Raw genomic sequence first — 55181 nt, forward strand, 5'->3', positions numbered from 1 at the left:
CCGGCGGCGGCGCCACCGGGTTGCGCCGCAGGTGGGCCAGCCGCTCCCGGGCCGCCCGCACCTGTCCGCCGAGCTTCGCCTCGTGCGAGCGGCGGTGCTTGCCGAAGCCCTGCCGCGGGTCCTTGCCGGTGGTGGCCAGCCGCTTCCCGGCGGCCTCGAGCAGCTCCTCGGTACGGGCCACCTCCTCGAGCCAGTCCGCGTACTCCTGCTCCGCGCGGCGCCGGGCGGCGGCCTTCGCGGCGCGGTAGCCGGTCCAGCCGTCGCCATACCGGTGCACCGTGCGCGCATCCCGGTCCACCTCCAGGATCGTGGTGGCGATGCGCTCCAGGAAGCCGCGGTCGTGGGTGACCGCGACGACGGTGCCGCGGTGCGCGCGCAGATGCTCCTCGAGCCAGCGCACGGCCGCCGCGTCCAGGTGGTTCGTCGGCTCGTCGAGGAGCAGCAGCTCGGGGGCGGCGGCCAGCACACAGGCGAGCGCGAGCCGCGACTGTTCGCCGCCGGAGAGCGAGCCGAGCACGCGGTCGCGGGTGATCCCGGCGAGCCCGAGCCCGTGCATGGCGGCATCCACGCGGGCGTCCGCCTCGTATCCGCCGCGATCCTCGTACGCGATCAACAGCTCGCCGTATGCGGCGAGTTCGTCCTCCGAGGCCTCGCCGAGGTGTTCTTCCGCCGCGCGCAGTCGGCGCTCCATGTCGCGCAGTTCGGTGAGGGCGAGGTCGACGGTGTCCTGCACGGTGCAGACCGGGTCGAGGTCGAGGGTCTGGGTGAGATGGCCGATGCCGCCGGGGAAGCCGACGGTGATCTCCCCGGCGTCCGGCATCTCGGCCGCGGCAAGGAGCCGCAGCAGGGTCGACTTGCCGGAGCCGTTCTCGCCGATGACGGCGGCCTTCTCACCCGGGCGGATGGTGAAGGTGACCTGGTCGAGGACGGTCCGAGTGCCGTAGGACTTGGTGACGTTCTTGACGGACAGCTGTGCCACGGCGGCGGGCACAGCTGTATGGGCGCGTTCGCGCATGTGACTTTCCCTGGGGATGCGAAATGTCTACGGGCAGCAGAAACGGCGGCGTCGGCCGTGCCCGGACTCAGAGAAAGTAGAAGAAAACCATGCGAGCACTGTAGCAAGACGATGCGTATCGTCTCCACTCATGTGCCTCGCGAAGCTTGTGATCCGCACCACCCGCCCGCGCCCACCGTCCGGCATCCGCACCCACACGCCGGCGGCACCCAAGGCTTCGAACGCGCCCGTACGGAGCTGCTGTTCGGCGGCCTACTTCGCCGCCTGCGCCACTGCGAACTCCTCCGCATCCCACGTCCCGCCCAGCGGCCGGGCCAGCCAACTCGGCGCGGCGGCACGGAAGTCGGCGGGCCGCAGCAGCCCCACCCCCTCGGGAACCGCCCCCAGCAGCGGAGCCTTCGCCACCACCGGCAGATCCGCGAGGTTGCAACGCGACGCGAGATCCGGCTCGTTCGGCCAGCTGCCCACCACGACGCCCAGCAAGTCCAGCTGCCGGGCGCGCAGTTCGCGGGCGGTCAGTTCCGTCGTGTTGAGGGTGCCGAGACCGGCGGAGGCCACCACCAGCACAGATGCGTCCAGCAGTCGGGCCACGTCCGCCAGCGTGCCGCCCGCGTCGTCGAAACGTACGAGCAGCCCGCCCGCCCCCTCGACCAGCACGACCTCGTGTTCGGCGGCCAGCTTGCCCGCCGCCTCCGCCACTTCGGACGGCCGCACCGGCGGGAGCCCCGCTCTGCGGGCAGCCGTCGCGGGCGCCAACGGCTCGGGATAACGGGCGAGTTCAAGCGTGGTCACCGGGCCCGCGAGCCGGGCCGCCTCGTCGGCGTCGCCGCGCTCGTCCGGCCGTACGCCCGTCTGCGCGGGCTTGAGCACGGCCACGGACCGCCCGGCGGCGACGGCAGCCGCCGCGACGGCCGCGGTCGTGATCGTCTTGCCGACCTCCGTGCCCGTCCCCGTGATCACCAGTACCGGCATGGCATCTCCCCGCTCACGCTCCCTGCTCACCCTTCCCGCGCCGCCGCGCACACCGCGCGCGCGATCCGCTCCACGTCCTCGTCGCCCGTCACGTACGGCGGCATCGTGTAGACGAGGTCGCGGAACGGCCGCAGCCACACGCCCTCGCGCACCGCCGCCCGCGTCGCCGCCGTCATGTCGATGGCATGATCCAACTGCACGACACCGATGGCACCGAGCACGCGTACGTCCCGCACTCCCGGAAGCTCCGAAGCCGGTGCCAGCCCTTCCCGCAGCCCCGTCTCGATGCGCTTGATCTCCGTCTGCCAGTCCTGGCCGAGGAGCAGGTCGATGGAGGCACAGGCCACCGCGGCGGCGAGCGGATTGCCCATGAAGGTCGGGCCATGGGCGAGCACCGGCACCTCGCCCCGCGAGATCCCCTCGGCGACCCGCGACGTACACAAGGTCGCCGCCATCGTCATATAGCCGCCGGTCAGAGCCTTGCCCACGCACATCACATCCGGCGTCACCCCCGCATGGTCCGCCGCGAACAGCGCACCCGTACGCCCGAACCCGGTCGCGATCTCGTCGAACACGAGCAGCACGCCGTACGCGTCGCACGTCTCGCGCAGCACCCGCAGATACCCGGGGGAGTGGAACCGCATCCCGCCCGCGCCCTGCACCACCGGCTCCACGATCACCGCGGCCAGTTCGTCGGCGTGGCGCTCGATCAGCGAGCGCAGATGGTCGGCGTACGACTCCTCGTACGCGACCGGAGGCGGATCCGTGAACACCTGCCGGGGCAGCACCCCCTGCCACAGCTCGTGCATCCCGCCCTCGGGATCGCACACCGACATCGGCTGCCAGGTGTCGCCGTGATAGCCGCCGCGCCAGGTCAGCAGGCGCTGCTTGGCCGGGCGGCCGAGCGAACGCCAGTACTGCAGGCACATCTTGACCGCGACCTCGACCGAGACCGAGCCGGAGTCGGCGAGGAAGACATGCTCCAGGCCCTCGGGTGACATGTCGACAAGACGCTTCGCCAGTCGGACGGCGGGCTCGTGCGTGAGCCCGCCGAACATGACGTGGCTCATCCGCCCGAGCTGCTCGCGCACCGCTTCGTTGAGCACGGGGTGGTTGTAGCCGTGGATGGCGGACCACCAGGAGGACATGCCGTCGACGACTTCGTCCTCGGCTCCACCGGTCGATCGCAGCGTCAACCGCACCCCGCTCGCCGACTCCACGACGAGCGGTTCCTGCCGGCCGGGCATCGGCCCGTACGGATGCCATACGTGTCGCCGGTCGAGGTCTAGCAGCTCGCTCACGGGCAGGTCAGGCATTGGGTGCGAGATCCGTTCCGGCACCCCGGCGGCGTACGGCGACCAGATCCGTACGCGCCTCGGGGACCGCGTCCGACTCGGCGGAACCGCAGGCGCCCCGCGAGCCGCACCCGCCGGACGCCCGGTGCTCCGGCAGCGTGACCTCGTCCGTGCCCTCCACCTCGAAGCCGGCGTCCGCGATCATGTCCAGGTCCGCCCGGCCCGCCTGGCCCTCGCTGGTGAGATAGTCGCCGAGGAAGATCGAGTTGGCGAGGTGCAGCGCGAGCGGCTGCATCGTACGGAGATGGACCTCGCGGCCGCCCGCGATGCGCACCTCCACGTCCGGGCAGACGAAGCGGACCATCGCGAGGATGCGCAGACAGCGCTGCGGGGTGAGATGCCACTCCTTGGCCAGCGGGGTGCCCTCGAAGGGGATCAGGAAGTTCACCGGCACGGAGTCCGCGTCCAGCTCACGCAGCGCGTAGACGACGTCGACCAGATCCTCGTCGCTCTCGCCCATGCCCGCGATCAGACCGGAGCAGGCGGACAGGCCCGCCGCGTGCGCCTTCTGGACCGTGTCCACGCGGTCGGCGTACGTGTGGGTGGTCGTGATGTCCCCGTACGTACTCTCGGACGTGTTGAGGTTGTGGTTGTAGGCGTCCGCGCCCGCCGCGCGCAGCCGCTCGGCCTGGCCGTCGGAGAGCAGACCGAGGCAGGCGCACACCTCGACGCCCTCGTTCTGGTCCTTGATCGCCTTGATGGTGTCCGAGACCCGGTCGACGTCACGGTCCGTCGGCCCGCGCCCGCTCGCCACCAGACAGACCCGCTTGGCGCCGCCCGCGAGCCCGGCAGCCGCCGCCTCGGAGGCCTGGTCGGGCTTGAGCCAGGTGTACTTGAGGATCTCCGCCTTGGAGCCGAGGCGTTGGGAGCAGTAGGAGCAGTCCTCGGGGCACAGGCCCGACTTGAGGTTGACCAGATAGTTGAGTTTCACCCGTCGGCCGAACCACTGCCGCCGTACCTTGCCGGCCGCGGCCACCACATCGAGGAGTTCGTCGTCGGAGGTGGCCAGCACGGCCAGTGCCTCGTCGCGGGTCGGCAGTTCGCGCCGAAGCCCCTTGTCCACCAGCGTGTTCAGCAGGTCCATGGGGTCAGATCCTGGCCTATCCGAGGGGGCCGGGCCAAGGAGAGTTCGTACAACACAGTCAGTTCGAGGTGTGGTTTTTTCCACATCATGGGTGGCGGGCCGGGCGGCTAGGGTCTGTGGACTGCCTACAAAGCAACGCCTGCCAAGCGCTGCCTGTACGAGGCACCCGCACGCAAGAGCTTCAAGGCCCGGAGGACACATGGCCGGATCGCCGTTCGCATGGATCGACGAACAGGCGCGTACGCGGCGCCGGGCCGGACTCGTCCGCACCCTGCGCCCCCGCCCCGCGGACTCCCCGCTGCTCGATCTCGCGAGCAACGACTACCTGGGCCTGGCCCGGCACCCCGAGATCACCGAGGCCGCCGCGCACGCCGCGAAGAGGTGGGGCGGCGGCGCCACCGGCTCCCGGCTCGTCACCGGCTCCACGGAGCTGCACGCCGAACTCGAGCGTGAGCTGGCCGAGTTCTGCGGCTTCGAGTCCGCGCTCGTCTTCTCCTCGGGTTACGCCGCCAACCTCGCGGCCGTCACCGCGCTGGCGCCGCACGGCTCCCTCGTCGTGTCGGACGCGGGCAACCACGCCTCGCTGATCGACGGTTGCCGTCTCGCGCGCGGCACCACGCAGGTCGTCGCACACGCCGACCCCGAAGCCGTACGCAAGGCGCTCGGCACCCACTCCGGACCCGCCGTCGTCGTGTCCGACACTGTCTTCTCGGTGGACGGCGACGCGGCCCCGCTCGCCGAACTCGCCGGTGCCTGCCGGGAGTTCGGTGCCGGTCTGGTCGTCGACGACGCGCACGGGCTCGGCGTGCTCGGCGACGGCGGCCGGGGCGCACCGCACGCGGCCGGGCTCGCGGGCGCGGGCGACGTCGTCACCACCGTCACGCTGTCGAAGTCGTTCGGTAGCCAGGGCGGCGCCGTCCTCGGCCCGGCCCGCGTGATCGACCATCTGGTCAACGCGGCCCGCACCTTCATCTTCGACACCGGTCTGGCCCCGGCCGCCGCGGGCGCCGCCCTCGCGGCCCTGCGCCTGCTGCGCCGGGAACCGGAACGAGCGGCACGCGCGCGTGCCGTGGCGACGCAGCTCCACACCCGGCTGACGGCCGAAGGCCTCGAAGCGGTACGGCCGGACGCCGCCGTCGTCTCCGTGCGCGCACCCTCGCCGGAGCAGGCCGTGCGCTGGGCGGCGGGCTGCCGCGAGGCGGGACTGGCCGTCGGCTGCTTCCGTCCCCCGTCGGTGCCGGACGGCATCTCACGGCTGCGGCTCACCGCCCGTGCGGACCTCACCGACGGGCAACTCGACCATGCCGTACGGGTGATCAGCGCAGCGCGTCGATAAAGCCCTCCCAGGCCGAGGGGGCGAAGAGCAGGGCGGGACCCGAGGTGTTCTTCGAGTCGCGCACCGCGAGAAGTCCGGCCCAGGGACCGGAGGCCGGACGGGCCGTCTCGACGCAGTTGTTCATTCCCGTGCTGCGACTGCTGCGCTGCCACCGCACTCCGTGCAGACGGGTGCTGGAAGGTACGTACCGAGGCAGGGGGGTGGGCATGGTGCCTCCTTACTCGCCGTCAGCCAACCCGGCGATGAAATCCAACGATTCCTTGGGCGAAAGGGCGTGGACCTGAAGGGAGTTGAAGGCCTCGGTGTAGGCCTGAAGGTCCTCTTCCCTTTCGAGATAGAGGCTATTCGTCAAGTGGTCGAGAACAACCACATCCAGATCAGAAGTGGTCGAAAATGAAAACATAACGAAGGGCCCGGTCACCCCGACATGGGCCCCCACTCCGAACGGCAGCACCTGGATTCGCACATGAGGCAGTCGGGCGGCGTCCCGCAGACACCTCAACTGCCGTGCCATCACCCCCGGTCCGCCGACCGACCGCCGCAGCACCCCCTCGTCCAGGACCGCGCTCAGCCGCAGCGGCGTTTTCGAGCGCAGCACGTCCTGGCGGGCGAGGCGCACCTCCACGAGCGCGTCGACCTTGTCGTCCGGCAGCCCGTCCAGGGCGGCCCGCGTCACCTCGCGGGCGTACTCCGGTGTCTGCAACAGCCCGGGGACCACTGAGTTCTCCAGGGTGCGCATCGCGCTCGCCTGCGACTCCAGGCTGATGAAGTCGCGGTACGTGGGCGGCAGCAGACCCCGGTAGGCATTCCACCAGCGGTGCCGGCCGTCGCCGTCGGAGCCCGCGAGCACGACGAGCAACTCCAGCAACTCCGGGTCCCGGACGTCGTACGCGTCGAGGAGTCGCCGTACGTCCGCAGGCCTGACCCCGCTGCGGCCGGTCTCGATCCGGCTCACCTTCGACTGGTGCCAGCCGACACGCCGGGCGGCCTCACCGCTCGTGAGGCCCGCGCGGGTGCGCAGGGCGCGCAGCTCGGCGCCGAGCTTGCGGCGGTGTACCGCGGGTCCATGTTGCATGGTCGTCTCCTTCCGACCGTCGCGCCGACGCTATAGCGTCGGGCGTCACGGCGACGGCAGAAGACGACCCGGTCACCCGTCCGAATGACCACCCTGAGCCTCACCCAAATACGGTCGGTCGTCGGAGAGTTCACCGCTTCGAGGGACAGATATATGCATATCTCGGTGGATCGGCACCGAGACCGGCGCGGTAGTGGCAGTCTGGCGCGCAGCACCAGTCCGGGACCGTACTCGAACCTCCGCTCCGTGTCGGACTCCGGTCCCGTGGGAAAGGGACGACCGCGCCATGGCAGACCACCTGGAAGCATCCGTCACTCTGCCGAGCGATCCCGCCTCGGTCTCCACCGCTCGTACCTACGTCGTCGACGTTCTTGCCGAATGGGGCCTTCCGCCGGACACGGAAGTCGCCGACACCGTCCGGCTCATCGTCTCCGAGCTCGCCACCAACGTCGTGCAGCACACCCTCGGGCAGTCGCCCACCTTCACGGTGGACCTCGCTCTCGACCGTGACGAACAGCTGTGCATCGGCGTGACCGACAGCCACCCACGCTTCCCGAAACGGCTTCCCGCGGCCGTCCAGCAGGACAACGGCCGGGGGATGGTGATCATCCGCTTCCTCACCGCCGAGTGCGGCGGGAAGCTGACGGTCCGGCCCACCCGCGAGGGCGGCAAGACGGTCTCGGTCATGCTGCCTTGGACGGCTCCGGTCCAGCCGGTGCCTGCCGACTGAGGGCCGCCGACCGTCAGCCCGGTGGGGACGCGCGGCCGAAGGCGCCGCGCAGCAGAGCACGGAAGGCGTCGGCCGCGGGCGCCTGCTGCCGCAGTTCGTACCGGCCGGGTCATCGAGGCCGTCACCGGAACCGCACTGACGGCGCTGGGACTGGGGCTCGTGCTCGAACCGCTGTCGGCCTGAGTCGGAGAGCCGGCCGGCAGGGCTCAGGAATCGTCCGGGCTCCTGCCGCCGGCCCGTTTCATCAAGAACGGCACGAGCCCCCACAGGCCGAGGCAGATCACCATGGTGGCCGCGCCGGACAGGATCCCTTCCAGCCGGCCCGCCGTCACATCCACGACCAGCAGGACCGAGCCTGTGAGCGCGAACGCCAGCACGCCCATCCCGATCTGGGCGAGATGCGAGGAGACCGCCACGATCTGCGGCTTGGCGCCCTGCTGGAACAGCCGACGGTGCAGGGCGGCCGGTGCCGTGAGGAGTACGGAGGACAGCACGGCGAGCAGCAGCGTCGTGATGTACATGGCGCGCTGCACCGAGTCGAGGTCCGGGAAGCGCGGGGTGAACGCGAGGCTGAGCAGGAACGCGAAGAGGATCTGCACGCCCGTCTGGGTGACCCTCAGTTCCTGGAGCAGTTCGATGAAGTTGCGGTCGGCGCGCTCGAGCGGCGTCTCGCGTCGCTCGAGCGGCCTTTCGGCGCCCGGACGCTCGGCGCCTGGACGTCGCTCGTCGGGCTCGCGGTCTCTGGACGGTTGGTCGGCCATGGATGAATGAGTAACCCGTCAGCCGCCCGAATCACGCCCGTGGGGTGGCGGCGATGACCGCCGCCACCCCAGGCGTGTCACCTGACCCGGCCGTACCAGACGCTCTTCGTCCAGATCTTCTGCAGCTTCACCACGTCCCCGGTCTTCGGGGCGTGCCAGATCCGTCCCTTCCCGGCGTAGACGCCGACGTGGTAGACGTTCCGGCCCGAGTGGAAGAACACCAGGTCTCCCTGCTTGCGGCTCGAAGCCGAGATATGGCGCGTCTTGTTGTACTGCTGCGCGGCCGTACGGGGCAGCTTCTTCCCCGCCTTCTTGAACGCGTAGAGCGTCAGCCCGGAGCAGTCGAAGCGCCTGGGCCCCTCGGCTCCCCACTTGTACGGGGAGCCCTTCTTGGAGGCCACCACCTGAAGCGCCTTCTTCGCTGGGGTGACTGCTTCGGCGTCAGCTGCGACGCCGGGGGCCACAACACTGCCGCCGACAACGGCGACGGTGAGAGCCGATGCGGTACCGGCCCTGGTCAACAGCGACGGGACACGATTGAGCGCAGACATGCGCAACCCTTCGTCAGCCGCCTGTGAAGGATGACCTGTCGGATTCGGGCTGGCGAAGTTGCCCGGCCGCGGTGTGCGGCTTCACCCCAAGGACCACTCGGAAGTTCTCCGGCGGCCCGTCGTGCCTGGGTCCTCCACTCCTGCCGATCCACTTCTGTCGACCCGTCATCCGGGCGGCGGCAGGACTCGGCGTCCGCCCGGACCGCCCCGCCGCTGTGGCGGGGGCTTGTCGTCGGAAGGGATCTTTACGCACGAACGTCGAAAAGTCCGAACGGAATCGGCGGTTTGTGGGCTTACTCACCCCTCAGCCGTTCGGGTGGACGGGCCTGCTTTCGAACGAGAGTTGAGGGGTCGAGGAGCCTCGCACCAGCGCCGGAATGTCCGATTCCGGTGTTGGAGTACGCGCGTTGCGCAAGTCGTTCGGGTCTTTGAAAGTAGCTCTGTCTACGCCGTTCAGGGGTACGTCATTCGGCCCGTTTCAACCTTGTCCGGACGCCCCGTCAGTTGCCCGCGAGGCGCCGGGACCGGTTGGTGCGTCAGATGCCGGAGGGTCCCGGCGGCAGGGTGACGCGGGCCGCCCGGCGTTCACCGTCGAGCACCCGCAGCGCCCGCGTCAGGGTCGGTGCGTGCAGCTCGTGCTCGCCCCGCTGGTGCATCAGGGTCAGCGCGTCGCGCAGCGCGGCGGCCTTGGCGACCAGTGCCTGTGCCGCGCGCAGTCCGCCGTAGGTGTCGCCACGGTTCGCCGGATTGATCCGGCCGAGGAGATCGAGCACCTCCAGGTAACGGTCGATCAGTTCGCCCTCCGCCCGGGTCAGCGCCGGCAGCGGGGGCAATTCGGGTGGGAGCATCCGCCGTTCACCTCGCGCCGGGTGTGGCGAGCGAGGTCTTGCGGCTCGGGATGATGCGGTCGATCAGCCCGTACTCCAGTGCCTGCGGTGCTTCCAGGATCTTGTCCCGCTCGATGTCCTCGCTGATCCGCTCCTGGCTCTGGCCGGAGTGCCGGGCGAGCATCTCCTCAAGGAGCCGACGCGTACGCATCAACTCCTCGGCCTGGATGGCCAGATCGGACGCCTGGCCCTGCACCGGCTCGGGCAGCGCCGGCTGGTGGATCAGCACGCGCGCGCCAGGCAGCGCGGACCGCTTGCCCGGCGCGCCGGCCGCCAGCAGCACCGCCGCGGACGCCCCCGCCTGCCCCATGCAGACCGTCTCCACCTCACAGGTGATGAACCGCATCGTGTCGTAGATCGCGGTCATCGCGCTGAACGAGCCGCCGGGGGAGTTGATGTACAGCGAGATGTCCCGGTCCGGCGACTGGTACTCGAGGTGCATGAACTGCGCCATCACGTCGTTCGCCGACGTGTCGTCGATCGGCGTTCCCAGGAAGACGATCCGCTCCTCCAGCAGCTTCGAGTACGGATCCATGGTCCGCTGCCCCGCGCTGGTGCGTTCGGTGAACTGGGGCAGGACGTAGCGGGCGGACGGTCGGTTCATGACACACGCCTCCTCTGGATGATGTCCTGTAAAAAATGTACAGGACGTACAGACGTTACGATGGGGAGCATGGCCTATGAGATTCCGGTGACGCAAGCCAGGGCTGAGCTCGCCGACCTGATCAACAAAGTGGTGTACGGCGGTGAGCGCGTCGTCGTGACGCGGCACGGAAAGCCCCTCGTCGCCCTTGTCTCCGCCGCTGACCTGGAACGACTCGAGGACCTCCAGGACCCGGCCGAGGAGCAGGTGATCAGCGCCGTCTCCAGCGTCCGCGAGGTCACGTCCGCTCCCCGCGAACAGCAGCGCTTCGGCATCGCGGCGGAGCACCGGGGGCCCAACGCTTCGTAGGCGTACGGCACTTCGAGTACCGGACTTCGGGCACGCAAAAGCTTCAGGCACGCGAAAGACCGTGCGCCCCCGTCCGCTACAGCGGGGGCGCACGGTCCGTTCTGTTGCGCTGGTCAGCCGACCCGGGCAGGTTCCCGCTCGGCGACCGGCTCGGCGGGTGCCTTACGTCGCCGGAGCGCGCTGCCCAGCATGACCGCGCCCAGGCCGAGCGCGGCCCACCAGGTCAGGGTGAGCGCGGGGCCGGCCGCGGCGGCACCGTCGAAGAACGACACCGAGCGCAGCAGCGAGGCGCCCGCCCCCGGCGGCAGCCACTGGCCGATCACGCCGACCGGCTCCGGCAGCATCTCCGGGGCCGAGCTCGCGCCGGAGAACGGGTTGCCGAGCAGCATCATGACGAACGCTCCGAGTCCGATGCCCGGTGTGCCGAACAGGGCCGCGAGACCCGCGACGGCGGCGCTCACGGCCAGCGTCGACAGCCCGAGAGTGCCCGCCTCGGCCCACCAGTTCCCGGTGAGCGCCCCCAACCAGCTGTCGGCGATCGCGGCGGCCACCGCGCCGACCAGGGCAGCCGCGCCGACCAGCGCGCCGACCGCACGCCAGCCACGCAGTCCCAGCAGGGTCACGACGGCTCCCGCACCGATGCCGGCCAGCGCCATCGGCAGCACGCTCGACGTCAGGGCCGCGCCGCGCGGGTCGTCCGCGGAGGTCGGCACCACATCGACGGTCTGCACCTGGGTGCCGCCCGCCTGCTGGGTCACCGCCTGCTGGAGCAGCTGGGCGACGACCGGACTCGCGGCCGAGGCGGTGAGCAGCTTCGGCCCCCGCTCGGTGGCGACGACCGCTCCGTATACGGTCCGGTCCTCGATGGCGTCCCGGGCGGCGCTCTCGTCGGCGTAACGGTGGATCTCGAAGGCGCCCTCACGCGCCTCGAGCCGCTGCTCCACCTGGGCCGTCGCGGTGGCGGAACCCGCCACGCCGAGCGGCAGGTCGTGCGGCGCGGTACGGGCCGCGGGCCAGGCGAACGCCCACAGTGCGAGGGCGACCAGGACGGGGACCAGCAGGACGACGGCGACCATACGGCGGCCGTGCGACGGCGAGGGTGCTGCCGGCGGCGGTGAAGTGGTCCTGGGGGCGGTAGCGGAGGTGGCGGACATGGGTTTCCCCTCGGCTCGAAGTTCGACGCTCAAAAAGAAGGATCGTTCGTTTTAGGTTCGATGCCACCATCCTGCGGGCCCCGCGAGCTTGTCAAGAAGGAATATTCGTTTTACGTTCCTGCCCATGGCCCGCGTAACTCAGGAACACCTCGACGCCCGTCGCCGTCAGATCCTCGACGGCGCGGCCCTCTGCTTCGCCCGCAACGGCTTCCACGCCACTTCCATGCAGGACGTGCTGAAGGAAGTGGATCTCTCGGCGGGCGCCGTCTACCGCTACTTCAGCGGCAAGGACGAGCTGATCAGCGCGATCGTCACCGAGGTGCTGGGGGAGATTCGCGAACACTTCGAGGCCGCCGCCCGGCAGAGCCCGCCCCCGCCGCCCGACGAGCTGGTGGGGCGCGTCATGGGCTCAGTCCTCGGAGGGAGGTCCGGGATGGTCCACAACGGGGAGTCCGTGTTCCCCCGGCTGATCATCCAGGTCTGGACGGAGGTTCTGCGCAACGAAGAGCTCTCGGCCGTGATCCACGAGGGCTACAGCAGCGTGCGGGGGGCCTGGGTGAAGGTCGTCCAGGGCTATCAGGACGCGGGGATGATGCGGGACGACGTACCGGCCGAAAGCGTCGCCCGGACCATGATCGCGACGGCCCAGGGCTTCGTGGCGCAGATGGCGATCTTCGGCGCCGCGCCGGTGGAGGTGTTGCAGGAGGGGCTGCGGGGCCTGATGAGCATGGGGAACCCCGACACGCGTACCTGAGCCGGCCGAGGGCTGGTTAACGTCGCTGAAACGCCGCCCAATTAGCCTGCGCCTCCACGCCACCTGGGATTTTGCCCGGCGGCTGCGGAAACCGGACCCCGCACGGTCCGGAGCGAGGACTGTGAGGTGGGACGCCGTGCAACTGACCCCGCACGAGCAGGAGAGGCTGCTCATTCATGTGGCCGCCGACGTGGCCGAGAAGCGCCGGGCCCGCGGACTGAAACTGAACCACCCCGAAGCCGTCGCGCTCATCACGTCGCACATCCTCGAAGGCGCGCGTGACGGCCGTACCGTGGCCGAACTCATGAACTCCGGGCGCAAGATCCTCACCCGCGAGGACGTCATGGAGGGCATCCCCGAGATGATCCACGACGTCCAGGTGGAGGCCACCTTCCCGGACGGCACCAAGCTCGTCACCGTCCACGACCCGATCGTCTGACGGGGGAGCGACCACCATGATTCCCGGAGAGTTCCTGTTCGCCGACGGACCCGTCGCCTTCAACGAAGGCCGCGAGGTCACCCGGCTCACCGTCCTCAACGCCGCCGACCGACCCGTCCAGGTCGGTTCCCACTACCACTTCGCCGAGGCCAACCCCGGCCTGGACTTCGACCGCGCCGCCGCGCGCGGCAAGCGGCTGAACGTCGCCGCCGGCACCGCCGTGCGCTTCGAGCCCGGAATCCCCGTAGACGTCGAACTCGTTCCGCTCACCGGCGCCCGCGTGGTGCCCGGACTGCGCGGTGAGACCGGAGGTGCCCTCGATGGCTGAGCTCTCGCGTGCCGCGTACGCCGATCTGTTCGGCCCCACGACCGGCGACCGGATCAGGCTCGCCGACACCGATCTGCTGATCGAGATCGAAGAGGATCGTTCCGGCGGGCCGGGACTCGCCGGTGACGAGGCGGTGTTCGGCGGCGGCAAGGTCATCCGCGAGTCCATGGGCCAGTCGCGTGCTACGCGCGCAGACGGCACCCCGGACACCGTCATCACCGGTGCCGTGATCATCGACCACTGGGGCATCGTCAAGGCCGACGTCGGCATCCGCGACGGCCGGATCACCGGCATCGGCAAGGCGGGCAACCCGGACACGATGGACGGGGTGCACCCGGATCTGGTGATCGGTCCCGAGACCGAGATCGTCGCGGGCAACGGCCGCATCCTGACGGCCGGTGCCATCGACGCCCATGTGCACCTGATCTGCCCGCAGATCGCCGACGAGGCGCTCGCCTCCGGCATCACGACCCTCGTCGGCGGCGGCACCGGTCCGGCAGAGGGCTCGAAGGCCACCACCGTCACGCCCGGTCCCTGGCATCTGGCGCGGATGCTGGAGGCGATGGAGGAGTACCCGCTCAACTTCGGGCTGCTCGGCAAGGGCAACACCGTCTCGCACGAGGCGATGCTCTCGCAGATCCGAGGGGGCGCGCTGGGCCTGAAGATCCACGAGGACTGGGGCTCCACGCCCGCCGCCATCGATGCCGCGCTGACGGTCGCCGACCGGACGGGCATCCAGGTGGCGATCCACACGGACACCCTGAACGAAGCGGGCTTCGTGGCCGACACGCTCGCCGCGATCGCCGGGCGCGGCATCCACGCGTATCACACGGAGGGCGCGGGTGGCGGCCACGCGCCGGACATCATGACCGTGGTCTCCGAGCCGCACGTCCTGCCCAGCTCCACCAACCCGACCCGGCCGTACACCGTCAACACCGCCGAGGAACACCTCGACATGCTGATGGTGTGTCACCACCTCAACCCGTCCGTGCCCGAGGACCTGGCGTTCGCCGAGTCCCGGATCCGGCCCTCCACCATCGGGGCCGAGGACATCCTGCACGACCTCGGTGCCATCTCGATCATCTCGTCCGACGCCCAGGCCATGGGGCGGGTGGGCGAGGTCATCATGCGGACCTGGCAGACCGCGCATGTGATGAAGCGTCGGCGGGGCGCGCTGCCCGGTGACGGGCGCGCCGACAATCACCGCGTACGTCGCTATGTCGCCAAGTACACGATCAACCCGGCCCTCGCGCAGGGGCTCGCCCGCGAGATCGGCTCCGTCGAGACCGGCAAGCTCGCCGACCTCGTGCTGTGGGAGCCTGCCTTCTTCGGGGTCAAGCCGCAGCTTGTCGTCAAGGGCGGGCAGATCGCGTACGCGCAGATGGGCGACGCCAACGCGTCCATTCCGACGCCTCAGCCGATCCTGCCGCGGCCGATGTTCGGGGCGATCGGGCGGGCGCCCGCTTCCAACTCCTTCAACTTCGTGGCACCGCTCGCGATCGAGGACGGGCTGCCGGAGCGGCTCGGGCTCGGGAAGCGGTTCGTGGCGATCGAGTCGACGCGGGGGGTGACCAAGGCGGACATGCGGGAGAACGATGCGCGGCCCCAGGTGCGGGTCGATCCGGACAGCTTCGCCGTGCACATCGACGGGGAACTCGTCGAGGCCACGCCCGCCGCTGAACTGCCCATGGCTCAGCGGTACTTCCTCTTCTAAGGACGCGTCACCATGTCGCGAGCCGCGCTTCTCGTTCTGGCCGATGGCCGCTTTCCCGCCGGTGGGCACGCGCACTCCGGCGGGGCCGAGGCTGCCGTCAAGGCCGGGCGGATCACTGGGGCGGAGAGTCTTGAGGAGTTCTGCCGCGGACGGTTGAACACGGCGGGACTGGTGTCGGCCTCGTTGGCCGCGGCGGCGGCGCTCGGGGTTGATCCGGTGGTGCTCGACGCGGGCGCGGACGCCCGTACGCCGTCGGTCGCGCTGCGGGTCGCCGCGCGGAAGCTCGGGCGGCAGTTGATGCGGGCGGCTCGGGCCACGTGGCCGTCGGCCGAGCTCGACGCGCTGGCGCGGGAGTTTCCCAAGGGGGCTCATCAGCCGGTTGTGCTGGGGGTGGCTGCTCGGAGTGCGGGGCTTGGGGCGGTGGATGCCGCGTACTGCTCCGCGTACGAGAGTGTGAGTGGGGCTGCTTCCGCGACGGTGCGGTTGCTGAGTCTTGACCCCTTCGACGCCACGGGGGTGTTGGCTCGCCTGGCCCCGGACCTCGACCGGGTCGCCGACCGGGCGGCCGAAGCGGCTCGGTGTGCCGTGGAGGAGGGCGTCGACGCGCTGCCTGCGGCTTCCGCGCCGCTGCTGGAGATCAGTGCGGAGGTGCATGCCGCGTGGGCGGTTCGGTTGTTCGCGTCGTAGGAGGGCCCGCGGCGGAGCCGCTGATGGATGCAGTCGCCCCCGCCGCCCTTACCCGTCCCATCCCCAGGGGCTTCGCCCCGGACCCCGTTTCGGGGGCCAGCCCCCGAACCCCCGCTCCTCAAACGCCGGAGGGGCTGATTTTCCGCGGCCTGGGCTGAATTCCGCAGCCGCGATTCCGCTACCCAAGCGGAACTTTGCAGCCGGCCCCAGGCACAACCAGCCCGTCCGGCGTTTGAGGACGAGGCCGTTCAGGCCGATGCGGGGTCTGGGGCGCAGCCCCAGCGGGGTCCAGGGGCAGCGCCCCTGGCGGGGATCCGGGGCGGAGCCCCGAGGATGGTGGGGGTCCCCCCGCTCGAGCGAAGCCGAGAGTGGGGGAGGGTAAGGGCGGCGGGGGCGAAACAACCCCGCCGCGGACCCGGCGGCAGCACAACAACCACCGACCGACACGAAAGCCACAGGAGCAACCCGCATGCACCTCGACCACTCCCACGACGGCGGAGCCGTAAGCGCCGACGCGCACCGCCCCGACGGCGCCCGCCGTGCCCTCCGTATCGGACTCGGCGGCCCCGTAGGCTCCGGCAAGACCGCCACCGTCGCCGCCCTCTGCCAAGCCCTGCGCGACGAACTCTCCCTTGCCGTCGTCACCAACGACATCTACACCCGCGAAGACGCCGAATTCCTCCTCCGCGAGGCCGTGTTGCCGCCCGAGCGGATCACCGCCGTCGAGACGGGCGCGTGCCCGCACACCGCGATCCGGGATGACATCTCGGCGAACCTCGAAGCCGTCGAGGATCTGGAGGACGAGGTCGGGCCACTGGATCTCATTCTCGTCGAGTCCGGGGGCGACAACCTCACCGCGACCTTCTCCAAGGGGCTTGTCGATGCGCAGGTCTTTGTGATCGACGTGGCCGGTGGTGATGACATTCCGCGCAAGGGCGGGCCCGGTGTCACCACTGCCGATCTGCTGGTCGTCAACAAGACGGATCTCGCGCCGTTCGTCGGCTCCGACCTCGGCCGGATGGCCGCCGACGCGAAAGCCCAGCGGGGCGAACTGCCGGTCGTCTTCCAGTCCTTGAGGGCCGAGAGCGGGGTCGCGGACGTCGCCGACTGGGTGCGGGGGCAGCTCGCCGCGTGGTCGGCATGACGGGCGGCGCAGCGGGGGTACGGGCCACCGCGCGCATCGCCGCCCGCCCCGACGGCCGGGGCGGCACCGCGTTGCCCACCCTGGCCGGCGAGGGTCCGCTCGCGCTGCGTCGCGTACGGGCGAGCGGCTCCGAGGCGCGCGTGATGCTCGTCGGGGCGATGAGCGGTCCGCTGGGCGGCGACCACTTCACCGTCGAGGCGGCGGTCACCGAGGGCGCCGAGCTGCACATCGGGTCGGCCGCCGCCACCATCGCCCTGCCGGGGCAGGCCAAGGGCGAGGCGCGCTACGACGTACGCCTCACCGTCGACCAGGACGCCGAACTGCGCTGGCTGCCCGAGCAGTTGATCTCCGCGAACGGCAGCGATCTGTACGTCACCACACGCGTCGACCTCGCGACGGGTGCCCGGCTGGTGCTGCGTGAGGAACAGGTGCTCGGGCGTGCCAACGAGGAGCCCGGCCGTCTCACCAGCCGTCTCACCGTCCGTCTCGGCGGGCGTCCGCTGCTCGACCAGGAACTGTCCTGCGGGCCCGGCGCACCCGGTGGCTGGGACGGTCCGGCAGTGCTGGCGGGACATCGCGCGGTGGGGCAACTCGTCGTCGTACGACCGGAGTTCGCCGAGGTGCCGGCCGGCCTGCGGCTACTGGGCGAGTACGCCGCGCTCACCCCTCTCGCCGGCCCCGGCGTCCTCGTGACCGCACTCGCCCCGGACGCACTGCAACTGCGCCGAACCCTCGACGACGCCCTGCTCACACTCGGTCAGAAACCCGGCCAGTAACGGACGTATCCGCTCAACGAGCAGGCATGTACCGGTTATCGGATTGGCAAAGAAGCCAAGTCACCCCTGTTCTCAGGGAGGTCACAGGCGGAAAGATCCCGTACGACCACAACTACGTACGGGGAGGCCCACTTGACGGGTATGAGACCGCCGAAGAAGAAGGCGGCAGCACTCGGCTCGGCCGGAGTGTTCGTCACGGCGACACTGATAGCAGGGGCCGTCGCGGCGCCGTCCGCCAGTGCGGACACCCGCCACGGCCAGGACCGTGAGGCACGCGGCACCGCGATCGCCGCGGCACGGGCCGCCAAGGCAGGTGTCAGCTGGCAGGACTGTCCGGCCGACTGGGGACTTGAGAAGCCCATCCAGTGCGGCTGGGTCACGGTGCCGCTCGACTACGCCAAGCCGAACGGCAAGCAGATCAAGCTCGCCGTCGACCGCATCGGCAACACGGGCACCAAGGCGGAGCGCCAGGGTGCCCTCATCTACAACCCCGGCGGCCCCGGTGGCTCGGGCCTGCGCTTCCCGCGCCGGGTCACCACCAAGGCCCCGCTGTGGGTCAACACGGCGAAGGCGTACGACTTCGTGGGCTTCGACCCGCGTGGTGTCGGGCACTCGGCGCCCATCTCCTGCGCCGACCCCCAGGAGTTCGTGAAGGCGCCCAAGATGGATCCGGTGCCGGACTCCGAGGCCGACAAGCGCGCCCAGCGCAAGCTCGCCGCCGAGTACGCGGCCGGCTGTGCCGAGCGCAGCGGCGAGATGCTGCCGCACATGACGACGCCCAACACCGCGCGCGACCTGGACGTCATCCGGGCCGCCCTCGGCGAGAAGAAGCTCAACTTCCTCGGCGTCTCGTACGGCACGTACATCGCCGCCGTCTACGGCACGATGTTCCCGACGCATGTGCGCCGCATGGTCGCCGACAGCGTCGTCAACCCGTCGCGCGAGAAGATCTGGTACGAGGCCAACCTCGACCAGGACGTCGCCTTCGAGATGCGCTGGAAGGACTGGCAGGACTGGGTCGCCAAGAACGACGCGACCTATCACCTGGGCGACACACGGGCCGAAGTCCAGGCCCAGTGGCTGAAGTTGCGCGCCACGGCCAAGAAGAACCCGATCGGCGGACTCGTCGGTCCTGCCGAGCTCGTCGGTTTCTTCCAGAGCGCTCCGTACTACGACTCCGCGTGGGCGCCCACCGCCCAGGTGTGGAGCAAGTACGTCGCCGGTGACACCCAGGCGCTCGTCGACGCCGCCGCTCCGGACCTGTCGGACACCGCGGGCAACGCCGCCTCGGAGAACGGCAACGCCGTCTACACCGCCGTCGAGTGCACCGACGCCAAGTGGCCCACCAGCTGGAAGAAGTGGGACCGCGACAACACCGAGCTGCACAAGAAGTACCCGTTCATGACGTGGGCCAACGCCTGGCTGAACCTGCCCTGCGCCACCTGGCCGGCCAAGCAGCAGACCCCGCTGAACGTGAAGACCGGCAAGGGCCTGCCGCCCGTGCTGATCGTGCAGGCCACGCGGGACGCGGCCACTCCGTACGAGGGCGCCGTCGAGCTGCACAAGCGGTTCAAGGGCTCCCGTCTGATCACCGAGAAGAACGCGGGCTCGCACGGCGTCACCGGGCTCGCCAACCCGTGCATCAACGAGCGGGTGGACACCTACTTGCTCACCGGCAAGGTCGACGCGGCCGACGTGACGTGCGCCCCGCACGCCACGCCCACGCCGTAGCTCGTAAGCACGACAGACACGAGGAGGGGGCGGTCGGAACCCCGGCCGCCCCCTCCTCGTGTTCTCAGCCTCAACTCAGCGGCATACGCGGGAACTTGCGCCCCTTCTCAGCCGCCTTCTTCTCGGCTTCCTCGGCCTTGACGACAGCCGCGTACTGGTCGACGTACTCCTGCTCGGAGAGGGTGAGGATGGCGTACATGATCTCGTCGGTGATGGCGCGCAGGATCGCCTTCTCGTTCTCCATGCCGGCGTAGCGGGAGAAGTCGAGGGGCTTGCCGAAGCGGATCACCACGGGGTGGATGTTCGGGATCTTCTTTCCGGGCGGCTGGGCCTCGAAGGTGCCGATCATCGCGCAGGGAATGACGGGGACCTGGGCCTTGAGGGCCATGACCGCGACGCCGACCTTTCCCTTGTAGAGGCGGCCGTCGTGCGAGCGCGTGCCCTCCGGGTAGATGCCGAGGAGCTCGTCCTTGCTCAGCACGCCGAGCCCTTCGCGGATGGCCGCCTGACCTGCTTCCTTGCCGGAGCGGTCCACCGGGATCTGCCCGGCGCTGCGGAAGAAGTAGGCCGTCAGACGGCCCTTGATACCGGGGCCCGTGAAGTACTCCGCCTTCGCCAGGAACGTGATCCGCCGCTTGAGGATCGCGGGCATCAGGAAATGGTCCGAGAACGACAGATGATTACCGGCGACAATGGCCGCGCCCGACTCCGGTACGTGCTCGAGCCCTTCGATCTTGGGACGGAAGACCAGTCTCAGCAATGGTCCCAGGATCACGTACTTGAGCACGTAGTAGAACATGGGGTTGTCGCTCCTCACTCCGCCGGATCGGCTCAACCGCCGTGTTCTAGCAGGTCAATAGGTACGCGGGAGAGACGCCAGTGTATGTGCAGGCGCGGGCCTGTGTTAACCGGGTGGGACATAGTGTCAACCGGGTCCGCTACGGCTTTCGGGCGACTCCGCAGAAGTGGGTCACCTCGACGGTCTCTTCCTGCGGGCAGTCCGGTCGCCAGCGCGGGCAGGAGACGACTCCCGGCTCGAGGAGATCCAGCCCGTCGAAAAGGCCCAGGAGTTCTTCGCGGGTACGCAGCGTCATCGGCGCCGATCCCTGGGCGTTCCAGTAGTGGACCGCCTGAGCCATCGCCAGGCCGTCGACCTCCGTGGTCGGGTGGGAGACGACCAGGTGGCTGCCGGAGGGAACGGCGTCCATGAGCCGCCGCACGATGGAGCGGGCCTCGTCGTTGTCCATGACGAAATTGAGGATGCCCAGCATCGTGATCCCCACGGGCCGGCTGAAGTTCAGCGTCCGGGCGGCGCCCTGGAGAATCGAGTCGGGGGCGTGGACGTCGGCGTCGATGTAGTCGGTGGCACCCTCGGGCGTGCTGGTGAGCAGGGCGCGGGCGTGGCTCAGCACGATGGGGTCGTTGTCCACATAGACGATCCGACAGCCGGGGTCGACGCGTTGGGCCACTTCGTGGGTGTTGTCGACGATCGGCAGGCCCGTGCCGATGTCCAAGAACTGCTGGATTCCCGCCTCACCGGCAAGAAACCGCACGGAGCGCGCCAGGAACTGCCGGTCCGCGATGGCCGAGCGGGAGAGTTCCGGCACGAAGGACAGGATGTGATCGCCGACCTGTTGATCGATCTGGTAGTTGTCCCTGCCGCCCAGCCAGTAGTTCCAGATGCGCGCGGAGTGCGACACATTGGTCTTGAGCTTGGGATTCCGCATCGTGCCCTGGGTGCCTGGTGTCGAGAGTTCGGACATCCCTGTGGCTCTTTTCGCTCATCACTGACTGGGACAGTGCACAATCTAGCCCGCCTGGCCGGAACCAATCACCGTAAAGGATAAAGCAGTTCCTGGTTCCGGCCCCAGTCACTCAGGCCCCTTCTGCCAGAACCTTCTCCAGTGTCCCAAGAGCCGCACGGAGTTCCCCGTCGGTGATGGTCAGCGGCGGTGCGAGGCGAATCGTCGAGCCGTGGGTGTCCTTGACGAGAATTCCCTCGCGCATGAGGCGTTCGCTGATCTCCCGTCCGGTGCCGATGGCGGGGTCGACGTCGACGCCCGCCCACAGCCCCCGCGCACGGAAGCCGCGTACGCCCCTGCCCTCGAGGGCGGCCAGCCCCTCGCGCAGGGTCACACCCAACTCGGTGGCCCTGCACTGGAACTCACCGGTCTCGAGCAGCTCGACGACCGCGGAACCCACCGCCGCGGCCAGCGGATTGCCGCCGAACGTCGACCCGTGCTCGCCGGGCCGCAGCACCCCGAGCACCTCGCGGGACGCGACGACCGCGGAGACGGGGACGATGCCGCCGCCGAGCGCCTTGCCGAGCAGCAGCATGTCCGGGACGACCGCCTCGTGCTCGACGGCCAGCGTGCGGCCCGTACGCCCGAGGCCCGACTGGATCTCGTCCGCGATGAACAGGCACCCGGCCCGCCGGGTCAGTTCGCGTACGCCGGTGAGGTAGCCGTCGTCCGGGATGACGACGCCCGCCTCGCCCTGGATCGGCTCGATGAGGACGGCCGCCGTCGTCTCGTCGACCGCCGCCTCGAGCGCGGCGAGATCGTTGTACGGGACGATGCGGAAGCCGGGCGTGAACGGCCCGAAGCCCGCGCGGGCGCTCTCGTCGGTGGAGAAGCTGACGATGGTGGTCGTACGGCCGTGGAAGTTGTCGGCGGCCACCACGATGGTCGCCTGGTCCGCGGGGACGCCCTTCACCTCGTACGCCCATTTGCGGGCGACCTTGATGCCGCTCTCCACGGCCTCGGCGCCCGTGTTCATCGGCAGCACCATGTCCAGGCCGGTCAACTCCGCCAGGGACTCGGCGAATTCGGCGAGCTTGTCGTTGTGGAAGGCGCGCGAGGTGAGCGTCAACTGGTCGAGCTGGCGGTGCGCGGCCTCGATCAGCGCCGGGTGGCGGTGGCCGAAGTTGAGGGCCGAGTAGCCGGCCAGCATGTCGAGGTAGCGGCGGCCCTCGACGTCCTCGACCCAGACGCCCTCGGCGCGTGCGACGACCACGGGCAGCGGGTGGTAGTTGTGCGCGAGGACGGGCTCCTCGGCGCGGATCAGGTCTGCGGAGGTACGCGTACGCGCGGGAGCGGTCATGAACGGATCTCCTGAGTGCAGCACTTGATGCCGCCGCCGGCCTTGTGGAGCTCCGACAGGTCGACGGGGACGGGAACGTAGCCATGGCGGGTCAGCTGGTCGGAGAGGGCCTCGGCGCGGGGCGAGATGAAGACATGGCGGCCGTCCGAGACGGAGTTGAGCCCGAACGCCATCGCGTCCTGGCGCGTGGCGATCACCGCGTCCGGGAACAGCCGCCCGAGCACCTCGCGGCTTCCAGGAGAGAAGGCCTCGGGGTAGTACGCGATGTTGGCCTCGGGCCCGTCGCGTCCGTCGTCGAGGACGAACAGTGCGGTGTCCATGTGGTAGAAGTACGGGTCCACCAGCTGCAGGCCGATCGTGGGGACGCCGAAGAACTCCTGCACCTCGCGGTGCGCCTCGGGCGTCGTACGAAAGCCGGTGCCGGCCAGGATGTACGGGCCCACCGGGACGAGATCGCCCTCGCCCTCGCACACCGACTCGGGGTGCTGGACGTCGAAGCCCGCGTTCTTGAACCAGGTTTCGTACGCGGTCGATTCGGGCCGCCGCTGCGGCGCGTGGAAGAGCGAGCCGAAGACGCGGCCCTGGACGACCAGCGCGGAGTTCGCCGCGAAGACCATGTCCGGGAGACCGGCGACCGGCTCGACGCTGTCGACGGTGTGGCCGTGGGCACGGTAGGCGCGGATCAGCTCCGCCCACTGGCCGCGGGCCAGATCGACGTCGACCTGTGCGTCCTCATGCATCCAGGGGTTGATGGCGTACTGCACGGCGAAGTGTCTGGGTTCGCAGACCAGAAAGTGCTTCGGGCGCGACACACGGCTGATGGGCACAGAGGGGTTCCTCCGCTTCCTGCGGTGACGAGGTGACAACTGGCGGTGAGTCAACGGTAGGAAGTGGGGGAGAGGGGCGACAAGCACCGACAATTGCGCGTCGGCGCAGGAACGCTGCGTATTGAGGATATTCGGCGCACGATCGGTGCGCGACCTGGGCCGCTCACTCCTCCGGGGCCGGTGCGGGCTGGTTCGCGCCCGCCTCCGGGCTCTCCGGGAGCAGATGCGAGAGCACCATGTAACTGATCGTCTTGCGGATGAACGGCTCCGTACGGATTCGCTCGAGCACCTCCTCGAAGTGGTCCACGTCCCGGGCCCGTACATGCAGCAGCGCGTCCGCGCCCCCGGTCACCGTCATCGCGGCGGTGATCTCCGGATGGTTGCGCACCACCTCCGCGAGCCGCCGCGGCGGGGCGGCGCCCTCGCAGTACACCTCCACGTACGCCTCCGTACGCCAGCCGAGCGCGTCCGGCTTCACCGTGGCCGTGAACCCGGTGACCACACCCGTCTCGCGCATCCGGTCGACACGGCGCTTGACCGCGGTGGCCGACAGGCCGACCGCCTCGCCGATCACGGCGAAGCTCGTGCGGGCGTTCGCCATCAGGGCCGTGACGATCTTGCGGTCGAGCTCGTCGAACGGCGCGGACTTGGGGCTCATGCGCGCACTGTATCCAGCGGTGACGGCCACACCCCACGGCTCCGCAGGCCCAGAGGTCACAGGCCCGTCTCGCACAATGTGCAGACGTCCGGATTGCTCCTAGACTCCAGCCTCATGCTGCGCGCCCTCGCCGTCGACGACGAACCGCCGTCCCTCGAAGAACTGCTCTATCTGCTCCAGGCCGATCCACGCGTGAAGAGCGTCGAGGGCGCGAGCGACGCGACCGAGGCGCTGCGCCGGATCAACCGTGCTCTGGAGTGCGGCCCCGACGGCGAGGACGCGATCGACGTGATCTTCCTCGACATCCAGATGCCCGGGCTCGACGGACTGGACATGGCGCGGCTGCTCGCCGGCCTCGCCAAACCCCCGCTCGTCGTGTTCGTCACCGCCCACGAGGGCTTCGCGGTGCAGGCCTTCGACCTCAAGGCCGTCGACTACGTCCTGAAGCCGGTACGCCGGGAACGGCTGGCCGAGGCCGTCCGCCGGGCCGCCGAGCTGAAGGAGGCGGCTCCGCTGATCCCCGTGCACGAGCCCGACCCGGACCACATCCCGGTCGAGCTGGGCGGGGTCACCCGTTTCGTTGCCGTCGAGGACATCACGCATGTCGAGGCCCAGGGCGACTACGCGCGGCTGCACACCGAGCAAGGCAGCCATCTGGTGCGTATCCCGCTGTCCACGCTGGAGGAACGCTGGCGCTCGCGCGGCTTCGTCCGCATCCACCGGCGCCATCTCGTCGCCCTCGGCCACATCAGCGAGCTCCGGCTTGACGCGGGTACCGTGAGCGTCCTGGTCGGCCCCGTCGAACTGCAGGTCAGCCGCCGGCACGCCCGCGAACTGCGCGAGCTGTTGATGCGCCGGACAGCGAGCTGAGGAGGCCTCCCGTGGCACAGGATCCGGCCGATCGCCGCGTGGTCGTCACGGGGCCACCCCGCCGCACCCGCAGGCTGAGCGGCTACCGCCCCCGCACCGAGATCGACGAGCAGACGACTCTCGGCCACACCTACGTCCGCTCGCTCATCCGCAGCCAGCTGCGCGCCGCGCTCACGGTGTTCGCCGTACTCGTGCTGCTCGTGGGACCGCTGCCGCTGGTGTTCACCTTCATGAACGACAGCACGAACCTCGAATGGCTCGTCCTCGGCTTCTGCGTCTACCCGCCGCTGGTCCTGCTCGCCCGCTGGTACGTACGCCGGGCCGACCGCAACGAGAGGGACTTCGTCCGCCTCGTCGAGGACCGTTGAGCCGTAGCCCATGAACCCGGACGAGGACTGCTGAGCCGTGAACGAGAACTACGCCGTTCCCGCGGTCGCCCTCGTCGTCGTCGCGACCGTCTTCGTCGGCGCCTTCGGCCTGCGCATCTCACGCACCACCTCGGACTTCTACGTCGCCTCGCGCACCGTCGGCCCCCGCCTGAACGCGGCGGCCATCAGTGGCGAGTACCTGTCCGCCGCCTCGTTCCTCGGCATAGCGGGCCTCGTCCTCGTCCAGGGCCCCGACATGCTGTGGTACCCCGTCGGCTACACGGCGGGCTATCTCGTCCTGCTGCTCTTCGTGGCCGCCCCGCTGCGCCGCTCCGGCGCCTACACGCTGCCCGACTTCGCGGAGGCACGGCTCGCCTCCCAGTCGGTGCGACGGCTGGCCGGCGCCTTCGTCGTCGGGGTCGGCTGGCTGTATCTGCTGCCCCAACTGCAGGGCGCCGGGCTGACGTTGAACGTGCTGACCGGGGCCCCCAAGTCACTCGGCGGAATCATCGTCGCCGTCGTCGTGGTCGCGACCGTCGCCGCTGGCGGCATGCGCAGCATCACCTTCGTACAGGCCTTCCAGTACTGGCTGAAACTCACCGCCCTCCTCGTCCCCGCACTGTTCCTCGTCCTCGCCTGGCAGGGCGACGGATCGCCACGTAACGCCTTCGACGAACCGGCGACCTTCCGCGAACACCGCGTCGTCCGCGTCGACAGCGGCCTCGACCTGAAGCTCGCCGCACCGCTGAACGTCACGGCGACGGGCACGGTGGACGGCGAGCGGTACGAGGACGAGAAGGTACGGCTCTCCGAGGGCGTCCACCGCATCGAACAGGGCACCCGGCTCGGCTTCACCAAGGGCGACCGCGTCCCCGTCGCCGACCGCGGCAGCAACGGCGGCATGTCCACCTCGCTCGCCGAGGGCCGCGAGGAACGCCCGCTGTACGCCACGTACGGACTGATCCTCGCCACCTTCCTCGGCACCATGGGCCTGCCGCACGTCGTCGTCCGCTTCTACACCAGCCCGAACGGCGTCGCCGCCCGCCGCACCACCGTCGTCGTACTCGGCCTGATCGGCGCCTTCTACCTGTTGCCGCCCGTCTACGGCGCACTGGGCCGCCTGTACGCCCCCGAGCTCACCCTCACCGGGGACGCCGACGCCGCCGTACTGCTGCTGCCCGACCGGGTGATCGGCGGACTCGGCGGGGACCTGCTGGGTGCGCTGGTGGCGGGCGGGGCCTTCGCCGCGTTCCTGTCCACGGCGTCCGGGCTGACCATGGCGGTGGCGGGCGTGATCACCCAGGACGTGCTTCCGCCACGCGGTGTACGGCACTTCCGGCTGGGCACGGCGCTCGCGATGAGCGTGCCGCTGGCGGCGAGCATGATCGTGGGCGGGCTGCCCGTCGCGGACGCCGTAGGGCTCGCCTTCGCCGTCTCCGCTTCGTCGTTCTGCCCGCTCCTCGTCCTCGGCATCTGGTGGCGGCGGCTCACCCCGCCAGGCGCGGCGGCCGGGATGCTGGTCGGCGGCGGCTCGGCGCTGCTCGCGGTCGCCGCGACCATGGCGGGCTTCCCGGACACGGGCTCGCTGCACGCGCTCCTCGCCTGGCCCGCGCTGTGGTCCGTCCCGCTGGGCTTCCTCACCATGGTGCTGGTGTCGCTGGCCACGCCCGGGCGGGTACCGGCGGGCACGGCCGCGATCCTCGCCCGCTTCCATCTGCCGGAGCAGTTGTCGGGCGGACAGGTGCGAACGGCCGTGAGCGCGAAGGAAGCGAAGGAAGTAGAGGCATGAGCGGTTTCCTGGCCGGGCTCTGCGTGGCCGTACTCCCGCTGCTGGCGGCCGGTTTCTGGCTCGGCAGGCGCACCACGCGCCCACGGAGCCTCGGCGGACTCGGCACCCCCGTCGAGCACGCCACCTTCGAGACCCTGCACACCGCCTCGCTCGCCGCACCCCCGCTGCGTGCGGGTCTGACCGAGGAGACGGCCCGCAAGTCGGCGGGGCGGCTGCGTACCCTGCTCGGCACCGACGCGCTCTGCCTCACCGACCAGGACACGGTCCTGGCCTGGGAGGGCATCGGAGAGCACCACAAGACGCAGATCATGGACCGGCTCGCCGGCCCGCTGGAGAACGGCCGCGGCGAGGCCTTCCGCCTCGACTGCGTCGAACCGGACTGCCCGGTGCGCTGGGCCGTCGTCGCCCCGCTCACCGTCGACGACCGCGTACACGGCGCGCTCGTCGCCTGCGCGCCCCGCGAGTCCGCCGTACTGGTCAGAGCCACCGGAGAAGTCGCCCGCTGGGTCTCGGTCCAGCTGGAGCTCGCCGACCTCGACCAGTCCCGTACGCGGCTGATCGAGGCCGAGATCAAGGCCCTGCGCGCCCAGATCTCCCCGCACTTCATCTTCAACTCGCTCGCCGTGATCGCCTCGTTCGTCCGCACCGACCCCGAGCGCGCCCGCGAACTCCTGCTGGAATTCGCCGACTTCACCCGCTACTCGTTCCGCAGGCACGGCGACTTCACCACGCTCGCCGACGAGCTCCACGCCATCGACCACTACCTGACCCTGGTCAGGGCCCGTTTCGGGGACCGCCTCTCGGTCACCCTGCAGATCGCCCCCGAAGTGCTCCCGGTGACGCTGCCCTTCCTGTGTCTGCAACCCCTCGTCGAGAACGCCGTGAAACACGGCCTTGAGGGCGGCACAGGCCAGGTCGACAAGAGCCACATCAGCATCACCGCACAGGACGCCGGAGCCGAGGCCCTCGTCGTCATCGAGGACGACGGCCCCGGCATGGATCCCGACTGGCTGCGCCGCATCCTGGCAGGCGAAATCAGCCCCTCGGGCGGCATCGGCCTGTCGAACGTCGACGACCGGCTGCGCCAGGTCTACGGAGACGACTACGGCCTCGTCATCGAGACCGCCCTCGGCGCCGGCATGAAAATCACCGCCAGGCTGCCCAAATACCAGCCCGGCGTGCACTCGGCGGGACGGCTGTCCCGCGAATGAGAGCTCCCCGGACCGGTCGGACGGGTTGGACCGGCTGCCCGGGGAGGCGGCGCGAAGAGCATCAGGTGCTGCGTGAAGCCACCATCGCCAGAGTGATCAGGCCGAGTACGACCCAGCCGAACCACAGCCAGCCATTGCTGCCGAGCGCCACCGTGTAGGCCGTGACCACTACCAGGCCGCCAACGGTGAGCACCCCCATGGTCTTCGTAGAACCGGGCATCGCAACACCCTCCTCATGGTTCGTCCCTCTCCATGGTGCCCCCGTCCTGCCTTTTCACGGGGCATACGACGAAATGGGTGCCTGTTTTCCAGCCGCTCCCCCCGACCCGGGCCGTAGCCGTACTGAGATGCCTCAGCGTGTGCGTGCGTTGAGGGAGGCCAGATAGGCGTTGTACGCCTCCAGCTCCTTGTCCCCGTCGCGGTCCGCGGCCCGGTCGCTGCGCCGGGCCTGCCGCTGTTCGGAGCGGTACCACTGGAAGAGCAGCGCGAGCAGCACCAGTACGGACGGGATCTCGCTGAACGCCCAGGCGATGCCGCCCGCCGCGTTCTGGTCGGAGAGGGCGTCGATGCCGAGCGACGCGGGAGGGTTCTTGTACGTCTCGACCATCGGGCCGGACGCCATCATCAGCGCGATGCCGAAGAACGCGTGGAACGGCATGCCCGCGAACAACTCCAGCATCCGCAGCAGATAGCCGGGCCGGTGCGGACCGGGATCCACGCCCATGATCGGCCAGAAGAAGGCGAGGCCGACGGCGAGGAAGTGGCACATCATCACGGTGTGGCCCGTCTTCGAACCCATCAGGAAGTCGAAGAGGGGAGTGAAGTACAACGCGTACAGGCTCGCGATGAACAGCGGAATCGTGAACGCCGGGTGCGAGATCATCCGCATGAACCGGCTGTGCAGCAGCGCCAGCAGCAGCTCACGCGGTCCCTTGTCGCCCCGGCGGGAAGCCACCGGCAGCGCCCGTAGCGCCAGCGTGATCGGCGCGCCGAGCAGGATCAGGATCGGCGTCAGCATGCTGATCACCATGTGCTGCACCATGTGCACGCTGAACATGACCATGCCGTAGTCATTGAGCCCGGTGCACATCACGAGCAGGACGGTCAGTACGCCGACGACGAACGCCACGGTCCGCCCGACCGGCCACTTGTCACCGCGCCGCACCAGCCGCACGACGCCCCACCCGTACAGGGCGAGCCCCACCAGGCAGGCGACGAGGAAGAACGGGTCCGCGGACCACTCGAGCCCTCGTCCCAGCGTGAACGGCGGCAGATCCATGGTCGTGCCGTGCCCGCTGTGATCCATCCGCCGGCTCCTGATTAGTACTGGTTGTGCGCTGTCTGTCCGCACCCAGACTAGAACCGCCCCCGGTCACGGTCGCGACCGGGGGCGGCTTCAGTCACGTACGAATCAGAGGACGCACTCCGCTTCGGCGTACCGCTCGTCCGGCACCGTCTTCAGCGTCTCGACCGCCTCCGAGAGCGGCACCATCGCGATGTCGGTGCCGCGCAGCGCCGTCATCCTGCCGAACTCGCCACGGTGCACCGCCTCCACCGCGTGCCAGCCGAAGCGGGTCGCGAGGACGCGGTCGTACGCCGTCGGGGTGCCGCCACGCTGGACGTGCCCGAGGATCACCGGACGGGCCTCCTTGCCGAGGCGGTGCTCCAGCTCCAGGGAGAGCTGGCGGGCGATGCCCGCGAAGCGCTCGTGCCCGTAGACGTCCTTGCGGCCCTCGTCGTACTCCATCGTGCCCTCGCGGGGCTTCGCGCCCTCCGCGGCCACGACGATGGCGAACTTCTTGCCCGCCGAGAAGCGTTCGCCGACCTTGGCGGCCAGCTCCTCGATGTCGAAGGGGCGTTCCGGCACGACGATCGCGTGCGCGCCGGCCGCCATGCCCGAGTGCAGCGCGATCCAGCCGGTGTGGCGGCCCATGACCTCCACGATCAGCACGCGCTGGTGGGACTCGGCGGTCGTCTTCAGGCGGTCGAGGGCCTCGGTCGCGACACCGACGGCGGTGTCGAAGCCGAAGGTGACGTCCGTGACCGCGATGTCGTTGTCGATGGTCTTCGGCACGCCGACGATCGGCAGGCCGCCGTCCGACAGGAGGCGGGCCGCCTTGAGCGTGCCCTCACCGCCGATCGGGATGATCGCGTCGAGCCCGAGCTCCTCGAGATGTCCCCTGGCCCGCTCCACGCCGTCCCTGAGGTGCTCGGGACGTACGCGGGAGGAGCCGAGGATGGTGCCGCCGCGAGCCAGGATTCCGCTCACCGCGTCGAGGTCGAGCTTGAGGTAGTCGCACTCCAGAAGGCCTTTCCAGCCGTCCCGGAAGCCGATGACCTCGTCGCCGTGGTCGACGACGGCGCGGTGTACGACGGACCGGATGACGGCGTTCAGGCCGGGGCAGTCGCCGCCGGACGTGAGGACACCAATGCGCATAGCCCGAAATACCTTCTCAACGTGGGCCGGGTACCGGACCGCGCTGTCCGGTCGGACCCGGCCAGCCTACCGGCGGCAGGGGGCGGTTCCGCATCGTGCGTCCGCCTGCTGGACGCCCCCGCACAGGTGAGCGGAGGGGCTGCCAGAAGGGCTGTGTGCCAAGTCTCGGGCGGGTTGTGGGCCGTGTGTGTCTCGAGTGTCTCAGGCAGGCTGCTGAGCGGCGGAGATGCGCTCGGCGCGCAGCGCCTCGTACCACCGGTCGTCGATCGGCGGCAGCGCGTTGACGTCCAGCGCGAGCTTGAGCAGCAGGTCCGCGATCAGTGGGTTGCGGGCGAGCACGGGTCCGTGCATGTACGTCCCGAAGACCGTGTCGTTGTACGCGCCCTCCGTGCCGTCGCCCGTGCCGTTGCCCTTCCCGAGCCTGACCTGCGCGAACGGGCGCGCGGTGGGGCCGAGGTGGGTGATGCCCTGGTGGTTTTCGAAGCCCGTCAGCTGCGGCAGGCCGAGGGGTGCGTCGATGTCCCCGAGTACGTCGCCGACGCAGCGCTCGCCCTCGCCGCGCGTGGAGACCACGTCGAGCAGGCCGAGGCCCGGCTCGCGTTGCCCGAGGTCGTTGATGAACTCGTGGCCGAGGATCTGGTAGCCGGCGCACACGGAGAAGACGATCGCGCCGTTGCCGACCGCACGGTGCAGACCGCCGTCACGGCGCAGCCGCTCGGCCGCGAGCCGCTGCGGCCGGTCCTCGCCGCCGCCGATCAGGTAGATGTCGCCGGAGGTGGGGATCGGCTGGTCGCTGCGTACGTCGAGCCGGGCCACGTCCAGGCCGCGCTGCCGGGCCCGGCGCTCCACCACGAGGGCGTTGCCCTGGTCGCCGTACGTGCTCAGCAGGTCCGGGTAGATCCACACCAGACGCAGGCTGTTGTCACTCATCGATGATCGTCCTCTGTGGTCAGTTGCCGACACGGCGGCGCAGGTCCTGGAACGCGGTGTAGTTCGCGATGACCTCGATCCGCCCCGGCGGCGAGATCTGTACGGCCTGGTCGAGGTTCTCGCAGACCTGGAAGCTCTGGTTCGCGACCTCCAGACGCACCGCGAGGTCCAGCTTGCGGTCGCCGATGACGAAGATCGGGTGCCCGGTCAGCCGTGTGTAGTCGACGTCCCACAGCCAGGAGGTGTCGGTGCCGTCGGCCCCGCGCGCGTTCACCGACAGGATGACCGGCGTCGGCGGCGGGTCGATCAGCGAGAACGTCTCCAGCCAGCCCGCGGGGTTCTTGGCGAGCAGCAGCCGCAGGTCACGCTGCATGAACTGCACGACGTCGTACCGTCCGGCCACCGCCTGGACCTGGTACATGCGTTCCAGGGCGACCTGCGGCGGCACGCCGAAGACGGCGGCGACGGCCGCGGACGAGGCGGCGTTGGCCTTGTTGGCGCGGCCCGGCAGCTGGAGGTGGATCGGCCAGGCGGAACCGTGCGGGTCCAGGACGTGGTCACCGTCCAGCGCCCAAGTGGGCGTCGGGCGGCGGAAACCGCACTCGCCGCAGTACCAGTCGTCGCCGGGCCGCTGCATCACACCGCCGCAGGACGGGCAGGACCAGGCGTCGTCCTTCCACATCTGCCCGGCGGCCACCCACACGACGTTCGGCGAGGAGGAGGCGGCCCACACGACCAGCGGGTCGTCCGCGTTGGCGACCACGACGGACTTCGAACCGGCCAAGCCCTCACGCCAGTGCTCGGCGAGCATGCGGGTCTCGGCGGCGCGGTCGAGCTGGTCGCGGGAGAGGTTGAGGAGCGCGATGCACTTCGGGTCGGTGTCACGTGCCACACCGGAGAGGTACTTCTCGTCGACCTCGATAACGGCGTACCGCGCGTCCGAGCCGCCGGCCAGCGCGGAGGTGATGCCGGCGGGCATGTTCGCGCCCAAGGCGTTCGAGACGACGGGGCCCGCGGCGCGCAGCGCCTCCGCGATCAGCCGCGTGGTGGTGGTCTTGCCGTTGGTTGCCGACACCAGGATGACGTCCAGGTGCTGGGCGAGTGTGGCCAGCAGGTCGGGGTCGAGTTTGAGCGCCACCCGGCCGCCGATCACCGATCCGCTGCCGCGGCCCGCGGCCCGCGACGCAGCCGCGACCGCCTTGCCCGCCGTCACGGCCAGCTTGGCCCGCGGCGACAGCGGGTCCGAGTTGCCTGCCATCAGTTCTCGATCCTCCTTGCGTACGACGCCGCGCTCTGCCCTGCTTCCGGCAACGTGTGGCCCTCAGCCTATCGAGATCCACGACCGGCCCGATTCGCGGCACCACCCCGGCGCCCGCGCGACATTGAGGACCGTACCCTTGCCGCCATGCGACACGGCTCGATCCCGGGCGCCCAGGGGCGCGTTCTCACGCTGTCCCTCCTTGGCGACCCCGTGTTGCACACACCGTGCGAGGAAGTCACCGACTTCGGCCCCCAACTGGCGCGTCTCGTCGAGGACATGTTCGCGACGATGTATGCGGCGGAGGGAGTGGGTCTCGCCGCGAATCAGGTCGGTAAGTCGTTGCGGGTCTTTGTGTACGACTGCCCGGATGACGAGGACCGGCGGCATGTGGGGCATGTGGTGAACCCGCGGCTCGTCCGGACGGACGGGGTGGTGTTGCGAGGGCCCGAGGGATGTTTGTCGTTGCCAGGGCTGGAGGCCGGGACCGAGCGGTACGACCATGCGGTGGTGGAGGGGGTCACGCTGGACGGTGAGCCGGTGCGCGTGCATGGCACCGGATGGTTTGCCCGATGCCTTCAGCACGAGTGCGATCACCTTGAGGGTGGGGTGTACGTGGACCGGCTCACAGGGTGGCGTCACCGGCGGGTGATGCGGGCTGCTGCGCGGGCTTCTTGGAGCCGGTGAGCGCCGCTGGGGCGCGGTTTGACGCAGTCTGCGGGTTGTCTGTGGCTGGTCGCGCCCACGCGGCGGAGCCGCACATAGACACAGCCCCGCGCCCCTGTAGGGGCGCCCATGTGGACCGGAGTTCAGAAGCTCGGCCCGCCGACCTTGTCGCCCGCCGCCGCCAGGCGTCCCCACAGCAGGTCCGCCAGGCTGCGTACCAACTCCGCGCGTGTGCACGGGCGTTCGCCGAGCCACCAGTCGCCGGCCGCGTGCATCATGCCGACGATGCCGTGTCCCCACACCCGCGCGAGCTGAGCGCTGTCGGGACCGAGGTCGACCCGTTCCTCGATGACCTTGCCGAGTTCCTCGCCCATACGGCGCAGCAGGGGAGCGGAGAGAAGGCCGACGTCGAAGCCCTGGTCGCTCTGCGGGCCACCCTCCGACGGGTGCATCAGGAAGCGGTACACCTGCGGGCGTGCCTCGATCGCCGCGAGGTACGTGTCGAGCGTGGCCTCGACCCGCTCGCGGCGCTCGGCCGGCGCGTCCAGGGCGGCCCGCAGCGCTTCGAGCAGGGCGTCCGTGTGGCGCTTGGCGAGGGCCGCGTACAGTCCACCCTTGTCACCGAAGTGCCGGTACAGAATGGGCTTGGTGATGCCCGCCTCGGCGGCGATGGCGTTCATCGAGGCGCCGGGGCCGTCGCGGAGCACCACCCGGTCGGCGGCCTCCAGCAGCTCTCGCCGGCGGCGGTCGGCGGACCGCTGCTGCTCGGTCCGCTGTGTGGTGTCCATGAGCTCTCCCCACCCGTGCTGATTTGGTGACCCAGCGCAACGTAACACCCTGCGGTGATTCTGCATCGAACGGGCTGCCGGAGGGGAACCGGGAGTTGACTTTTCCTACCGACAGGTAACAGGTTACTGTTACCGCAAGTAACAGGCTAGTGCTGTAGCTGGAGGGGACATGGCCGAGTTCACCATGGAGCTCAACGACGAACAGAAAGAGGTCCGGGACTGGCTCCACGGCTTCGCCGCCGATGTGATCCGTCCCGCGGCAGCCGAATGGGACGAGCGCGAAGAGACTCCCTGGCCGGTCATCCAGGAGGCCGCGAAAGTCGGCATCTACTCCCTGGACTTCTACGCCCAGCAGTACTTCGACCCCACCGGCCTCGGCATCCCCATGGCCATGGAGGAACTGTTCTGGGGTGACGCGGGCATCGCCCTGTCCATCGTCGGCACCGGCCTCGCCGCCGTGGGCGTCCTCGCCAACGGCACCGAGGAGCAGATCGGCACCTGGATCCCCCAGATGTACGGCGACGCGGGCGACGTCAAGGTCGCGGCCTTCTGCTCCTCCGAGCCCGACGCCGGCTCCGACGTGGCCTCCATGCGCACCCGTGCCGTCTACGACGAGGCCAAGGACGAGTGGGTCCTCAACGGCACCAAGACCTGGGCGACGAACGGCGGCATCGCCAACGTCCACGTCGTGGTCGCCGTCGTCGACCCGGAGCTCGGTTCCAAGGGCCACGCCTCCTTCATCGTCCCGCCGAACACGCCGGGCCTGTCCCAGGGCCAGAAGTTCAAGAAGCACGGCATCCGCGCCTCGCACACCGCCGAGGTCGTCCTGGAGGACGCCCGCGTCCCCGGCTCCTGCCTGCTCGGCGGCAAGGAGAAGCTGGACGAGCGGCTCGCCCGTGCCCGGGAGAGGGCGAAGGCGGGCGACGGTGAGCGCGTGAAGAACGCGGCGATGGCCACGTTCGAGGCCTCCCGCCCCGCCGTCGGCGCCATGGCCGTCGGCACGGCCCGGGCCGCGTACGAGGTCGCCCTCGACTACGCCAAGACGCGGGAGCAGTTCGGGCGGCCGATCATCGACAACCAGGGTGTCGCCTTCCAGCTCGCCGACATGCGTACGTCGATCGACGCGGCCCGGCTGCTGGTGTGGCGGGCCTCGTGGATGGCGGTCAACGGGAAGCCGTTCACCGCGGCTGAGGGGTCCATGTCGAAGCTGTTCGCGAGTGAGACCGCGAAGAAGGTGACGGCGGAGGCGATCCAGATCCTCGGAGGCAACGGCTACACGCGCGAGTACCCGGTCGAGCGCATGCACAGGGACGCCGCGATCTACACGATCTTCGAAGGCACGAGCGAGATCCAGCGCCTGGTGATCGCCCGCACCCTCGCGGGTATGCCGATCCGCTGACGGCACTGAGCGGTCGGGGCGCCGCAGGGCGCGACACCCCGCCACTCTTGCTCTGGAACAACACTATTTGAATCCTCCCCCAACTGAAGCCGGGGGATACCTGGCTCACGCTGCCTGCGGGTCAGCGACCCGACAGGTCTTCCACGATCAACACCAGCCGGGTTGAAACCAGCCCGGTTTGATACGGCAAAGCTTGGAGGTGCATGTGCTGTCTTGGCTCTCGATCAGCACGGCGTACGCGCTTGGTTCTCGCAACGCACGGCAGCCAGCTTACCCGACCGTGTGGGCGGTCTTTCGCCCTGAGGCGGAGCCGATGAGGCGCGGGTCGCGGCGTACGAGCCGCTGGCGGGGGCCCAGGCGTATCCCGCGTACGTCGCCTGGCTCGCCCTGAACGGCGCACCGGCCGACGTCGTGCTCGCGCTGAGTGCCAACTTCTCGGCCTGGGGCGGCTATTGCGCCACCATCGCCGAGGCGCTGCGCCGCCAGTACGGCTTCGACGACGAGGCCTGCGGCTTCTTCGACCTCTTCGCCGAGCCCGCGCCCGACCTGGAGCAGAAGGCGGTGGCCGCCGTGCAGGCCGGGCTGGACGCGGAGTTGATCAGCGAGGAGGCGGTCCATCGCTACGGACGCCTGTTGCAGCGCTACGAGGAGATGTTCTGGCACACCCTGTGGGAGCTGGACCGGGGCGAGTCCTAGCGAACCCTAGTCGGACGACGTCCCACTGCTGTGGGCGATGCAGGCCACGTCGATACGGTCGGCCAGCTTGGCGAGTTCGATCGTGAGGGTCGCCACCGTGTCCTCGTCGAGGCCCTCCTGACCGGCCTCGACCAGATGCAGCCATCGGCCGCCGACCGTACGCAGCAGCTTGCTGACGTCGGCGGCCGCCACCTGCAACGTGCCGCGGTCGTCGACGATCAGAGGGAGGGTCACTTCGCGGTTCACACAGGCGATCGTAACTGCGGAACGCTCACGCTCCGTGCCATACGGTGGTGATGTTGCAGAACTCGCGGATTCCGTGTCCCGACAGCTCACGTCCGTAGCCGGACCGTTTGACCCCGCCGAACGGGAACGCCGGGTGGGACGCCGTCATCCCGTTGAGGTAGACACCGCCCGCTTCCAGATCGCGTACGAAGCGGTCGATGTCGGCCTCGTCGCGGGTCCAGACGTTGGAACTCAGCCCGAACGGCGAGTCGTTGGCGATCGTCACCGCCTCGTCGAGGCCGGCGGCACGATAGAGCGTGGCGACCGGGCCGAAGGTCTCCTCGCGGTGGATGCGCATGGCGGGGGTGACGTCGGCGAGGACGGTCGGCGGGTAGTACCAGCCGGGCCGGTCGGACCGTTCGCCGCCGCACAGCACCGTCGCGCCGCTCTCCACCGCCTCGTCCACGAGCTCCGCCAGCCCGTCGCGGCCCTGCTCGCTGGAGAGCGGGCCGACGTCCGTGTCCTCGTCCAGCGGGTCGCCGACCTTCAGCGCCTTCATGCCCGCCGTGAAGCGCTCGGCGAAGGCGTCGAAGACGTCCGTGTGCACGATGAACCGCTTGGCGGCGATGCAGGACTGCCCGGTGTTCTGCACACGGGCCGTCACCGCGGTCTTCGCCGCCCGGTCGAGGTCGGCCGACGGCATCACCACGTACGGATCGCTGCCGCCCAGCTCCAGCACAGTCTTCTTGACCTCGTCACCGGCGACCGAGGCGACCGCGCGGCCCGCAGGTTCGCTGCCGGTGAGCGTCGCCGCCCTGACCCGTTCGTCGCGCAGGATGCCCTCGACCTCGCCGGAGCCGATGAGCAACGTCTGGAAACAGCCTTCCGGGAAGCCCGCCCGGTGGAACAGGTCCTCCAGGTAGAGGGCGGTCTGCGGCACGTTCGAGGCGTGCTTCAGCAGCCCCACGTTGCCAGCCATCAGCGCGGGCGCGGCGAACCGGATCACCTGCCAGAGCGGGAAGTTCCAGGGCATCACCGCGAGCACCGGGCCGAGCGGCCGGTAGCGCACGAGCACCCGGGAGGCACCGGAGTCACGCGCCTCGGATTCCAGGGCCTCCTCGTCGGCGAGCAGTTCCTCGGCGTGGTCGGCGTACCAGCGCATCGCCTTCGCGCACTTCGCGACTTCCGCACGGGCCTGCTTGATCGGCTTGCCCATCTCCGTGGTCATCACGCGGGCGGTGTCCTGCGTGTCCTCTTCCAGCAGGTCGGCGGCCCGGCGCATCAGCCGTGCGCGCTCGGCGAACGAGGTGGTGCGATACGTACGGAACGCGGCGTCGGCGGTCGCGAGCCTGCGCTCGATCTCCTCGGCGCCGAGGGCGTCGTAGGTCTTGAGCGTCTCGCCGTTTGCCGGATTCACCGTCGCGATGGGCATGACGACCTCCTGAATACAGGCACCGGAGCTTGTCTGTCGGATCCGCGTACCCACGCGCAGCCGCTTTAGCCGAGGTGCTCCTCGAGGCGGTCCAGGAACTCCGTCTGGGCCTTGACGATCACGGCTCGCGCCCGGTCGAGCCCGAACCACTCCACCCGGCTCAGTTCGGGGAACTCCTTGAGCCGGCCCGAGCCCTTCGGCCACTCCATCTCGAACGTTCCCGGCACCACCGTCGCCGGGTCGAGGTCGGCCTCGATCGCCCACGCGGTGACGATCTTGCCGTTCGCCTGCCGGACCTCGCCGAGCGGCACGGCCTCGCCGTCGGGCGGCTCCAGGCCCAGTTCCTCGCGGAACTCCCGGTGGGCCGCGTCCCAGGCCGGCTCGTCGGGCTCGTACTCACCCTTCGGTACGGTCCACGCGCCGGCGTCGCGACGTTCCCAGAAGGGGCCGCCCATGTGTCCGAGCAGTACCTCCAGGCCGTCGCCGGTGTGGTGGAACAGCAGCAGGCCCGCGCTGCGGCGAGGGGCTCTCACCGGGGCACCTCCGGGTGCGCGGCGAGCAGCATCTCGACGGTGTCGGCCTCCGCCGGGGTCTTGTCCTCGCGATAACGGACGACGCGGGCGAAGCGGAGCGTGACGCCGACCGGGTAGCGGGTGGACTTCTGCAGACCGTCGTAGGCGACCTCGACGACGAGCTCGGGCCGTACGGTCACCACATGGCCGTTGTCCTCGACGGCGATCTCGCGCAGCCGCTCGGTCTGCCAGACCAGCATCGCGTCCGTCATGCCCTTGAACGTCTTGCCCAGCATGGCGAACGAGCCGTCCGGATTCCGCGCCCCCAGATGCAGGTTGGACAGCTTGCCGGTGCGCCGCCCGTGCCCCCACTCGGCGGCCAGCACCACCAGGTCCAGCGTGTGTACGGGTTTGACCTTCAGCCAGGAGGCACCGCGCCGGCCCGCGCTGTAGGGGGCGTCGAGGCCCTTCAGTACGACGCCCTCGTGGCCGCGCTTCAGCGTGTCCGCGAGGAACCGTTCCGCGGCCTCGCGTACCTCGCTGTCCGCCGGATCCGCCACGAGCGTGCGCCGCACTCGCATCGGCTCGGGAACCAGCCGGGCCAGCTCCGCGTGGCGGTCGGCGAACGGCAGGTCGAGCAGGTCGTGACCGTCCACGGACAGCGCGTCGAAGAAGACGGGGGAGACGGGCAGGGCCTCGGCCGCCGTGCCGACGTCCACGCGGGAGCCCACCCGTCCGGAGATGTCCTGGAAGGACTTCGGCCGGCCGTCCTCGTCGAACGCGATGACCTCGCCGTCCAGAATGAACCGCTCGCCCTTCAACTCCCTTGCCGCGGAAGTGAGTTCGGGCAGACGGTCAGTGATGTCGTCCAAGGTGCGCGTGTAGAGGCGTATGTCGTCGCCGTCGCGGTGGACCTGGACGCGGATGCCGTCCAGCTTCTCCTCGACGGCGCAGGCGCCGAGCTTGCCGATCGCCTCCGCCACGGACGAGGCGCTGTGCGCCAGCATGGGCAGGACCGGACGGCCGACGGTGAGCCGGAACTCGTCGAGCACCTCCTGACCGTCCGCCAACAGCCGCTGCGCCACGGTCTGCAGCGAACCGGCCAGCATCACCGCGCGCCGTACGTCCGCGGAGGGCGCACCGGTCGCCTCGGCGAGCCCTTCGACGGCGACGGCGTCGAGGGCGCCCTGCCGCACCTCTCCGCTGAGCAGCCCGAGCAGGAACCGCTGCTCGTCCGCGGTGGCCGCGGCCATCAACTCCCCGACCAGTCGCAGGCGTTCGGCTTGCGAGCCGGTGCCGGAGATGCCCGCGAGTGCGGTCAGTCTTGCGTCCACGTCCCGGACGCTGAGCGTTGGCTCTCCGGCCGGGGCGACTGGTCGGCTGAGCACCTTCCAGCCGATGCCGATCCGTCCCTGCGGGAGGCGTCCCGCCAGGTACGGGATCACGATCGGCGCCTCCTCGGCCTGCGCGTCCCGGAACAGCTCGGCCAGTAGGCCGATCTTCCGGGAGCGGGCCGAGGTGGCGGCGACCTCCTGCGACACGTTCGCGAGCCGGGCGAAGAGCATGTAGCCATTGTGTCTCGGGTGCGGGTTGAGTGTGGCTGGTCGCGCAGTTCCCCGCGCCCCTTGGGTGGGTGGGGGGTGCGGGGTCGTGGGCCGGTGCGTCAGCCCGTCGCAGGGCGGGCATACGGCCCTGGCCTGATACACGGTCCTGGTTCTCCGAGACCGGACCTAAGCGACGGGCATACGACGCACCGGCCCACGGCCCCTCCCGCCGGCGGGAAGCTGCGGGTTCGTTGTGGCTGGGGGTGGGTGGAGCCGCAGGCTTTTCAGGGGCGCGGGGAACTGCGCGACCAGCCACGACGGGCCCGCAGTCGCCCACGCACCGAACCCACCCTCCCGGTAGGCGCCCCTGCTCAGCCGCCGGAGGCGATGTCCGCGAACAGCAAGTCCCCGTTGATCATGGCCCCCGCTCGATAGCCCAACGCAGCCGCGTTGATCACCTGCTCCGAGAACCCCACCGCATTGCCCGCCGCCCAAACGCCCGGCACGCTGGTGCGACCCGCTTCGTCCACGGCCGCGTACACGCCGAACGGTGTCTCCTCCAGGTCGGCACCGAGCTGCTCCAGCAGCCCCGTACGCGGAACGGCCCGCGGCGCCACGAACACCACGGAGCGCTCGTGCTCGGACCCGTCCGCAAGACGCACTCCGGTGAGCCGATCGTCCGAGACGACGAGCGCCGCCACCTCGCCGGGAACCACGTTCACCCCGGCCGCGGCAAGGTGGCGCAGATCCTCGTCCGAGAGTTCGGATTCGGCGACCGTGTGCAGGAAGAGGGAAACGTCCTTGGACCACTGCGTGACCATCAGCGCCTGGTGCACGCTCATGGCGGACGTCGCAAGCACCCCGAACGCCTGGTCGCGAACCTCCCAGCCGTGGCAGTACGGACAGTGCAGCACATCCCGTCCGAAGCGCTCCGCGACCCCGGGCACCGTCGGCAACTCGTCCGCAAGCCCGGTCGCGACGACCAGCCGACGCGCATGCACCGTCCGCCCGGATTCCAGCGTCACGTCGAACTCCCCGGCGTCGTCCCGCGCGACGTCCACCGCACGGTCCCGTACCAGTTCGACCCCGTATCGCTGAATCTCCCGCCGCCCCTCGGCGAGGAACTCGGTGGGCGACATCCCGTCCCGCGACAGATAGCCCTGCATGTGCGCGGCGGGCGCGTTGCGCGGCTCGCCCGCGTCGACGACGAGCACGTGACGCCGCGCGCGTCCCAGTACGAGCGCGGCGGACAGCCCGGCCGCGCCGCCTCCGACGACGACCACTTCATAACGATCGGTCATGGTGACCACCTCCACACACAAGGTCGCCCGACCGCTGCCGTATTGACAAACATCTTTGCCGAAACTGCAATAGACGCATGAGCGAGCGTGAGAGTGAGCACGGGACGGACCTGAACGAGCGGGACACCGACGAGGTTCTGGCGGGAGTCGGTCCCCGGCTGCGACGGATCAGGAAGGAGCGGGGCGCGACCCTGGCGGGTCTGTCCGAGGCCACCGGTATCTCCGTGAGCACCCTCTCCCGGCTGGAGTCCGGCCTGCGCAAGCCCAGTCTGGAACTGCTGCTGCCGATCGCCCGGGCCCACGAGGTGGCTCTGGACGAGCTGGTGGGGGCTCCGCCGGTGCGGGATCCGCGGGTCCGGTCCCAGCCGATCGAGCGGCACGGGCGCACCTACTGGCCGCTCACCCGCCAGCCAGGCGGACTCCAGGCGTTCAAGGTGCTCGTACCGCAGGGGCAGGAGGAGCCAGAACCCCGTGTCCACGAGGGGTATGAATGGCTCTACGTCCTCTCGGGGCGGCTGCGGTTCGTGCTGGGCGAGCACGACGTGGTGCTCACGGCTGGGGAGGCCGCCGAGTTCGACACACGCGTGCCGCACTGGTTCGGGTCGACGGGGGAGGGGCCGGCGGAGTTCCTCAGCCTGTTCGGGCCGCAGGGGGAGCGGATGCACGTACGGGCACGGCCCAAGCGGTCGTGATGTGCGTGGCGGTAGCCTGATCGGCAAGCGACTGCTTAGTATGCAATCGACCCCGGTCAGACGACGCAGTCTCGTGTCCCGTGGAGGCCCCGCATGCAGGCATGGCAAGTGCACCAGAACGGCGAGCCGAGCGAGATGATGCGGCTCGAGGACGTGGAGCGGCCGGTGCCCGGCGAGGGCCAGGTCCTGCTCAAGGTGCGCGCCGCGAACATCAACTTCCCGGACGCCCTGCTGTGCCGTGGGCAGTACCAGATCAGGCCGCCGCTGCCGTTCACGCCCGGCGTGGAGATCTGCGGTGAGACCGAGGACGGACGGAGGGTCATCGCCAACCCCGCGCTGCCGTACGGCGGCTTCGCCGAGTACGCGATCGCGGATGCCGCGGCCGTACTGCCCGCTCCCGAGGCGCTCGACGACGCCGAGGCCGCGGCTCTGCACATCGGCTACCAGACGGGATGGTTCGGTCTGCACCGCCGGGCAGGTCTTGAGGCCGGCGAGACGCTGCTCGTCCACGCTGCCGCAGGAGGGGTCGGCAGCGCGGCCGTACAGCTCGGCAAGGCCGCGGGCGCCACGGTCATCGGGGTCGTGGGCGGGTCCGACAAGGCGGACGTGGCACGGGAGTTGGGGTGCGACGTCGTCATCGACCGGCGTGCCGAGGACGTCATCGGCGCCGTGAAGGAGGCGACCGGCGGCCGGGGTGCGGACGTGATCTACGACCCGGTCGGCGGTGCGGCGTACGCGCAGTCCGCCAAGGTCGTCGCCTTCGAGGGGCGGATCGTGGTCGTGGGCTTCGCGAGCGGGTCGATTCCCAGTCCGGCCCTGAACCACGCTCTGGTGAAGAACTACTCGATCATGGGCCTGCACTGGGGCCTCTACAACACCAAGAACCCGAAGCTGGTCCTGCGCTGTCACGAGCAGCTCACCGAACTGGCAGCCCGCGGCGCGATCAAGCCGCTGGTCAGCGAGCGCGTACCGCTGGGCGGTGCGGCTGCCGCCGTGCAGCGTGTCGCCGACGGCGTCACCACCGGGCGCGTCGCTGTCATCCCTGGTCTCACCGAAGGAGGAGCGGCATGACCGACGCCGCCGAACTGCGGGGTCGTACGCAGGAGTTGCTGGCTGCCCACCCTCCCGCCACCACCGACCGCCTCGACTTCCTCAAGGCCCGCTTCGACGCCGGACTCGCCTGGGTGCACTACCCGGAGGGCCTCGGTGGACTCGGCGCGCCGCGCTCTCTCCAGGCCGTCGTGGACGCTGAGTTGGAGGCCGCGGGCGCCCCCGACAACGACCCGCGGCGCATCGGCATCGGCCTCGGCATGGCGGCGCCGACGATCCTCGGCTTCGGTACGGAGGAGCAGAAGCGCCGCTTCCTCAGGCCTCTTTGGGTGGGTGAGGAGGTCTGGTGCCAGCTGTTCAGCGAGCCGGGCGCCGGCTCCGACCTGGCCGCACTGGGCACCCGTGCGGTGCGTGACGATGGGGGTCCCTCCCGCTCGAGCGAAGCCGAGAGTGGGGGAGACTGGGTCGTCAATGGACAGAAGGTGTGGACGTCCAGCGCCCATGTCGCCCGCTGGGCCATCCTCATCGCCCGTACCGACCCGGACGTGCCCAAGCACCGCGGCATCACGTACTTCATCTGCGACATGACCGACCCCGGCGTCGAGGTGCGACCACTGCGCCAGATCACCGGCGAGGCCGAGTTCAACGAGGTGTTCCTCACCGACGTCCGCATTCCCGACTCCCACCGTCTCGGGGAGGTCGGCGACGGCTGGCGGGTCGCGCAGACGACGCTGATGAACGAGCGCGTGTCCATCGGCGGTATGCGTATTCCGCGCGAGGGCGGCATGATCGGCCCGGTCTCGAAGACCTGGCGCGAACGCCCCGAACTGCGCACCCACGACCTCCACCAGCGGCTCCTCACCCTGTGGGTCGAGGCCGAGGTCGCCCGCCTCACCGGCGAACGGCTGCGTCAGCAGCTCGTCGCGGGCCAGCCCGGCCCCGAGGGCTCGGGGCTGAAGCTCGCGTTCGCCCGCCTCAACCAGGAGATCAGCGGCCTTGAGGTCGAACTCCTCGGCGAGGAAGGCCTGTTGTACGAGGACTGGACGATGCGACGCCCCGAACTCGTCGACTTCACCGGGCGCGACGCCGGCTACCGCTACCTCCGCTCCAAGGGCAACAGCATCGAGGGCGGGACCAACGAGGTCCTGCTGAACATCGTCGCCGAGCGCGTCCTCGGCCTGCCCGCCGAGCCGCGCACCGACAAGGACGTCGCCTGGAAGGACCTCGCCCGATGACAGCGCAGCGCCCACAGCCCGACCTGCTGTACTCGGAGGAGGAAGAGGCACTGCGCGCGGCCGTACGCGACCTTCTCACCGACCACTGCGACGCGGCGGACGTCATCGCCCGCGTGGAGTCCGATACGCCGTACGACCCCGAGCTGTGGAAGGCCCTCGCCGACGGCATGGGTCTTGCGGGGCTCCTCGTCCCCGAGTCGTCGGGCGGCCAGGGCGCCACGCACCGCGAAGTCGCCGTGGTGCTGGAGGAGTTGGGCCGTGCGGTCGCTCCCGTGCCCTATCTGACGAGCGCCGTCGTCGCCACCGAGGCCCTCCTCGCGTTCCCCCACTCTCGGCTTCGCTCGAGCGGGGGGACCCCCATGGCCGACGATCTCCTCGGCGAGCTGGCGTCCGGGCGGCGGATCGGCGCCCTCGCCGTCGCGTTGAACGTCGCTCCTGGCGCCGCCTACCAGCTCGTACGGCATGAGAACGGTGCCCTGTACGGGGAGTTGACCGGCATCGCGGACGCGGCCGTCGCCGACGTGCTGCTGGTGCCCGCGGACGACGGTGGCCTGTACGCGGTGGAGGCCGACGCCGTGACCGTCAGCCCGCAGGTGTCCCTGGACCTGACCCGGCCGGTGGCGACGGTGGTGCTGGAGGGTGCGGCCGGACGCCTGCTGGGGGATGCCGAACCCGCCGTACGCCGCGGCCTGCGGGCCGGAGCCGGACTGCTCGTCTCCGAGCAACTCGGCCTCGCCGACTGGTGCTTGACCGAGACGGTCCGCTACCTGAAGGAGCGCAAGCAGTTCAACCGGCCCGTCGGCGGCTTCCAGGCCCTCAAGCACCGGCTCGCCCAGCTGTGGCTGGAGGTCGTCAACACGCGTGCCGCGGCCCGAGGCGCCGCCGACGCGCTGGCCACCGAGAGCACGGACGCGGATGTGGCGGTCGCGCTCGCCCAGGCGTACGCGGCACCCGTCGCGGTCCATGCCGCCGAGGAGGCAGTGCAGTTGCACGCCGGCATCGGCATGACGTGGGAGCACCCCGTGCACCTCTACCTGAAGCGGGCCAAGGCCGACTCGATCGCGTACGGAACGGCGGGCCGCCACCGGGAGGCGCTGGCCGAACTGGTCGACCTCCCAGCACCCTGACGTACACCCGCTCACACCCGTGAGAAGCCCGCCCCACCTGGGGCGGGGCCGGCGGCGCGGCCGCGGCTCGGCGCTGCCCTCACACGGCAGGGGTCTCTTTGCCCAGGAGTGCCTGGGGGGCGTACCGCAAAACGGTCTCGACCGCCTCGTCGCCCAGGCGCCGGCGCAGCCGCGGGACGAACTCCCGGCCGAGTACGTCCATTCCCGGCCCGCCGCCGTACGCGGTGAGCGAGGACTTGCGTCCGACGTCGGTCCCCAGGCAGACGTGACCCAGTTTGCCGGCCTCGGCCATGCGCTCGATCAGGTCGAGGACCACGGAGTCCGGCCGGTACTTGATCCGTCCGATCGTGTCGTAGACGAGGTGGGCGCCGCGGGCGATCAGGTCGAGGTGGAGTTCCGGATCGGGGTTGCGGTCGGTGTGGGCGAGCAGAACCCGCCCGGCCGGCAGGCCGTGCTTGTCCAGGAGGTCCAGGGCGGCGTGTGCGGCGGTCCCGACCTCGGTGTGGACCGCCACGGCCACGCCTGTCTGCCGGGCCGCCGTCGCTCCCGCGGCGAACCAGCGTTCCTCGTGGCGGTCGATCCGGTGGTACGAAGCCCCGAGCTTGATGACGCCGGCCTTGTGAGGGCTGGGGACGGGGCGCGGGAAGTCCCAGTCGTGGCTGTCCATGCCGATCCGCAGGTCGTCCAGGAGGACGTCGAGAAGCGTGGCGTCGTCGGCGTGGCGGGCCCAGTGAGCGGCCGGGTAGTGCGCGCTGCGATGGAAGCCGGTCGCGGCCACGACATGGACGGTGCTTGTGCGGGAGACCTCGGCGAGCTGGACGGGACGGCGTCCGAGACCGACCGGGGTCAGGTCGACGACGGTACGGATGTCGCTCGCCGCCACCCGCAGGAGTTCGGCCGCCGCCTTGCCGGTGTCGAGGAACTCGTCACCCGGGTTGACAGGGGTACGCAGGAAGACGTGCTCGTGGGCATCCACCGCGCCGAGTTCGTCAGTGGCGACAGGGCCCAGGACTGTCTCGACGACAGGCATGCTGTTCTCCTTCACGATGCCGACCCTCCGACCGGTGTCGGGGACCCACCTCGGCTCGGGCCGGGGGAGCCGGGCGCGACGACCGACAGTTGGAGCCGTGGTACTGGTACCGGCGGTCATGACCGGTGGCCGGGACCGACCGGCCAGGCCGGTTCGGAAGCTCCTAGGCCAGTTCGATGTGGAACACGAAACGGGAACCCGCATAGCGGGATTCGGTGAGTTCGACGGGTGTGCCGTCGCCGGTCGTGATCAGTCGGCGCTCGACGAAGATGGCCGCCCCGACGGGCAGTTCCAGAAGGGCGGCGTCGTCCTCGGTGGCGATGGCCGCTATCTGCGTTCCGGTTGCCCGGGAGGGAGTGAATCCCTGCTCGGTGAGGGCCTGGTGCAGCGAGCCATGGGCCAGGTCCTCGCGCAACAGCCAGGCACAGGACGGTGGCAGCACGACGTTCTCGATCGCCATCGGCTGCTCGTCGGCCAGCCGCAGCCGCCGTACATGAACGACGTTGGACCGAGGAGCGAGCCTGAGCGCGGTCGTCTCCTCCTGGCTGCCCACGCGCAGTTCACTGGCCAGGACGGTCGATGACACGGTCATGCCGCGCAGGGCCATCTCCTCGGTGAAGGAGCGCAGTTTGCCCATCTGGCGGTGGACCTGCGGTTCCCCCACGAATGTGCCGACCCCGGAGATCCGGTAGATCGCACCCTCGGCGACCAGACGCTGGGTCGCCTGCCGGACGGTCATCCGGCTGACTTGGAACAAGTCGCACAATTCCGCGTCGGACTCGATCTGATCCCCGGGCTTCAGCCCTGCGATCCGGCCACGGATGTGCCGTTCCACTGCTTCATGTCGCGGCATGGGCCGCCGAGCCACGGTTTTCCTCCCTTTGTCTGTATCGGTTGGCCTCCGCTGTCTATAGCGATAGGCACCGTTGCTGTCTATACCGGTATGCCCTCGCAGCATAGGCCGTCACCTTGGCGCGCGTCCACACCAGTGCCGCTCGGTTGTAACCAGTGATCAACCGGTACAGATGCTTGACGTTCCACTGGTCGCCGCTCTAGCGTCCAGAGGCGTATTACCTGTCTAGACTTATCGAGTCGCCGGAGGCCGTTCCACAGGAGCGCCCCGTCTCCGTCTGTCTCCGCCCTCGTACCGAGAGGTATCTGCACGTGTCATCGTGGATCCGTACCGCAGTCGGGATCGTCGAGCAGATTGCCGAGTCCCAGGCCGGCGCCGTCGAGGCCGCGGCTCAGATCGCCGCCAGGTCGATCGCCGACGACGGCGTCGTCTACACATTCGGCACCGGTCATTCGCGCATGCCGGTGGAGGAGATATTTCCCCGCTACGGCTCCTATCCCGGCTTCCAGCCGCTCGTGGAACTCTCGATGACGTTCCACACCCAGGTGGTGGGGGCCAACGGACAGCGGCAGGCGATGTTCATCGAGCGCGTCGAGGGACTGGCCGACCAGATCCTGGCCAACTTCCGGCTGCGTCCTTCGGACAGCATGTTCATCTTCAGTGTCAGCGGGCTCAACGCCGTCCCCATCGAGATGGCGATGGGCGCGAAAAAGGCAGGGCTGCCGGTCATCGCGGCCACATCGCTGCAGGAGACGAACGCCGCCGAACCGCGACATCCGAGCGGCTCCCGGCTCGCCGACCACGCCGATGTGGTGATCGACCTGGGATCGCCGGTCGGCGACGCCATCTGCCACGTCAGCGGCCTGGACGTTCCCGTCGGCCCGGTGAGTACCTTCACCGCGATCGCCGTGGTCAACGAGATCAAGGTCCGGGTCGCCGAACTGCTCGCCGAGCGGGGCGCCATGCCGCCGGTCATCACCAGCTCCCGCCTGGTCGGCGCGGACCGCAGCAACGAGCTGTTCGAGGGCGCCTATCTCGAGTTCGCCCGCCGCTCCGCCGCCGCTCTGCGCACCGCGGACGGTGCACCGTGAAACGGCTGCTGGTGGCCGGTGCCCGGGGCGGGATCGGCGCCGCGTGCGTCAACGCGGCGCGGGCCGCCGGTGCCGAAGTCTTCGAGGCCGACCGCGATACGTACGACATCACCGTGTCCGCGGGTGCCGATGCGGCCGTGGCGCGAGCTGCCGAGGCCCTGGACGGTCTGGACGGCATCGTGCACGCGGTGGGCATGTCCGGCCGGCGGCTCGGCGACGGGCCGGTGGACGAATGCGGCGACGAGGCATGGCGTGAAGTGCACCGGGTCGATCTCGACTCGGTGTTCTACCTGTTGCGGGCCGGCATGCGGCGGCTGTCCGGCTCGGGCGGGTCGATCGTCGTGATCGGCTCCGCCCTGGCGAGCACGCTCGATGAGGACTTCATCACCGCGGCCTACGCCAGCGCGAAGGGGGCCCTGGTTCCCCTGGTGCGCTCGGCCGCGTTCACCGGCGCCCCCAAGGGGGTGCGCGTCAACGTCGTCGCGGCGGGCCTGGTGGATACCCCGATGGCCGCCCGTGCCATGACCGATCCCGCGATCCAGGACCGATTGCCGCGGCTGATGCCGCTCGGGGCGCGGGCCTGCAGCCCCGAAGAGATCGCGGACACCGTCATGTGGCTGCTGTCGGACTCTTCCTGCCGCACGACTGGCGCGGTCGTCCCCGTAGACGGAGGGTGGCACTTGAGGTGAACGGCACACGCGTCAACCAGGCGGAGGCCGAGCGCCATCCGCTGCTGTGGGACGGTGATGTGGTGGTCGTCGGCGGAGGCTCGGCGGGCTCCGCGGCAGCCGTCGCGGCCGCCCGACGGGGCGCCTCCACCCTGCTCGTGGAGGGCGCTGCTCACCTGGGCGGGACTGGGGCGAGCGTCCTGGACACCTTCTACGGCTTCTACGCGCCCGGCACGGGGGAGCGCGTCGTCGGCGGCGTCGGCTGGGAGGTGTGCCAGGAGCTCACCGATCGCAAGGCGGCCTTCGAACGCCCCAACACCTACGGCGCGGGCGCCGGCATCACCTACGACCCCGAGACGCTCAAGCTGGTCTGGGACGAACTCGCCGGCAGGGCCGGGGTGCGGGTCCTGTTCCACGCGCGTGCGTCACGGGTGGTGATGGAGGGTCAGGACGTTCTCGGGGTGGTCGTCGAGACGGTCGCCGGCCCCGGATACGTACGGGCTGGGATCGTCGTCGACGCCAGCGGTGATGCCGACATCGCCTGGCGCGCGGGGGCTGCGCTGGAGCGACCCGCCGAGGACCGCGTCGTGCAACCGCTCACCCAGACCTTCCGGCTCGCCGGTGTCGACGCCGAGGCGACCGGGACGGCGGAGCTGCACCGCCTGATGGCTCTGCACGCGGACTCGGGAGCGTACGAGCTGCCCCGGCGCGAAGGTTCCGTCCACCGGACCACCGAACCCGGGGTCGTCCACACGAACGTGACCCGCGTCAGCGGCATCGACCCTACCGACCCGTGGCAGCTCTCCGGAGCCGAACAGGAGGGGCGTCGCCAGGTCGTCGAGTACACCCGGTTCCTCGTCGAGCAGGTGCCGGGGTACGAACGGGCTTTCCTCGTCGCGTCCGCGCCGCGGATCGGCGTGCGGGAGAGCCGCCGTCTGATCGGCGAGTACGTCCTGGGCAAGGAAGACGTTCTGAGTGCGCGGCAGTTCGAGGACGCCATCGCGCGCTGTGGTGCTCCGATCGAGGACCATGCCGCCGGGCAGCGGACGATCTGGCAGTACGTCGGCTCCGGTGACCAGACGCCCACCGGCCGCACTTACGGTGTGCCCTACCGATGCCTGCTTCCCCGTGGCGTTGACGGTCTGCTCGTCGCGGGCCGGTGCCTGTCGGCCACCCACGACGCCCACGCCTCCGTCCGCTCCATCGGACAGTGCATGGCGATGGGGCAGGCCGCCGGGACCGCGGCGGCCCTGGCGGTCTCCGCCGGATGCCGGCCCCGCGACGCGAACATCGTCGAACTGCGTGAGCAACTCGCAGCCGACGGCGCCCTGATCGGACCCGACTGACCGTCTCTGTATAAAAGGCTAGACAGGTTGTGCGTGTGCCGCTGACCCGCTCAAGGCTGATCATGGCGACTCAAATCAGTCAAAATTTCTGATTCTTTACGTCTCAACTGATTGACTGGATGATTTGCGCGCCTTAACTTCCCGTTAAGTCTATACAGGCAATACTGATCCATCAGGAGATCGTATGGTCGCGACCAGGGGCGGTCCTCGCCCCGAAGGGTCCGCCCTTGGGGTGGACATCGGGGGCACGAACATCAAGTGGGTGCACCGTGCCGGCGCGGTCGTCGTCGCTCGGGGCACGCTGCCCACACCGGCCGCCGGTCCCGCGCAGGTCGCCGCCGCCATCGCCGAACTCGCCGAGGCACGCACCGTCGAGGCCATCGGCGTAGCGCTGCCCGGTCATCTGAGCCCGGACCTTCGCTTCACCACCACCATTCCGAACATCGACGGCGACTGGCAGGGTTACCCGCTTGCGGACACGCTCGAGCGCGATACCGCGAAGCCCGTGCTGCTGATGAACGACGCACGCGCGTTCGCCTCGGCGGAACTCGCTCTGGGCTCCGCGCGCGGTCACACCGACGTGGTGTTCATGACCATGGGCACCGGGATAGGAGGTGCGATCGCCCTGGGCGGCAGCGTCCTGCGAGGCCCCGGCGACAGGATCGGCGAAATCGGGCACATGACCGCCGCGCCCGGCGGAAGCCGCTGTGCGTGCGGAGCCCGCGGCTGCCTGGAGACGGTGTCGGGCGGCCGGGCGCTGGCAGTCGCCTGGTCCCGCGTGCTCGCCTCGCGCGGAACCGCGGACCAGGACCGGACCGCGACACCCGAAGACCTGGTCCAGGCCGCCCAGTCGGGCGACACCACGGCCCGGGAGATCCTCGATACGGCCGCCACGGCAGTAGGTACGGTCCTGGGCAGCGTGCTGACCCAGCTCGGTCTCTCGACGGTCGTCGTCGGCGGTGGCGTGGCGCCGGCCTTCGGCGTGATGCGACCGGCCGTCGAACTGGCACTGCGCGATCGTCGGCGACTGATCGGACCGGTGATGTTCCTGACCGCCGCACTCGGCCCGTACGCCGGCGCGATGGGAGCGGCGCTGAACGCCACGGCGCAGCCCCTCGCCGTCGCTTCGGCACTGCCTCGGTTATCCGTGATCTGACGGCCCCTTAGCACCCTTCGGCGAGCGGCGCGATCGGCGGACCGCCCTTCCTCCGCATCGGCGGGTGTCGCGCCGGCGAACGGCATTCCGGCCTCACCGGCGGGCATCGCGCCGGCGAATGGGCTTCCGTCCTCATCGGTGGCCTCACACCCGGCGACCCTGCTTGGCCCGGCGAACGAATCCGAACGAATCCTTGCCCGTCAGCCGTCAGCCGTCAGCCGTCAGTCTCGCCTGCCAACCGGCCTCCCCATCCGCGTCTCATCTGCCTCCCCTCCCCTCCCAACGCGCCTTCCGCGGTGCGGGATCCGGCGCCCAGTCGGCCGGCCGTCGCTCTCCCTGCTCGGCGGCCGGTCTCCATCACGCCCAGCCCAGGACGGTTTCCCGATGATCGACGCATTCGTCGACGACGGCTCGGTACAGAACGAACCGCGCCCCTCCGAGCGGCCAGAGCACACCGCACGACAGCAGTGGTGGCGCACCGCCGTCATCTACGAGGTGTACGTCCGCAGCTTCCTCGACAGCACCGGGGACGGCATCGGCGACCTCGCCGGTGTCCGCGCGGGCCTGCCGTACCTCAAGCGACTCGGTGTCGACGGCATATGGCTCAACCCGTTCTACCCCTCGCCGCAGTACGACCACGGCTACGACGTCGCCGACTACTGCGACGTGGACCCGGTCTACGGAGACCTGGACGAATTCGGCGGCCTGGTGGACGACGCGCATCGACTCGGGTTCAAGGTGCTCATCGACATCGTCCCCAACCACTGCTCCAGCCGCCACCCGTGGTTCCTGCAGGCCCTGGCCGAAGGCCCGGACGGCGGTCCGGGCAGATCCCGCTTCCACTTCGCCGAGGGCCGGGGTGCGGGCGGCGAACTGCCGCCCAACAACTGGCACTCCATGTTCGGCGGACCCGCATGGACCCGGGTGACCGAGCCGGACGGCACGCCGGGCCAGTGGTACCTGCACCTGTTCGGGCCGGAGCAGCCCGACTTGAACTGGCGTAACCCCGAAGTCGGCGGCTACTTCGGGCAAGTACTGCGGTTCTGGCTGGACCGTGGCGTCGACGGGTTCCGCATCGACGTGGCCACCGGCCTCTTCAAGCATCCCGCACTGCCGGACTCCCCGGACCCGGCAGCCGACGCGCGCGCCCGGGACACGGTCAACCCCCTGGCGTGGAACCAGCCCGAGACCCACGGTGTCTGGCGCACCTGGCGCGCCATCTGCGAGGAATACACCGCACGGGACGGCATCGACCGGCTGCTCGTCGGAGAGGTGTCCGTGCGCACCCCGGCCGAGCAGGCCGCCTATGTCCGCCCGGACGAGCTCCACCAGGCGTTCTTCTTCCACATGCTGACGGCCCCCTGGGACGCCGCCACCTTCCGCCGGGTCATCCAGGACGCGCTGCGGGACATAGCCGACACCGGGTCGACCATCACCTGGGTGCTCAACAACCACGATCAGGTCCGCACCGTCACCCGGTACGCGGCCTCCGCGCGTGCTCGCGCCGCCGCGCTGCTGATGCTCTCCCTGCCCGGCGCCGCCTACATCTACCAGGGCGAGGAGCTGGGCCTGCCGGAGGTCGTCGACCTGCCGGACGAGGTGCTCACCGACCCGATCTTCCATCGCAGTGGCAGCCGCGTGGGCATCCGGGACGGCTGCCGCGTACCGCTGCCGTGGTCGGGGCACATGTCCCCGTTCGGGTTCACCTCGGGAGAAGGCGTCGCCAAGCCGTGGCTGCCGCAGCCCGAGTGGTTCGCGGAGCACACCACCGAGCGGGGCATGGCCGATCCCGATTCCTTCTGGCATCTGTATCGCGACGCGCTGCGGTTGCGCCAGAGCCTGCCGTCGCTCGGCAACGGGACGCTGCGCTGGCTGGATTCCCCGCCGCAGGTCCTGGCCTTCGTCCGCGGTGACGGGCTGGTGTGCGCCGTCAACTTCGGTGACGTCCCCTGTCCAGCCCCGGTCCACGGCACACCGCTGCTCGCGAGCGGTCCCTGCCCGCCCGGCACCCTCCCCGGCAGCACTGCCGCCTGGTGGGTGGCCGACGGCCTCACCGACTGACCCGCTGTCCGTCGCAACACGTTCCGTCCGTCTTTCACAAAGGAGTGACCCAATGAATGGCAGAGCGGCAGTACTGACGGCCGTCGCCGTCCTGATGATCGGGGCCGCCGGGTGCGGCTCTTCGGACAAGGACGCCTCCAGCGCCCCCGCGACCACCGGTGCGGGCGGCGCCTCCACGTTGGACCTGCCCAAGCTCGACGGGCAGAAGCTGCAGGTGGCCGGCGTCTGGACAGGCGCCGAGCAGAAGAACTTCCTCAAGGTACTGGCCCGCTTCGACGAGTTGACGGGAGCAAGCACCACCTTCGTGCCCACCGGCGACAACGTGTCGACCTTCGTCGGCAGCAAGATCCAGGGCGGCTCTCCGCCGGACGTGGCCCTGCTGCCCCAGCCCGGCGTGCTGCAGCAGTTCGCCAAGGAGGGCTGGCTCAAGCCGCTCCAGCCCGCCGTGGCCAAGGAGCTGGACCAGAACTACAGCAAGGCCTGGCGCGACCTGAGCACGTACGAGAGCAAGCAGTACGGCGTGTTCTTCAAGGTCACCAACAAGTCCTTGTTCTGGTACAACACGGCGATCTGGGAGCAGGCCGGACTGACTACCACCCCCACCACCTGGGAGCAGCTGCTCAAGGACGGTCAGACACTCTCCGACTCCGGCACTCCGCCGTTCTCCATAGGCGGCGCCGAGGGCTGGCTCGTGACCGACTGGTTCGAGAACATCTACCTCAGCCAGGCCGGCCCGGCCATGTACGACAAGTTGACGAAGCATCAGATCAAGTGGACAGACCCGTCGGTGACCAAGGCGCTGACCACGCTGGGCCAGATCTTCGGCAGGCCCGATCTGATCGCCGGAGGCACACGCGGCGCGCTGCAGACCGACTTCCCCACCTCGGTCGGCCAGGTCTTCTCCGACCCGCCCAAGGCCGCGCTGGTCTACGAGGGCGAGTTCATCGCGACCAACATCACCCAGGAGACCACGGCCAAGGTCGGCACCGACGCCAAGGTCTTCCCCTTCCCGTCCGTGGACGGCGGCAAGGCACCAGTGGTGAGCAGTGGTGACGTCGCGGTCGCGCTCAAGGACGGCGAAGGCGCGCAGGCGCTGATGCGCTTCCTGGTTTCCCCGGAGGCGGCGGAAATCGCCGTACAGCAGGGCGGTTTCCTGTCTCCGAACAAGGCGGTCGCCTTCTCCAACTACCGCGACGACACCGTACGGGGCATCGCGAAGAACCTGATCAAGGCCGGCGACAACATCCGGTTCGACATGTCCGATCAGGCGCCGGCCGCGTTCGGCGGAACCAAGGGGCAGGGGGAGTGGAAGGACCTGCAGGACTTCCTCGCCAAGCCTTCCGATGTAGCGGGCGCGCAGAAACAGCTCGAAGCGGACGCCGCGAAGGCGTTCGCCAAGGCTGGCTGAGGCAGC

The 55181-nt window shown here is 70.0% G+C and carries 55 protein-coding genes, 2 pseudogenes and 1 riboswitch; of the genes and pseudogenes, 28 read left to right on the forward strand and 29 right to left on the reverse strand.

The window, feature by feature from the left end:
* The 4 genes and pseudogenes from IEZ21_RS47810 to bioB all read right to left on the reverse strand — a co-directional run.
* Positions 1–1015: pseudogene (locus IEZ21_RS47810) on the reverse strand (ATP-binding cassette domain-containing protein); the annotation flags it as partial.
* 252 nt (positions 1016–1267) lie between these two features.
* Positions 1268–1987: a dethiobiotin synthase gene (gene bioD, locus IEZ21_RS24890; protein WP_189324114.1), complete on the reverse strand. Its 720-nt coding sequence runs from the start codon at positions 1985–1987 to the stop codon at positions 1268–1270.
* Between the two features lie 26 nt (positions 1988–2013).
* Positions 2014–3303, reverse strand: coding sequence for an adenosylmethionine--8-amino-7-oxononanoate transaminase (locus tag IEZ21_RS24895; protein ID WP_189324115.1), 1290 nt, complete (start codon positions 3301–3303; stop codon positions 2014–2016).
* Complete coding sequence (gene bioB / locus IEZ21_RS24900; protein ID WP_189324116.1) at positions 3296–4426, reverse strand: biotin synthase BioB; 1131 nt, start codon at positions 4424–4426, stop codon at positions 3296–3298. The genes IEZ21_RS24895 and bioB overlap by 8 nt, the downstream gene beginning before the upstream one ends.
* A gap of 199 nt (positions 4427–4625) precedes the next feature.
* Between bioB and IEZ21_RS24905 the strand changes: the two genes are divergently transcribed.
* Complete coding sequence (locus IEZ21_RS24905; protein WP_189324117.1) at positions 4626–5762, forward strand: 8-amino-7-oxononanoate synthase; 1137 nt, start codon at positions 4626–4628, stop codon at positions 5760–5762.
* Here the strand turns inward: IEZ21_RS24905 and IEZ21_RS24910 are convergent.
* Entirely contained in the window at positions 5743–5970 is a 228-nt protein-coding gene (locus tag IEZ21_RS24910) for a DUF397 domain-containing protein (RefSeq protein WP_189324118.1), read from the reverse strand. The two genes, IEZ21_RS24905 and IEZ21_RS24910, sit on opposite strands and share 20 nt — an antisense overlap.
* A gap of 9 nt (positions 5971–5979) precedes the next feature.
* Positions 5980–6837: a helix-turn-helix domain-containing protein gene (locus IEZ21_RS24915; protein WP_189324119.1), complete on the reverse strand. Its 858-nt coding sequence runs from the start codon at positions 6835–6837 to the stop codon at positions 5980–5982.
* Positions 6838–7123: 286 nt separating this feature from the next.
* Here IEZ21_RS24915 and IEZ21_RS24920 point away from each other — a divergent pair, with 286 nt between their 5' ends.
* On the forward strand, positions 7124–7567 hold the full coding sequence (locus tag IEZ21_RS24920) for an ATP-binding protein (RefSeq protein ID WP_189324120.1): 444 nt from the start codon (positions 7124–7126) through the stop codon (positions 7565–7567).
* A gap of 206 nt (positions 7568–7773) precedes the next feature.
* Here IEZ21_RS24920 and IEZ21_RS24925 read toward each other — a convergent pair whose 3' ends face one another.
* From IEZ21_RS24925 to IEZ21_RS24940, 4 genes are all read right to left on the reverse strand, one after another.
* Positions 7774–8328, reverse strand: a complete 555-nt coding sequence (locus IEZ21_RS24925) for a DUF6328 family protein (protein WP_189324121.1) — start codon at positions 8326–8328, stop codon at positions 7774–7776.
* A gap of 77 nt (positions 8329–8405) precedes the next feature.
* Positions 8406–8879 (reverse strand): C40 family peptidase, encoded by a 474-nt coding sequence (locus tag IEZ21_RS24930; protein WP_189324122.1) that lies wholly within the window; start codon positions 8877–8879, stop codon positions 8406–8408.
* A gap of 3 nt (positions 8880–8882) precedes the next feature.
* Positions 8883–9049, reverse strand: a riboswitch (cyclic di-AMP (ydaO/yuaA leader).
* A gap of 366 nt (positions 9050–9415) precedes the next feature.
* On the reverse strand, positions 9416–9727 hold the full coding sequence (locus IEZ21_RS24935; protein WP_189324123.1) for a hypothetical protein: 312 nt from the start codon (positions 9725–9727) through the stop codon (positions 9416–9418).
* A gap of 7 nt (positions 9728–9734) precedes the next feature.
* On the reverse strand, positions 9735–10370 hold the full coding sequence (locus tag IEZ21_RS24940) for an ATP-dependent Clp protease proteolytic subunit (protein WP_189324124.1): 636 nt from the start codon (positions 10368–10370) through the stop codon (positions 9735–9737).
* Between the two features lie 69 nt (positions 10371–10439).
* On the opposite strand from IEZ21_RS24940, the gene IEZ21_RS24945 reads away from it, so the two are divergent.
* Positions 10440–10718, forward strand: coding sequence for a type II toxin-antitoxin system Phd/YefM family antitoxin (locus IEZ21_RS24945; protein WP_033324984.1), 279 nt, complete (start codon positions 10440–10442; stop codon positions 10716–10718).
* Between the two features lie 113 nt (positions 10719–10831).
* Here the strand turns inward: IEZ21_RS24945 and IEZ21_RS24950 are convergent, their stop codons facing one another.
* On the reverse strand, positions 10832–11794 hold the full coding sequence (locus tag IEZ21_RS24950; RefSeq protein WP_189324206.1) for an ABC transporter permease: 963 nt from the start codon (positions 11792–11794) through the stop codon (positions 10832–10834).
* A 202-nt stretch (positions 11795–11996) separates the two neighbouring features.
* Here IEZ21_RS24950 and IEZ21_RS24955 point away from each other — a divergent pair, with 202 nt between their 5' ends.
* The 8 genes from IEZ21_RS24955 (at position 11997) to IEZ21_RS24990 (ending at position 19445) form a co-directional block, all read left to right on the forward strand.
* Positions 11997–12626, forward strand: a complete 630-nt coding sequence (locus tag IEZ21_RS24955; protein WP_189324125.1) for a TetR/AcrR family transcriptional regulator — start codon at positions 11997–11999, stop codon at positions 12624–12626.
* A 136-nt stretch (positions 12627–12762) separates the two neighbouring features.
* Complete coding sequence (locus IEZ21_RS24960) at positions 12763–13065, forward strand: urease subunit gamma (protein ID WP_033325080.1); 303 nt, start codon at positions 12763–12765, stop codon at positions 13063–13065.
* Between the two features lie 16 nt (positions 13066–13081).
* Positions 13082–13393, forward strand: a complete 312-nt coding sequence (locus IEZ21_RS24965) for an urease subunit beta (protein WP_165344489.1) — start codon at positions 13082–13084, stop codon at positions 13391–13393.
* Positions 13386–15107 (forward strand): urease subunit alpha, encoded by a 1722-nt coding sequence (locus IEZ21_RS24970; protein WP_189324126.1) that lies wholly within the window; start codon positions 13386–13388, stop codon positions 15105–15107. Before IEZ21_RS24965 ends, IEZ21_RS24970 begins: the two co-directional genes overlap by 8 nt.
* Positions 15108–15119: 12 nt before the next feature.
* Positions 15120–15794 carry an urease accessory protein UreF gene (locus tag IEZ21_RS24975; RefSeq protein WP_189324127.1) on the forward strand — a complete coding sequence of 225 codons (675 nt, stop codon included), beginning with the start codon at positions 15120–15122 and terminating at the stop codon, positions 15792–15794.
* Positions 15795–16263: 469 nt separating this feature from the next.
* The gene (gene ureG / locus IEZ21_RS24980) at positions 16264–16938 is read left to right on the forward strand and encodes an urease accessory protein UreG (protein ID WP_189324128.1); all 675 of its coding nucleotides are present in this window, start codon (positions 16264–16266) and stop codon (positions 16936–16938) included.
* Positions 16935–17714, forward strand: a complete 780-nt coding sequence (locus tag IEZ21_RS24985; protein WP_189324129.1) for an urease accessory protein UreD — start codon at positions 16935–16937, stop codon at positions 17712–17714. The genes ureG and IEZ21_RS24985 overlap by 4 nt, the downstream gene beginning before the upstream one ends.
* 141 nt (positions 17715–17855) lie before the next feature.
* Positions 17856–19445, forward strand: a complete 1590-nt coding sequence (locus tag IEZ21_RS24990; protein WP_189324207.1) for an alpha/beta hydrolase — start codon at positions 17856–17858, stop codon at positions 19443–19445.
* 70 nt (positions 19446–19515) lie between these two features.
* On the opposite strand, the gene IEZ21_RS24995 is transcribed toward IEZ21_RS24990, so the two are convergent.
* The 5 genes from IEZ21_RS24995 to IEZ21_RS25015 form a co-directional block, all read right to left on the reverse strand.
* Positions 19516–20244 carry a lysophospholipid acyltransferase family protein gene (locus tag IEZ21_RS24995; protein ID WP_033324996.1) on the reverse strand — a complete coding sequence of 243 codons (729 nt, stop codon included), beginning with the start codon at positions 20242–20244 and terminating at the stop codon, positions 19516–19518.
* 139 nt (positions 20245–20383) lie between these two features.
* Positions 20384–21208 (reverse strand): SAM-dependent methyltransferase, encoded by an 825-nt coding sequence (locus IEZ21_RS25000; RefSeq protein ID WP_189324130.1) that lies wholly within the window; start codon positions 21206–21208, stop codon positions 20384–20386.
* Positions 21209–21320: 112 nt separating this feature from the next.
* Positions 21321–22547, reverse strand: coding sequence for an ornithine--oxo-acid transaminase (gene rocD / locus IEZ21_RS25005; protein WP_189324131.1), 1227 nt, complete (start codon positions 22545–22547; stop codon positions 21321–21323).
* Positions 22544–23374: a dimethylargininase gene (ddaH, locus tag IEZ21_RS25010; RefSeq protein ID WP_189324132.1), complete on the reverse strand. Its 831-nt coding sequence runs from the start codon at positions 23372–23374 to the stop codon at positions 22544–22546. Before ddaH ends, rocD begins: the two co-directional genes overlap by 4 nt.
* 163 nt (positions 23375–23537) lie before the next feature.
* Positions 23538–24032: an Lrp/AsnC family transcriptional regulator gene (locus IEZ21_RS25015; RefSeq protein ID WP_033325001.1), complete on the reverse strand. Its 495-nt coding sequence runs from the start codon at positions 24030–24032 to the stop codon at positions 23538–23540.
* A gap of 114 nt (positions 24033–24146) precedes the next feature.
* On the opposite strand from IEZ21_RS25015, the gene IEZ21_RS25020 reads away from it, so the two are divergent.
* The 4 genes from IEZ21_RS25020 to IEZ21_RS25035 are packed head-to-tail and all read left to right on the forward strand — an operon-like array spanning position 24147 to position 28270.
* Complete coding sequence (locus IEZ21_RS25020; protein ID WP_189324133.1) at positions 24147–24902, forward strand: LytR/AlgR family response regulator transcription factor; 756 nt, start codon at positions 24147–24149, stop codon at positions 24900–24902.
* A gap of 11 nt (positions 24903–24913) precedes the next feature.
* The gene (locus IEZ21_RS25025; protein ID WP_189324134.1) at positions 24914–25270 is read left to right on the forward strand and encodes a hypothetical protein; all 357 of its coding nucleotides are present in this window, start codon (positions 24914–24916) and stop codon (positions 25268–25270) included.
* Positions 25271–25307: 37 nt separating this feature from the next.
* Entirely contained in the window at positions 25308–27059 is a 1752-nt protein-coding gene (locus IEZ21_RS25030; protein WP_189324135.1) for a sodium/solute symporter, read from the forward strand.
* Positions 27056–28270 carry a sensor histidine kinase gene (locus tag IEZ21_RS25035; RefSeq protein WP_189324136.1) on the forward strand — a complete coding sequence of 405 codons (1215 nt, stop codon included), beginning with the start codon at positions 27056–27058 and terminating at the stop codon, positions 28268–28270. Before IEZ21_RS25030 ends, IEZ21_RS25035 begins: the two co-directional genes overlap by 4 nt.
* Positions 28271–28331: 61 nt before the next feature.
* Here the strand turns inward: IEZ21_RS25035 and IEZ21_RS25040 are convergent, their stop codons facing one another.
* The 5 genes from IEZ21_RS25040 to IEZ21_RS25060 all read right to left on the reverse strand — a co-directional run bounded on the left by IEZ21_RS25040 (position 28332) and on the right by IEZ21_RS25060 (position 32895).
* A complete protein-coding gene (locus IEZ21_RS25040; protein ID WP_033325007.1) occupies positions 28332–28490 on the reverse strand; it encodes a hypothetical protein in 159 nt (52 codons plus the stop codon).
* Positions 28491–28622: 132 nt separating this feature from the next.
* Positions 28623–29576, reverse strand: coding sequence for a cytochrome c oxidase assembly protein (locus tag IEZ21_RS25045; protein ID WP_033325008.1), 954 nt, complete (start codon positions 29574–29576; stop codon positions 28623–28625).
* Between the two features lie 105 nt (positions 29577–29681).
* Entirely contained in the window at positions 29682–30707 is a 1026-nt protein-coding gene (locus IEZ21_RS25050) for a 6-phosphofructokinase (protein WP_189324137.1), read from the reverse strand.
* A 201-nt stretch (positions 30708–30908) separates the two neighbouring features.
* Positions 30909–31637, reverse strand: coding sequence for a type 1 glutamine amidotransferase (locus IEZ21_RS25055; protein WP_189324138.1), 729 nt, complete (start codon positions 31635–31637; stop codon positions 30909–30911).
* Between the two features lie 19 nt (positions 31638–31656).
* Positions 31657–32895, reverse strand: a complete 1239-nt coding sequence (locus IEZ21_RS25060; protein ID WP_189324139.1) for a MurT ligase domain-containing protein — start codon at positions 32893–32895, stop codon at positions 31657–31659.
* Positions 32896–33042: 147 nt separating this feature from the next.
* Between IEZ21_RS25060 and def the strand changes: the two genes are divergently transcribed.
* Positions 33043–33582 carry a peptide deformylase gene (def, locus tag IEZ21_RS25065; protein ID WP_189324140.1) on the forward strand — a complete coding sequence of 180 codons (540 nt, stop codon included), beginning with the start codon at positions 33043–33045 and terminating at the stop codon, positions 33580–33582.
* Between the two features lie 122 nt (positions 33583–33704).
* On the opposite strand, the gene IEZ21_RS25070 is transcribed toward def, so the two are convergent.
* Positions 33705–34349 carry a TetR/AcrR family transcriptional regulator gene (locus IEZ21_RS25070; RefSeq protein WP_033325016.1) on the reverse strand — a complete coding sequence of 215 codons (645 nt, stop codon included), beginning with the start codon at positions 34347–34349 and terminating at the stop codon, positions 33705–33707.
* A 169-nt stretch (positions 34350–34518) separates the two neighbouring features.
* Here IEZ21_RS25070 and IEZ21_RS25075 point away from each other — a divergent pair, with 169 nt between their 5' ends.
* The gene (locus IEZ21_RS25075; RefSeq protein WP_033325017.1) at positions 34519–35748 is read left to right on the forward strand and encodes an acyl-CoA dehydrogenase family protein; all 1230 of its coding nucleotides are present in this window, start codon (positions 34519–34521) and stop codon (positions 35746–35748) included.
* A 306-nt stretch (positions 35749–36054) separates the two neighbouring features.
* Positions 36055–36444, forward strand: a pseudogene (locus tag IEZ21_RS25080) (transcriptional regulator); the annotation flags it as partial.
* Positions 36445–36450: 6 nt separating this feature from the next.
* Here IEZ21_RS25080 and IEZ21_RS25085 read toward each other — a convergent pair.
* The 5 genes from IEZ21_RS25085 to IEZ21_RS25105 form a co-directional block, all read right to left on the reverse strand.
* The gene (locus tag IEZ21_RS25085; RefSeq protein ID WP_033325019.1) at positions 36451–36690 is read right to left on the reverse strand and encodes a DUF6213 family protein; all 240 of its coding nucleotides are present in this window, start codon (positions 36688–36690) and stop codon (positions 36451–36453) included.
* Between the two features lie 25 nt (positions 36691–36715).
* Positions 36716–38101, reverse strand: coding sequence for an NADP-dependent succinic semialdehyde dehydrogenase (locus IEZ21_RS25090; RefSeq protein WP_189324141.1), 1386 nt, complete (start codon positions 38099–38101; stop codon positions 36716–36718).
* Positions 38102–38166: 65 nt separating this feature from the next.
* The gene (locus tag IEZ21_RS25095) at positions 38167–38634 is read right to left on the reverse strand and encodes an NUDIX hydrolase (protein ID WP_189324142.1); all 468 of its coding nucleotides are present in this window, start codon (positions 38632–38634) and stop codon (positions 38167–38169) included.
* The gene (locus tag IEZ21_RS25100; RefSeq protein ID WP_189324143.1) at positions 38631–40178 is read right to left on the reverse strand and encodes an ATP-dependent DNA ligase; all 1548 of its coding nucleotides are present in this window, start codon (positions 40176–40178) and stop codon (positions 38631–38633) included. Before IEZ21_RS25100 ends, IEZ21_RS25095 begins: the two co-directional genes overlap by 4 nt.
* Positions 40179–40528: 350 nt before the next feature.
* On the reverse strand, positions 40529–41458 hold the full coding sequence (locus tag IEZ21_RS25105; RefSeq protein WP_189324144.1) for an NAD(P)/FAD-dependent oxidoreductase: 930 nt from the start codon (positions 41456–41458) through the stop codon (positions 40529–40531).
* 77 nt (positions 41459–41535) lie between these two features.
* Between IEZ21_RS25105 and IEZ21_RS25110 the strand changes: the two genes are divergently transcribed.
* From IEZ21_RS25110 to IEZ21_RS25125, 4 genes are all read left to right on the forward strand, one after another.
* Positions 41536–42150 carry a helix-turn-helix domain-containing protein gene (locus tag IEZ21_RS25110; protein WP_051745057.1) on the forward strand — a complete coding sequence of 205 codons (615 nt, stop codon included), beginning with the start codon at positions 41536–41538 and terminating at the stop codon, positions 42148–42150.
* Between the two features lie 93 nt (positions 42151–42243).
* Complete coding sequence (locus IEZ21_RS25115) at positions 42244–43221, forward strand: NADPH:quinone oxidoreductase family protein (RefSeq protein ID WP_189324145.1); 978 nt, start codon at positions 42244–42246, stop codon at positions 43219–43221.
* Positions 43218–44435: an acyl-CoA dehydrogenase family protein gene (locus IEZ21_RS25120; protein ID WP_189324146.1), complete on the forward strand. Its 1218-nt coding sequence runs from the start codon at positions 43218–43220 to the stop codon at positions 44433–44435. The genes IEZ21_RS25115 and IEZ21_RS25120 overlap by 4 nt, the downstream gene beginning before the upstream one ends.
* The gene (locus tag IEZ21_RS25125) at positions 44432–45562 is read left to right on the forward strand and encodes an acyl-CoA dehydrogenase family protein (protein WP_189324147.1); all 1131 of its coding nucleotides are present in this window, start codon (positions 44432–44434) and stop codon (positions 45560–45562) included. Before IEZ21_RS25120 ends, IEZ21_RS25125 begins: the two co-directional genes overlap by 4 nt.
* 79 nt (positions 45563–45641) lie before the next feature.
* Here IEZ21_RS25125 and IEZ21_RS25130 read toward each other — a convergent pair whose 3' ends face one another.
* Positions 45642–46592: a phosphotriesterase family protein gene (locus tag IEZ21_RS25130; protein WP_189324148.1), complete on the reverse strand. Its 951-nt coding sequence runs from the start codon at positions 46590–46592 to the stop codon at positions 45642–45644.
* A gap of 163 nt (positions 46593–46755) precedes the next feature.
* Positions 46756–47550 (reverse strand): GntR family transcriptional regulator, encoded by a 795-nt coding sequence (locus IEZ21_RS25135; protein ID WP_308429647.1) that lies wholly within the window; start codon positions 47548–47550, stop codon positions 46756–46758.
* A 206-nt stretch (positions 47551–47756) separates the two neighbouring features.
* Here IEZ21_RS25135 and IEZ21_RS25140 point away from each other — a divergent pair, with 206 nt between their 5' ends.
* The 6 genes from IEZ21_RS25140 (at position 47757) to IEZ21_RS25165 (ending at position 55175) form a co-directional block, all read left to right on the forward strand.
* Complete coding sequence (locus tag IEZ21_RS25140) at positions 47757–48536, forward strand: sugar isomerase domain-containing protein (RefSeq protein ID WP_213089347.1); 780 nt, start codon at positions 47757–47759, stop codon at positions 48534–48536.
* On the forward strand, positions 48533–49225 hold the full coding sequence (locus IEZ21_RS25145; protein WP_189324150.1) for an SDR family NAD(P)-dependent oxidoreductase: 693 nt from the start codon (positions 48533–48535) through the stop codon (positions 49223–49225). The genes IEZ21_RS25140 and IEZ21_RS25145 overlap by 4 nt, the downstream gene beginning before the upstream one ends.
* Positions 49222–50550: an FAD-dependent oxidoreductase gene (locus IEZ21_RS25150; RefSeq protein WP_189324151.1), complete on the forward strand. Its 1329-nt coding sequence runs from the start codon at positions 49222–49224 to the stop codon at positions 50548–50550. Before IEZ21_RS25145 ends, IEZ21_RS25150 begins: the two co-directional genes overlap by 4 nt.
* Positions 50551–50734: 184 nt before the next feature.
* Entirely contained in the window at positions 50735–51706 is a 972-nt protein-coding gene (locus IEZ21_RS25155; RefSeq protein WP_189324152.1) for an ROK family protein, read from the forward strand.
* Between the two features lie 384 nt (positions 51707–52090).
* On the forward strand, positions 52091–53767 hold the full coding sequence (locus tag IEZ21_RS25160; RefSeq protein ID WP_189324153.1) for a glycoside hydrolase family 13 protein: 1677 nt from the start codon (positions 52091–52093) through the stop codon (positions 53765–53767).
* Between the two features lie 52 nt (positions 53768–53819).
* The gene (locus tag IEZ21_RS25165; protein WP_189324154.1) at positions 53820–55175 is read left to right on the forward strand and encodes an ABC transporter substrate-binding protein; all 1356 of its coding nucleotides are present in this window, start codon (positions 53820–53822) and stop codon (positions 55173–55175) included.
* Positions 55176–55181 lie beyond the last annotated feature (6 nt).

The sequence above is a fragment of the Streptomyces flaveus genome, from assembly GCF_014647675.1.
In the GTDB taxonomy this organism is placed as follows: Bacteria; Actinomycetota; Actinomycetes; order Streptomycetales; family Streptomycetaceae; genus Streptomyces; species Streptomyces flaveus.

Coding starts and splice junctions, on each gene's coding strand:
- IEZ21_RS24920 (WP_189324120.1), top strand. CDS start 7,124: ATGGCAGACCACCTGGAAGCATCCGTCACTCTGCCGAGCGATCCCGCC.
- IEZ21_RS25075 (WP_033325017.1), top strand. CDS start 34,519: ATGGCCGAGTTCACCATGGAGCTCAACGACGAACAGAAAGAGGTCCGG.
- bioD (WP_189324114.1), bottom strand. CDS start 1,987: ATGCCGGTACTGGTGATCACGGGGACGGGCACGGAGGTCGGCAAGACG.
- IEZ21_RS25155 (WP_189324152.1), top strand. CDS start 50,735: ATGGTCGCGACCAGGGGCGGTCCTCGCCCCGAAGGGTCCGCCCTTGGG.
- IEZ21_RS24910 (WP_189324118.1), bottom strand. CDS start 5,970: ATGCCCACCCCCCTGCCTCGGTACGTACCTTCCAGCACCCGTCTGCAC.
- bioB (WP_189324116.1), bottom strand. CDS start 4,426: ATGGACCTGCTGAACACGCTGGTGGACAAGGGGCTTCGGCGCGAACTG.
- IEZ21_RS25100 (WP_189324143.1), bottom strand. CDS start 40,178: ATGCTCTTCGCCCGGCTCGCGAACGTGTCGCAGGAGGTCGCCGCCACC.
- IEZ21_RS24970 (WP_189324126.1), top strand. CDS start 13,386: ATGGCTGAGCTCTCGCGTGCCGCGTACGCCGATCTGTTCGGCCCCACG.
- IEZ21_RS25035 (WP_189324136.1), top strand. CDS start 27,056: ATGAGCGGTTTCCTGGCCGGGCTCTGCGTGGCCGTACTCCCGCTGCTG.
- IEZ21_RS24930 (WP_189324122.1), bottom strand. CDS start 8,879: ATGTCTGCGCTCAATCGTGTCCCGTCGCTGTTGACCAGGGCCGGTACC.
- rocD (WP_189324131.1), bottom strand. CDS start 22,547: ATGACCGCTCCCGCGCGTACGCGTACCTCCGCAGACCTGATCCGCGCC.
- IEZ21_RS24985 (WP_189324129.1), top strand. CDS start 16,935: ATGACGGGCGGCGCAGCGGGGGTACGGGCCACCGCGCGCATCGCCGCC.
- IEZ21_RS25060 (WP_189324139.1), bottom strand. CDS start 32,895: ATGGCAGGCAACTCGGACCCGCTGTCGCCGCGGGCCAAGCTGGCCGTG.
- IEZ21_RS25020 (WP_189324133.1), top strand. CDS start 24,147: ATGCTGCGCGCCCTCGCCGTCGACGACGAACCGCCGTCCCTCGAAGAA.
- IEZ21_RS24950 (WP_189324206.1), bottom strand. CDS start 11,794: ATGGTCGCCGTCGTCCTGCTGGTCCCCGTCCTGGTCGCCCTCGCACTG.
- IEZ21_RS25015 (WP_033325001.1), bottom strand. CDS start 24,032: ATGAGCCCCAAGTCCGCGCCGTTCGACGAGCTCGACCGCAAGATCGTC.
- IEZ21_RS24905 (WP_189324117.1), top strand. CDS start 4,626: ATGGCCGGATCGCCGTTCGCATGGATCGACGAACAGGCGCGTACGCGG.
- def (WP_189324140.1), top strand. CDS start 33,043: ATGCGACACGGCTCGATCCCGGGCGCCCAGGGGCGCGTTCTCACGCTG.
- IEZ21_RS25045 (WP_033325008.1), bottom strand. CDS start 29,576: ATGGATCACAGCGGGCACGGCACGACCATGGATCTGCCGCCGTTCACG.
- ureG (WP_189324128.1), top strand. CDS start 16,264: ATGCACCTCGACCACTCCCACGACGGCGGAGCCGTAAGCGCCGACGCG.
- IEZ21_RS24955 (WP_189324125.1), top strand. CDS start 11,997: ATGGCCCGCGTAACTCAGGAACACCTCGACGCCCGTCGCCGTCAGATC.
- IEZ21_RS25105 (WP_189324144.1), bottom strand. CDS start 41,458: ATGACCGATCGTTATGAAGTGGTCGTCGTCGGAGGCGGCGCGGCCGGG.
- IEZ21_RS24965 (WP_165344489.1), top strand. CDS start 13,082: ATGATTCCCGGAGAGTTCCTGTTCGCCGACGGACCCGTCGCCTTCAAC.
- IEZ21_RS25040 (WP_033325007.1), bottom strand. CDS start 28,490: ATGCCCGGTTCTACGAAGACCATGGGGGTGCTCACCGTTGGCGGCCTG.
- IEZ21_RS25070 (WP_033325016.1), bottom strand. CDS start 34,349: ATGGACACCACACAGCGGACCGAGCAGCAGCGGTCCGCCGACCGCCGC.
- IEZ21_RS24895 (WP_189324115.1), bottom strand. CDS start 3,303: ATGCCTGACCTGCCCGTGAGCGAGCTGCTAGACCTCGACCGGCGACAC.
- IEZ21_RS25160 (WP_189324153.1), top strand. CDS start 52,091: ATGATCGACGCATTCGTCGACGACGGCTCGGTACAGAACGAACCGCGC.
- IEZ21_RS25000 (WP_189324130.1), bottom strand. CDS start 21,208: ATGTCCGAACTCTCGACACCAGGCACCCAGGGCACGATGCGGAATCCC.
- IEZ21_RS25050 (WP_189324137.1), bottom strand. CDS start 30,707: ATGCGCATTGGTGTCCTCACGTCCGGCGGCGACTGCCCCGGCCTGAAC.
- IEZ21_RS25090 (WP_189324141.1), bottom strand. CDS start 38,101: ATGCCCATCGCGACGGTGAATCCGGCAAACGGCGAGACGCTCAAGACC.
- IEZ21_RS24925 (WP_189324121.1), bottom strand. CDS start 8,328: ATGGCCGACCAACCGTCCAGAGACCGCGAGCCCGACGAGCGACGTCCA.
- IEZ21_RS25165 (WP_189324154.1), top strand. CDS start 53,820: ATGAATGGCAGAGCGGCAGTACTGACGGCCGTCGCCGTCCTGATGATC.
- IEZ21_RS25135 (WP_308429647.1), bottom strand. CDS start 47,550: ATGCTGCGAGGGCATACCGGTATAGACAGCAACGGTGCCTATCGCTAT.
- IEZ21_RS24915 (WP_189324119.1), bottom strand. CDS start 6,837: ATGCAACATGGACCCGCGGTACACCGCCGCAAGCTCGGCGCCGAGCTG.
- IEZ21_RS25125 (WP_189324147.1), top strand. CDS start 44,432: ATGACAGCGCAGCGCCCACAGCCCGACCTGCTGTACTCGGAGGAGGAA.
- IEZ21_RS25130 (WP_189324148.1), bottom strand. CDS start 46,592: ATGCCTGTCGTCGAGACAGTCCTGGGCCCTGTCGCCACTGACGAACTC.
- IEZ21_RS25055 (WP_189324138.1), bottom strand. CDS start 31,637: ATGAGTGACAACAGCCTGCGTCTGGTGTGGATCTACCCGGACCTGCTG.
- IEZ21_RS24945 (WP_033324984.1), top strand. CDS start 10,440: ATGGCCTATGAGATTCCGGTGACGCAAGCCAGGGCTGAGCTCGCCGAC.
- IEZ21_RS24995 (WP_033324996.1), bottom strand. CDS start 20,244: ATGTTCTACTACGTGCTCAAGTACGTGATCCTGGGACCATTGCTGAGA.
- IEZ21_RS25110 (WP_051745057.1), top strand. CDS start 41,536: ATGAGCGAGCGTGAGAGTGAGCACGGGACGGACCTGAACGAGCGGGAC.
- IEZ21_RS24990 (WP_189324207.1), top strand. CDS start 17,856: ATGAGACCGCCGAAGAAGAAGGCGGCAGCACTCGGCTCGGCCGGAGTG.
- IEZ21_RS24935 (WP_189324123.1), bottom strand. CDS start 9,727: ATGCTCCCACCCGAATTGCCCCCGCTGCCGGCGCTGACCCGGGCGGAG.
- IEZ21_RS24940 (WP_189324124.1), bottom strand. CDS start 10,370: ATGAACCGACCGTCCGCCCGCTACGTCCTGCCCCAGTTCACCGAACGC.
- IEZ21_RS25115 (WP_189324145.1), top strand. CDS start 42,244: ATGCAGGCATGGCAAGTGCACCAGAACGGCGAGCCGAGCGAGATGATG.
- IEZ21_RS25120 (WP_189324146.1), top strand. CDS start 43,218: ATGACCGACGCCGCCGAACTGCGGGGTCGTACGCAGGAGTTGCTGGCT.
- IEZ21_RS24975 (WP_189324127.1), top strand. CDS start 15,120: ATGTCGCGAGCCGCGCTTCTCGTTCTGGCCGATGGCCGCTTTCCCGCC.